52 protein-coding genes, 2 pseudogenes and 2 riboswitches (2 of these 56 cut by a window edge) are annotated in these 57,671 nt (G+C 30.5%); of the genes and pseudogenes, 19 read left to right on the forward strand and 35 right to left on the reverse strand.

Annotation, left to right across the window (positions count from 1 at the left end):
* The 3 genes from QMG30_RS18865 to QMG30_RS18875 all read left to right on the forward strand — a co-directional run.
* Window positions 1-570 carry the 3' portion of a nitroreductase family protein gene (locus QMG30_RS18865; protein WP_281818113.1) on the forward strand. The gene continues 291 nt to the left of window position 1, outside the view, so only the last 570 of its 861 coding nucleotides appear in the window; its start codon lies off the left edge, out of view; the stop codon is at window positions 568-570.
* Window positions 571-812: 242 nt separating this feature from the next.
* Window positions 813-1,862, forward strand: coding sequence for an NCS2 family permease (locus QMG30_RS18870; RefSeq protein WP_281818116.1), 1,050 nt, complete (start codon window positions 813-815; stop codon window positions 1,860-1,862).
* An 84-nt stretch (window positions 1,863-1,946) separates the two neighbouring features.
* Window positions 1,947-2,489: a phosphoribosyltransferase family protein gene (locus QMG30_RS18875; protein WP_281818119.1), complete on the forward strand. Its 543-nt coding sequence runs from the start codon at window positions 1,947-1,949 to the stop codon at window positions 2,487-2,489.
* A gap of 165 nt (window positions 2,490-2,654) precedes the next feature.
* On the opposite strand, the gene QMG30_RS18880 is transcribed toward QMG30_RS18875, so the two are convergent.
* Window positions 2,655-5,144, reverse strand: coding sequence for a DsrE/DsrF/DrsH-like family protein (locus tag QMG30_RS18880; protein ID WP_281818122.1), 2,490 nt, complete (start codon window positions 5,142-5,144; stop codon window positions 2,655-2,657).
* Window positions 5,145-5,385: 241 nt separating this feature from the next.
* Here QMG30_RS18880 and QMG30_RS18885 point away from each other — a divergent pair, with 241 nt between their 5' ends.
* The 3 genes from QMG30_RS18885 to QMG30_RS18895 all read left to right on the forward strand — a co-directional run bounded on the left by QMG30_RS18885 (window position 5,386) and on the right by QMG30_RS18895 (window position 8,928).
* Window positions 5,386-6,495, forward strand: a complete 1,110-nt coding sequence (locus QMG30_RS18885) for an AI-2E family transporter (RefSeq protein ID WP_281818123.1) — start codon at window positions 5,386-5,388, stop codon at window positions 6,493-6,495.
* Window positions 6,496-6,731: 236 nt separating this feature from the next.
* Window positions 6,732-7,400, forward strand: coding sequence for a hypothetical protein (locus QMG30_RS18890; protein ID WP_281818125.1), 669 nt, complete (start codon window positions 6,732-6,734; stop codon window positions 7,398-7,400).
* Window positions 7,401-7,599: 199 nt separating this feature from the next.
* Window positions 7,600-8,928: a UDP-glucose dehydrogenase family protein gene (locus QMG30_RS18895; protein ID WP_281818127.1), complete on the forward strand. Its 1,329-nt coding sequence runs from the start codon at window positions 7,600-7,602 to the stop codon at window positions 8,926-8,928.
* Window positions 8,929-9,037: 109 nt separating this feature from the next.
* Here the strand turns inward: QMG30_RS18895 and QMG30_RS18900 are convergent, their stop codons facing one another.
* The 5 genes from QMG30_RS18900 to trpS form a co-directional block, all read right to left on the reverse strand.
* The gene (locus QMG30_RS18900; RefSeq protein WP_281818129.1) at window positions 9,038-10,204 is read right to left on the reverse strand and encodes a glycosyltransferase family 4 protein; all 1,167 of its coding nucleotides are present in this window, start codon (window positions 10,202-10,204) and stop codon (window positions 9,038-9,040) included.
* Between the two features lie 35 nt (window positions 10,205-10,239).
* Window positions 10,240-11,250 carry a CotS family spore coat protein gene (locus tag QMG30_RS18905; RefSeq protein ID WP_281818132.1) on the reverse strand — a complete coding sequence of 337 codons (1,011 nt, stop codon included), beginning with the start codon at window positions 11,248-11,250 and terminating at the stop codon, window positions 10,240-10,242.
* A 32-nt stretch (window positions 11,251-11,282) separates the two neighbouring features.
* On the reverse strand, window positions 11,283-12,308 hold the full coding sequence (locus QMG30_RS18910) for a CotS family spore coat protein (RefSeq protein WP_281818134.1): 1,026 nt from the start codon (window positions 12,306-12,308) through the stop codon (window positions 11,283-11,285).
* 69 nt (window positions 12,309-12,377) lie between these two features.
* Window positions 12,378-12,689, reverse strand: coding sequence for a hypothetical protein (locus QMG30_RS18915; RefSeq protein WP_281818136.1), 312 nt, complete (start codon window positions 12,687-12,689; stop codon window positions 12,378-12,380).
* Between the two features lie 244 nt (window positions 12,690-12,933).
* Window positions 12,934-13,947, reverse strand: a complete 1,014-nt coding sequence (trpS, locus tag QMG30_RS18920; RefSeq protein WP_281818138.1) for a tryptophan--tRNA ligase — start codon at window positions 13,945-13,947, stop codon at window positions 12,934-12,936.
* Between the two features lie 336 nt (window positions 13,948-14,283).
* On the opposite strand from trpS, the gene QMG30_RS18925 reads away from it, so the two are divergent.
* The 3 genes from QMG30_RS18925 to QMG30_RS18935 all read left to right on the forward strand — a co-directional run bounded on the left by QMG30_RS18925 (window position 14,284) and on the right by QMG30_RS18935 (window position 15,458).
* On the forward strand, window positions 14,284-14,460 hold the full coding sequence (locus QMG30_RS18925) for a hypothetical protein (protein WP_281818140.1): 177 nt from the start codon (window positions 14,284-14,286) through the stop codon (window positions 14,458-14,460).
* Between the two features lie 24 nt (window positions 14,461-14,484).
* Complete coding sequence (locus tag QMG30_RS18930) at window positions 14,485-14,664, forward strand: hypothetical protein (protein WP_113674347.1); 180 nt, start codon at window positions 14,485-14,487, stop codon at window positions 14,662-14,664.
* A 74-nt stretch (window positions 14,665-14,738) separates the two neighbouring features.
* A complete protein-coding gene (locus QMG30_RS18935) occupies window positions 14,739-15,458 on the forward strand; it encodes an ion channel (protein ID WP_281818144.1) in 720 nt (239 codons plus the stop codon).
* A 54-nt stretch (window positions 15,459-15,512) separates the two neighbouring features.
* On the opposite strand, the gene QMG30_RS18940 is transcribed toward QMG30_RS18935, so the two are convergent.
* Window positions 15,513-16,268 (reverse strand): TspO-related membrane protein, encoded by a 756-nt coding sequence (locus tag QMG30_RS18940; protein WP_281818146.1) that lies wholly within the window; start codon window positions 16,266-16,268, stop codon window positions 15,513-15,515.
* Window positions 16,269-16,350: 82 nt separating this feature from the next.
* Window positions 16,351-17,007, reverse strand: a complete 657-nt coding sequence (locus QMG30_RS18945; protein WP_281818147.1) for a TraX family protein — start codon at window positions 17,005-17,007, stop codon at window positions 16,351-16,353.
* 250 nt (window positions 17,008-17,257) lie between these two features.
* On the opposite strand from QMG30_RS18945, the gene pepT reads away from it, so the two are divergent.
* Both pepT and QMG30_RS18955 read left to right on the forward strand, forming a co-directional pair.
* Entirely contained in the window at window positions 17,258-18,481 is a 1,224-nt protein-coding gene (gene pepT, locus QMG30_RS18950) for a peptidase T (RefSeq protein ID WP_281818148.1), read from the forward strand.
* A 174-nt stretch (window positions 18,482-18,655) separates the two neighbouring features.
* Window positions 18,656-19,312 carry a transglycosylase domain-containing protein gene (locus tag QMG30_RS18955; protein ID WP_281818151.1) on the forward strand — a complete coding sequence of 219 codons (657 nt, stop codon included), beginning with the start codon at window positions 18,656-18,658 and terminating at the stop codon, window positions 19,310-19,312.
* A 78-nt stretch (window positions 19,313-19,390) separates the two neighbouring features.
* Here the strand turns inward: QMG30_RS18955 and QMG30_RS18960 are convergent, their stop codons facing one another.
* From QMG30_RS18960 to QMG30_RS18990, 7 genes are all read right to left on the reverse strand, one after another.
* On the reverse strand, window positions 19,391-19,891 hold the full coding sequence (locus tag QMG30_RS18960) for a GNAT family N-acetyltransferase (protein ID WP_434784572.1): 501 nt from the start codon (window positions 19,889-19,891) through the stop codon (window positions 19,391-19,393).
* Window positions 19,892-19,967: 76 nt separating this feature from the next.
* Window positions 19,968-21,515, reverse strand: coding sequence for a beta-N-acetylhexosaminidase (nagZ, locus tag QMG30_RS18965; RefSeq protein WP_281818152.1), 1,548 nt, complete (start codon window positions 21,513-21,515; stop codon window positions 19,968-19,970).
* Window positions 21,516-21,543: 28 nt separating this feature from the next.
* Entirely contained in the window at window positions 21,544-22,461 is a 918-nt protein-coding gene (gene murQ / locus QMG30_RS18970) for an N-acetylmuramic acid 6-phosphate etherase (protein WP_281818155.1), read from the reverse strand.
* A 19-nt stretch (window positions 22,462-22,480) separates the two neighbouring features.
* The gene (locus QMG30_RS18975) at window positions 22,481-23,350 is read right to left on the reverse strand and encodes a carbohydrate ABC transporter permease (protein ID WP_281818157.1); all 870 of its coding nucleotides are present in this window, start codon (window positions 23,348-23,350) and stop codon (window positions 22,481-22,483) included.
* Window positions 23,351-23,361: 11 nt separating this feature from the next.
* Entirely contained in the window at window positions 23,362-24,318 is a 957-nt protein-coding gene (locus tag QMG30_RS18980; protein WP_281818158.1) for an ABC transporter permease, read from the reverse strand.
* 72 nt (window positions 24,319-24,390) lie between these two features.
* Window positions 24,391-26,007, reverse strand: coding sequence for an extracellular solute-binding protein (locus QMG30_RS18985; RefSeq protein WP_281818160.1), 1,617 nt, complete (start codon window positions 26,005-26,007; stop codon window positions 24,391-24,393).
* Between the two features lie 280 nt (window positions 26,008-26,287).
* Window positions 26,288-27,379, reverse strand: coding sequence for a glycerol dehydrogenase (locus tag QMG30_RS18990; protein ID WP_281818162.1), 1,092 nt, complete (start codon window positions 27,377-27,379; stop codon window positions 26,288-26,290).
* A gap of 750 nt (window positions 27,380-28,129) precedes the next feature.
* Between QMG30_RS18990 and QMG30_RS18995 the strand changes: the two genes are divergently transcribed.
* The 4 genes from QMG30_RS18995 (at window position 28,130) to QMG30_RS19010 (ending at window position 32,402) form a co-directional block, all read left to right on the forward strand.
* Window positions 28,130-29,125, forward strand: a complete 996-nt coding sequence (locus tag QMG30_RS18995) for a GDSL-type esterase/lipase family protein (protein WP_281818165.1) — start codon at window positions 28,130-28,132, stop codon at window positions 29,123-29,125.
* Window positions 29,126-29,307: 182 nt separating this feature from the next.
* Window positions 29,308-29,769: a DUF4358 domain-containing protein gene (locus QMG30_RS19000; protein WP_281818166.1), complete on the forward strand. Its 462-nt coding sequence runs from the start codon at window positions 29,308-29,310 to the stop codon at window positions 29,767-29,769.
* 71 nt (window positions 29,770-29,840) lie between these two features.
* Entirely contained in the window at window positions 29,841-31,256 is a 1,416-nt protein-coding gene (locus tag QMG30_RS19005; RefSeq protein WP_281818168.1) for an MBOAT family O-acyltransferase, read from the forward strand.
* A 12-nt stretch (window positions 31,257-31,268) separates the two neighbouring features.
* Window positions 31,269-32,402: a DHHW family protein gene (locus QMG30_RS19010; protein WP_281818170.1), complete on the forward strand. Its 1,134-nt coding sequence runs from the start codon at window positions 31,269-31,271 to the stop codon at window positions 32,400-32,402.
* 100 nt (window positions 32,403-32,502) lie between these two features.
* Here the strand turns inward: QMG30_RS19010 and QMG30_RS19015 are convergent, their stop codons facing one another.
* From QMG30_RS19015 to QMG30_RS19070, 12 genes are all read right to left on the reverse strand, one after another.
* On the reverse strand, window positions 32,503-33,045 hold the full coding sequence (locus tag QMG30_RS19015) for a cob(I)yrinic acid a,c-diamide adenosyltransferase (RefSeq protein WP_281818171.1): 543 nt from the start codon (window positions 33,043-33,045) through the stop codon (window positions 32,503-32,505).
* Window positions 33,046-34,089, reverse strand: a complete 1,044-nt coding sequence (gene cbiG, locus QMG30_RS19020) for a cobalt-precorrin 5A hydrolase (protein WP_281818173.1) — start codon at window positions 34,087-34,089, stop codon at window positions 33,046-33,048. It abuts the gene before it with no gap.
* Between the two features lie 85 nt (window positions 34,090-34,174).
* Window positions 34,175-34,933, reverse strand: coding sequence for a precorrin-6A reductase (cobK, locus tag QMG30_RS19025; RefSeq protein ID WP_281818176.1), 759 nt, complete (start codon window positions 34,931-34,933; stop codon window positions 34,175-34,177).
* The gene (cobJ, locus tag QMG30_RS19030) at window positions 34,930-35,670 is read right to left on the reverse strand and encodes a precorrin-3B C(17)-methyltransferase (RefSeq protein ID WP_281818178.1); all 741 of its coding nucleotides are present in this window, start codon (window positions 35,668-35,670) and stop codon (window positions 34,930-34,932) included. Before cobJ ends, cobK begins: the two co-directional genes overlap by 4 nt.
* Before the next feature lies 1 nt (window position 35,671).
* Window positions 35,672-36,439 (reverse strand): precorrin-4 C(11)-methyltransferase, encoded by a 768-nt coding sequence (gene cobM, locus QMG30_RS19035; protein ID WP_281818180.1) that lies wholly within the window; start codon window positions 36,437-36,439, stop codon window positions 35,672-35,674.
* A 75-nt stretch (window positions 36,440-36,514) separates the two neighbouring features.
* Window positions 36,515-37,093, reverse strand: a complete 579-nt coding sequence (gene cbiT, locus QMG30_RS19040; protein WP_281818182.1) for a precorrin-6Y C5,15-methyltransferase (decarboxylating) subunit CbiT — start codon at window positions 37,091-37,093, stop codon at window positions 36,515-36,517.
* Complete coding sequence (cbiE, locus tag QMG30_RS19045) at window positions 37,086-37,709, reverse strand: precorrin-6y C5,15-methyltransferase (decarboxylating) subunit CbiE (RefSeq protein WP_281818184.1); 624 nt, start codon at window positions 37,707-37,709, stop codon at window positions 37,086-37,088. The genes cbiT and cbiE overlap by 8 nt, the downstream gene beginning before the upstream one ends.
* Window positions 37,702-38,823 carry a cobalt-precorrin-5B (C(1))-methyltransferase CbiD gene (cbiD, locus tag QMG30_RS19050; RefSeq protein WP_281818186.1) on the reverse strand — a complete coding sequence of 374 codons (1,122 nt, stop codon included), beginning with the start codon at window positions 38,821-38,823 and terminating at the stop codon, window positions 37,702-37,704. The genes cbiE and cbiD overlap by 8 nt, the downstream gene beginning before the upstream one ends.
* The gene (locus QMG30_RS19055) at window positions 38,810-39,454 is read right to left on the reverse strand and encodes a precorrin-8X methylmutase (protein WP_281818189.1); all 645 of its coding nucleotides are present in this window, start codon (window positions 39,452-39,454) and stop codon (window positions 38,810-38,812) included. The genes cbiD and QMG30_RS19055 overlap by 14 nt, the downstream gene beginning before the upstream one ends.
* A complete protein-coding gene (locus QMG30_RS19060) occupies window positions 39,447-40,838 on the reverse strand; it encodes a cobyrinic acid a,c-diamide synthase CobB (RefSeq protein WP_281818190.1) in 1,392 nt (463 codons plus the stop codon). Before QMG30_RS19060 ends, QMG30_RS19055 begins: the two co-directional genes overlap by 8 nt.
* Window positions 40,835-41,614 carry a sirohydrochlorin cobaltochelatase gene (locus tag QMG30_RS19065; RefSeq protein ID WP_281818193.1) on the reverse strand — a complete coding sequence of 260 codons (780 nt, stop codon included), beginning with the start codon at window positions 41,612-41,614 and terminating at the stop codon, window positions 40,835-40,837. Before QMG30_RS19065 ends, QMG30_RS19060 begins: the two co-directional genes overlap by 4 nt.
* A 207-nt stretch (window positions 41,615-41,821) precedes the next feature.
* Window positions 41,822-41,963: riboswitch (cobalamin riboswitch) on the reverse strand.
* A gap of 137 nt (window positions 41,964-42,100) precedes the next feature.
* Entirely contained in the window at window positions 42,101-43,597 is a 1,497-nt protein-coding gene (locus QMG30_RS19070) for a hypothetical protein (RefSeq protein WP_281818194.1), read from the reverse strand.
* Window positions 43,598-43,790: 193 nt separating this feature from the next.
* Window positions 43,791-43,992: riboswitch (cobalamin riboswitch) on the forward strand.
* A gap of 204 nt (window positions 43,993-44,196) precedes the next feature.
* On the opposite strand from QMG30_RS19070, the gene QMG30_RS19075 reads away from it, so the two are divergent.
* Genes QMG30_RS19075 through QMG30_RS19085 form a run of 3 tightly spaced genes read left to right on the forward strand, consistent with a single transcriptional unit; the run spans window position 44,197 to window position 47,091 of the window.
* Window positions 44,197-45,297 carry an ABC transporter substrate-binding protein gene (locus tag QMG30_RS19075; protein ID WP_281818197.1) on the forward strand — a complete coding sequence of 367 codons (1,101 nt, stop codon included), beginning with the start codon at window positions 44,197-44,199 and terminating at the stop codon, window positions 45,295-45,297.
* Entirely contained in the window at window positions 45,294-46,304 is a 1,011-nt protein-coding gene (locus QMG30_RS19080; protein WP_281818200.1) for a FecCD family ABC transporter permease, read from the forward strand. The genes QMG30_RS19075 and QMG30_RS19080 overlap by 4 nt, the downstream gene beginning before the upstream one ends.
* On the forward strand, window positions 46,291-47,091 hold the full coding sequence (locus QMG30_RS19085; protein WP_281818201.1) for an ABC transporter ATP-binding protein: 801 nt from the start codon (window positions 46,291-46,293) through the stop codon (window positions 47,089-47,091). The genes QMG30_RS19080 and QMG30_RS19085 overlap by 14 nt, the downstream gene beginning before the upstream one ends.
* Window positions 47,092-47,350: 259 nt before the next feature.
* Here the strand turns inward: QMG30_RS19085 and QMG30_RS19090 are convergent.
* The 6 genes and pseudogenes from QMG30_RS19090 to QMG30_RS19115 all read right to left on the reverse strand — a co-directional run.
* Window positions 47,351-48,568, reverse strand: a pseudogene (locus QMG30_RS19090) (ammonium transporter); the annotation flags it as partial.
* Window positions 48,569-48,599: 31 nt separating this feature from the next.
* Window positions 48,600-48,941 (reverse strand): annotated as a pseudogene (locus QMG30_RS19095) (P-II family nitrogen regulator); the annotation flags it as partial.
* A 422-nt stretch (window positions 48,942-49,363) separates the two neighbouring features.
* Complete coding sequence (locus tag QMG30_RS19100) at window positions 49,364-51,751, reverse strand: ABC transporter permease (protein WP_281818203.1); 2,388 nt, start codon at window positions 51,749-51,751, stop codon at window positions 49,364-49,366.
* Window position 51,752: 1 nt separating this feature from the next.
* On the reverse strand, window positions 51,753-52,427 hold the full coding sequence (locus tag QMG30_RS19105) for an ABC transporter ATP-binding protein (protein WP_281818205.1): 675 nt from the start codon (window positions 52,425-52,427) through the stop codon (window positions 51,753-51,755).
* A gap of 174 nt (window positions 52,428-52,601) precedes the next feature.
* Window positions 52,602-53,663, reverse strand: coding sequence for a sensor histidine kinase (locus QMG30_RS19110; protein ID WP_281818207.1), 1,062 nt, complete (start codon window positions 53,661-53,663; stop codon window positions 52,602-52,604).
* Window positions 53,660-54,349 (reverse strand): response regulator transcription factor, encoded by a 690-nt coding sequence (locus QMG30_RS19115; protein WP_281818209.1) that lies wholly within the window; start codon window positions 54,347-54,349, stop codon window positions 53,660-53,662. Before QMG30_RS19115 ends, QMG30_RS19110 begins: the two co-directional genes overlap by 4 nt.
* Window positions 54,350-54,770: 421 nt before the next feature.
* Between QMG30_RS19115 and QMG30_RS19120 the strand changes: the two genes are divergently transcribed.
* Complete coding sequence (locus QMG30_RS19120; protein WP_281818210.1) at window positions 54,771-55,388, forward strand: sugar O-acetyltransferase; 618 nt, start codon at window positions 54,771-54,773, stop codon at window positions 55,386-55,388.
* 190 nt (window positions 55,389-55,578) lie between these two features.
* Here the strand turns inward: QMG30_RS19120 and QMG30_RS19125 are convergent, their stop codons facing one another.
* Both QMG30_RS19125 and QMG30_RS19130 read right to left on the reverse strand, forming a co-directional pair.
* The gene (locus QMG30_RS19125; protein WP_281818211.1) at window positions 55,579-56,640 is read right to left on the reverse strand and encodes an NAD(P)-dependent alcohol dehydrogenase; all 1,062 of its coding nucleotides are present in this window, start codon (window positions 56,638-56,640) and stop codon (window positions 55,579-55,581) included.
* 482 nt (window positions 56,641-57,122) lie between these two features.
* On the reverse strand, window positions 57,123-57,671 hold the end of the coding sequence (locus tag QMG30_RS19130) for a zinc dependent phospholipase C family protein (protein ID WP_281818213.1). Its footprint extends 1,056 nt past the window's final position; the window shows 549 of its 1,605 coding nt (coding positions 1,057-1,605); its start codon lies beyond the right edge, outside the window — the gene reads right to left on this strand; the stop codon is at window positions 57,123-57,125.

Here is a 57,671-nt window from a genome sequence, read left to right on the forward strand (position 1 = left end):
TGTGACGCGCCTTTTTCTGCAACTAATAGTTATCATCATTTCTGGATTGCATTACAAGATACAGTCATATGTGCTCAGAATATCTGTACAGCAGCTGATGCTGTCGGTTTAGGTTCTGTATATATCGGAACTGTTGAAAGTTGTTTCATGGAATTAAAATCCATCTGTAACATACCTGATGGAGTATTTCCTGTAGTACTCGTTAGTCTTGGATATCCTACTACATATCCAGCTCCAAGAAATAAATTAGGCATTGAAGCATTGGTTCATGAGGAAGAATATAAAGACTTGCCAGTAGAAGATATAATTAGATTTCATGATGATAAATATGAACATAAGACTTTTCCAATCACAGAAAAAAAACTCTCTACTATATATAAAGTCGTTTCTGATGTATATGATGAATCAAAAGCAAAAGAAATCACTGATAAGATAAAAGAACAAGGTCACATCAATATGGCACAAAGATATTTCGGACTACACTATATGGCAAACTGGGCTTGTTCAGATAACAAAGAATTTATTGATACATTGATCAATTATGGTTTTGATTGGATAAAAGGCAATTAAATATTATTAATCCAGCTTTGCAAAATAAAGGTATAGAATACTATACTTTTGTTCTGCAGAGCTTTTTTAATTGTCAATTAAAGCACGAAATCTTTTGTTATACTTCGATAAAATATGTGTTGAAAAATATCAAAATATGTCTTATAATAATTTCAGAACATTAAATACTATTTCTTAAAAAATGTTCGAATATATACAATTGATTCATTACTATAACTAGACATTTTAGAAGGAGATAAACAATGGACTTTATTAAAGATTTACTAGCTGTTTTTAGCGTTATACTCAATGGTTTGCCACAAGGTTTACTAGCATTAACGTTCGGTTTTGCTTCTATACCAACTGCTTTTGCATTTTTAACTGGTGCTATAGGTAATAGTATCGTTGGTTCTGTTGCACCGATATCCTTTCAAGCTGAAACAATTACTGTAGCTGGTACTATGGGTAAGAATATGAGAGAAAGATTATCTATGATATTCTTCGGCGGTGTCATTATGGCACTCATTGGTGTCTTTGGATTCCTTGGAACGATTGTTGATTTTATAGGACCAGTAATAACAAACGGTATGATGGCTGGTGTTGGTATAATGCTGGCTCGTGTTTCAATAGATATGTGTAAAAAAAATAAAATAATAGGAATTGTATCTCTAGTTTCTGCCTTTTTGACTTATCTGTTCACTAAAGATTTAGTATATACAATTGCTATTTCAGTAATCCTGTCAAGTGTAGTCTCTCGAATAATAAAACAAGATACAGGTATTACTGCTAACAAAAATGACAAGATTCAATTCAAGAAACCAATATTAAACATTCCTATAATTAGAGGTGCTCTATCAATGGTATGTCTTAATATTGGTGCTAATATAGCTTTTGGAAATATTACTGGCAGTATAGCCGGACAAAATGTTAATCTTGACCATCTTGCTGTAATCAGTAGCTTAGCTGATATGTCTTCTTCGCTATTCGGTGGTGGTCCTGTTGAATCTATAATATCAGCAACCGCTAGTGCCCCTCATGCTGTATGGGCTGGTGTTGGAATGATGATACTTATGGCTATAATTCTGTTATCAGGATTATTACCAAAAATCGGTAAATATGTTCCTAGTGAATCTATTGCAGGATTTCTTTTTGTTTTAGGAGCTTGGGTAACAGTTCCAACCAATGCTGCTGTTGCTCTTGGACAAGATTCCCTAGTTGGAGGTATTACAATGACAGTAACAGCGATAACTGATCCTTTCTTCGGCATGGTTGCAGGATTAATAATGAAATTATTAACCGGTGTCATTGCTTAACATTACAGATAGGAAACTTTATACATATAATAGATGTCTTCAACAATAATAATACTTATATCAAAACGAAAGGGGTTAATTAAAATGGATGAAATATATACTTTAGAATTATGCGGTTTAAAAAGAGATTTACCAGTAATACAAATAAATGAAGATTTAAAAATTGCTAGTTTCGTGATATTAGGAGATGCAGAGTTAGTTGAGAAATCAGGAGAGATTCTTGCTAAAAAAATACCTGAAGCAGATGTTTTGATTACTGCTGAAGCTAAAGGGATTCCTCTTATCTATGAAATAGCTAAACAAAAAGGCATGAAAAAATATATTGTCGCACGTAAAAGTTTAAAACCTTATATGAAAGACCCCCTGGTAACAAAAGTTGTTTCAATAACTACTCAAAAAGAGCAAATACTTTGTCTTGATAAAGATGAGGTTACAATGTTAGACGGTAAAAATGTAGTAATCATAGATGATGTCATTAGTACAGGAGAATCTATAAATGCATTAGAAGACTTGGTTAACAAAGCAGGTGGAAATGTAATAGGAAAAGCTGCAATACTAGCTGAAGGTGATGCCGCTAATCGTGATGATATTCTTTTCTTACAAAAGTTACCATTATTCAAGAAATAACTTTTATTTTCATCTATAATCTAAATTAATATCAGTAACTAAAAACACATCCAAAACATTTTAGTGATAAGATAAGTTTCTACCTGAATATCTCACTATTATAACATGTTTTGGATGGTAATTTTTAGTATATAATATCTATTTTATATATGGATATAATCTATTCTATATGAACAAGTTATGATTAGCATCATCAGTATCTCCTAGATAAGATGCAACTCCACCTAACTCAACACCATCAATAAGCTCCTCTTTCTTGATTCCCATAACATCCATTGACATAGTACAAGCAACTATCTTAACACCATTATCCAGCGCAGAATTGATAAGTTCCTCTAAAGAGTTGACATTTTTATCTCTCATAACTTTTTTCATCATTGCAGAACCCATGCCTCCCATATTCATCTTTGAGAGTTTTAACTTTCTAGTTCCTTTTGGCATCATAAATCCAAACATCTTTTCAATAATAGATTTCTTCACTTTTACTTTCTGGTCTTTTCTTAGAATATTCAAACCCCAAAATGTAAAGAACATAGATACTTGTTTACCCATTGATGCAGCCCCATTAGCTATTATAAAAGATGCTAATGCCTTATCAAGTTCTCCGTTAAAAACTACCATAGTACTTTTATCAGAAGCTATCTGTGAAGTTTTATTAACTTTTCTATCATTATTACCCTTGCGAATAAATACAGCAAATTCTTTCTCTCTCTTTTCAGATTTAATAAAACTATTGCCTGTTTTTTTACACCATGCTTTTACATCTATTGGGAAACCTGGATCAGTTGCAGTAATTTCAAGTATATCACCTTCATTTATCTCTTTCATTTTATTGTTCACTTGCATTATTGGACCTGGACACTGTAGTCCACAAGCGTTAAGTTTGATGTTGACTCCTTCATCTTTAATTATTGTGTCATCAATATTGTTATTGATACTGTCATTATTATCTTCACAACATTCACAGTCTATATTGGAATCATTCATTTTAGTATAGTCATTGACTGCACATTTATAAAAGTTATATCCACCAATTAGATTTTTGACTTTATACCCTTTTTGAGTCAAAATTCTTCCTGCAATATATCCCCTGATACCAATTGCACAATATAATAATATTTCTTTATTTTTATCAAGTTCATTCATTTTATCTCTTAAGGAATTGACTGGTATATTCTCAGCCCCTTCGATAAAACCTAGATCATATTCCACTTTGTCTCTAACATCTATGATAACTGCTTTTTGCTTGTCTTTTTTATCGATTTCATTCCATAAAACTACTCCCATATCACCATTTAATATATTTTCTGCTGAAAATCCTGCCATATTGACTGGGTCTTTGGCCGATGAATATGGTGGTGCATAAGCAAGTTCCAGTTCCTTTAGATCATATATCGTTCCGCCCATTCTTATTAACGTAGCTATAACATCTATTCTTTTATCTACTCCCTCATAACCTACTATCTGTGATCCAAGTATTTTGCCGTTTAAGTCAAATAATAATTTGATAGTCATAGGTATAGCTCCTGGATAATAACCGGCATGTGATTTAGGTTGAACTAAAGCTATTTTATAATCTTTATCATATTTCTTACCTAGTCTAATTAATGTTTTTTCATTATTACCTGTCGAAGCTACTGTAATGTCAAATACTTTTACTACAGACGTACCTTGAGTTCCTTTATATTTATCATTTCTTCCTACAATATTATTAGCTACAATTCTTCCTTGTTTGTTCGCTGGTCCAGCAAGAGGTATCATAGTCTTGTTACCATTGACATAATCAATTACCTCTATAGCATCACCCAGTGCATATATATTTTCATCACTGGTTTTTAGATATTCATCAACCACAATTCCGCCTTTTTCATTAGTTTCCAGATCTGCTTTTTTAGCTAATTCTCCATTTGGTCTTATTCCAATAGATACTATTACTATATCTGATTCAAGCATTGTATTATCTTGTAATTTTACATGAGTCTTTCCTTCAATTTCTTCAAAAGAACTTACCCCATTACCAAGAAATAAATTAATACCTTTTTGTACCATATGCCCATGAATCAATTGTGCCATTTCATAATCAACAGGTGCCATGACTTGATTAGCCATTTCTACCAAATTAACTTCTAATCCTAGATCATGCATGTTTTCAGCCATTTCTATTCCTATGAAGCCTCCACCAATGACAGTAACTTTTTTAACATTATTATTTTCTAGATATGATTTTATTGCATCGGTATCAGGTATATTCCATAGGGAAAATATATTATCTTTATCTATACCTGGTATTCTAGGCTTTATTGGAGTAGAACCAGGGGAAAGCACTAACTTATCATATGTTTCTTGATAAATTTTACCTGTTCTCAGATCTTTGACTTCAACACATTTTTCTTGTCTATCAATAGATATAACTTCATTCTCGATTCTAACATCAATATTAAATCTTTCTTTCATCGCTTCTGGAGTTTGAAGCAGAAGAGCTTCTCTTTCTTCTATGGTTCCACCAATATAATAAGGCAAACCACAATTAGCAAAAGATATATGTTTTCCTCTTTCAAACATTATTATTTGAATGTCTTCATTAACTCTTCTAAGTCTTGCAGCCGTACTAGCTCCACCTGCAACCCCACCAACTATTAGAACTTTATTAGTCATAATAATATTCTCTCCTTCAATTTGTATTTATTTTAACAATCCTATATACTCGTTAATATCTATATATTAATATATTACAATATTAAAATATATGTGTCAAGATATTTTTAATTTAATAGGCTCTACGTGTTTTTATCCGAAACAATTTATAAATTCTCTTATTATATTGCAATATTTGGTAATATACATTACTATAGTGATATATAATATTTTTTACATTATTTAAGACTTGAGGTGAAATATGAATACAAACAATAATAAATTCGATCCCTACAAATATATTCCATTTATAATAATCATTTTTTTGATAGCCAAATTTATATTTAAGCCAGGAAATCTTACTTGGTTTTTCTCTTCATTTAAATCATTAATTATAGCAGCTATCATCATCTATTTATTAAGCCCAGTAGTCAGAGCTATAAAGAATAAGTTGAAGTTCCGACATACATTAAGTGTACTTCTTACTTATATATTGGTATTTGCATTTATTATCCTTTTTATTATGCTAATTATTCCAACTATTAGCGATAGTGTATCTTCACTTGTTAAGAATATTCAAAGCGTCAGCACTACTGAAATAAGTGATTTCATTAATAGACTTTTTGTTACTAATTTGATAAGTCCAGAAAAGATTACAGAAATCATTGAGTTGATTGAAGACTCTATTGTAAGTTTTTCAAGCGATCTACTTAGCCTATCGACTCAAGTGATATCTTCAATCGGAAGCTTCATTAGCAATGTAGCCATATTGTTTTTATCACTATTTATGGCGTTCTATGCCCTTAGAGATTGGGATGAGATCAGTCCAAAATTAAACAAATTCATTAGAGCTATACTTCCTAAAAAATATGCTGATTGGACTATTCGGGTAGCTAGATTAACAGATAAGGCTATTAAGCAATTTTTGATAGGTAAGTTATATACATGTATTATATTAGGACTACTTGTTAGTATTGGAATTTATATAGTGAATCTAGTATCCCCTTTAAAAATCCCTTATGCCCCACTTATAGGTTTGATAATAGGGATAACCAACATAATTCCATATATAGGTCCATTCATAGGTACTGTTCCTTGTCTAATATTTGCTCTATTTTCTGGATTCCCAGAAACTATAGCATTGTTAGCTATCATACTTATAATGCAACAAGTTGATAATATTATTGTTAGCCCAAAAATACTAGGAAGTTCAGTAGGTTTAAAACCTTTCTGGATAGTTGCTTCTGTAACTATAGGTGGTAGTTTCTTCGGTGCGGCAGGAATGATTTTATCAGTACCGATTGCTTCAGTTATTCTTACTTTGGTAATGGAAAAAGTAAATAGCATTGATATACCAGATCAAAATGATTAAATAGTCGTATATCACCAAAATCAATATAAAATTAATATAGGGTGGTTTCAAAAGTCAAAACAACTTTTTGAAACCACTCTTTTTTTATTAAATATGCAAGTTCTATTTTATATTATTCTTAGAAATCTTTGCATAGCCTCTTTGTTCCAATTTGTATAAAACAAATATATATACCCAAAATAGTAATATACACTTTTTACATTTTTTAGTGATAATTTATTTAGGAGGTTAAAAGAATGAAGACTAAAACCATATTAGCACTTTTTATGATATTCATTTTATTATTATGTGGGTGTCAAAACGATTACAACAATGAAGAAATAACTTATAGCGATACATTAACTTTCACATATACTTTTGAGAATTCCAGGGATGGATGGATGGGCGGATTAGATGATTCATCAAATAATCATCACAATAAAGGTATCTATCTCAATTGCGGCTTAGAAAATATGTATACCACTAAAAAAATAAGTTCAAAAGAGGGTTTGCTACCTCTTACCAGTTATAAAGTTAACATGACATTCGATATTTCATCTACCTTGAGTAGTAATAATACCATACCATTAAATAAGATAGTTGTGAATGCAGGAGTTGTCAACGTTCAACCAGACATAGAATTGATTCAAAAGGGAAATAACAAATACTTTTTTATTTCTCCCAATAATGAATTTGACGATCCCAACACCAAATTGATATCATTAGGAAATATTGACATTACAGATAAATCAACCAACAATAGAAATGCATCTAAAAATTTTGAACAGACATTTAATGCTTTTACCAATAGTAATGGTGATTTGTGGATTATTATTGGTGTTGATTCTGATTATGAAGGTACTGATACATTATTTCTTGATAATATAAATGTAAATATAGAAAGAGAAAATGCTACTTTCTCTTAAACGATAAGATGTAAATTTTAACTATAACTTTATAATAAGAATCTAAAATTTAACCCTTATATATATATCTATCAATAATAATTAGTTAAATAGTTAACTATGTAAAAACTTTTCTCACAGGCATCTTAATACAAGCATATAATATTGTAGAATTGCAATAAATTTAATTGTAACATTATAGATAGAAGGGTGATTATTATTGAAGATATGTGTTATTGGAGCAGGATATGTAGGACTCGTGGCTGCATTATCTTTTGCTAAATATAAAAATGATGTCATATGCGTAGACAAAGATGTTAACAAAGTAAACCAACTAAATAAAGGTATTCCTACAATATACGAAGAAGGCCTCGAACCATTATTAAAGAAATGCTTAGAAAAAAAATATATACTTTTTACAAATAATATCCGTACTGCAATAAGCTTATCTGATGTAATTATGATTACTGTAGGTACACCAACCAATCCTGATTGGAGTGTAGATATTTCACAAGTTATTGATGCTGCTAATGAAATATCCATATCCATAGATAAGTATAAAGTTATTATTATCAAAAGTACCGTACCAGTTGGAACCCATGAAACTGTTAAAAACATTTTTATAAATAGAGGAGTTAATGAAAATAATTTTGATGTTGTATCTAATCCAGAATTCTTAAGAGAAGGAAGAGCTTTAAATGATTTCTTGAACGGAGATAGAATGGTAATCGGTAGTAATTCAAAAAAGGCTATAAGAATTATAAATAAAATTTACGGACCATTTAAAACAAAAATCATCTATACCAATCCCCCAACAGCAGAATTGATTAAATATGCTTCTAACGCATTATTAGCCACCAAGATATCCTTTATTAATGAAATGGCAAATCTATGTAGTAAAGTTGATGCTAATATTGAAACCCTATCTTATGGACTAGGACTAGACAAACGGATCTCAAAAGAATTCTTGAATGCAGGTATAGGCTATGGAGGCTCATGTTTTCCAAAAGATACAAAAGCTTTAGTTAATATCGGTGAGAAATATGGCTGTGAATTTAATATAGTAAGAAGTACAATAAAAGTCAATGAGAACCAAAGACTTAAACCAGTAGAAATACTGCTTGACCATTATAATAAAATAGAAGGCAAAACTATCGCTATATTAGGCCTCACTTTCAAACCAGGAACAGATGATATTAGAGATGCACCATCACTCTATATTATCGATGAGCTACTTAGTATGGGAGCTAAAATAAAATGTTATGATCCTACTGTTTCAAAAGAAATGGAAACCTTATTTCCTAACATAACATATTGTAATAGTATAATAGAAACCGTAAAAGACTCACATTGTGCTATAATTTGCACTGAGTTAGATGAATTCTATAAAATGGATTTGAAGATCATTGCTGAAAATATGAAAAAACCAGTACTTATTGATGGCAGAAATATCATCAGAATGAAAAAAGCGAAAAAAAGTGGATTCAGTCATTACTATTCTATTGGAAATGGATCTTTTGAAATTAATGATTCGACTATACACAAATAAGTCATGATATACCTATAATTAGTATTAAAAATTATGCTTTGCAGAATGAAAATACATTCATTCTACAAAGCTTTCTATTTTCCTTGAAATATTTTATGAGGCATAGCCATCATTTAATATTATATTGATTTTTCACTTTATCAAATAGAGCTAATAGTTGTTTGGCTACTCGCTGGAATGAATAGTTATTCATTGCATCTTGACGAGCTTTTTTTCCCATTTCATAAGCTTTATCTGGATTATCCAGTAGATAACTGATCTTATCAGCCATAACATCTGGATTATCGTAATCATCTATTACGATACCATTAACATTTTGTTCGAATAATTCCGAGTTACCACCTCTATTAGTTGTAATTATAGGCAATCCAGCTGCCATACCTTCATAATGAATTCTGGCTAGTGGTTCTCTCCATTGAGATGCACAAACAAATATATCTGCAATATTATAAATTTCAGGGATTTCATCAGGAGTCAAAAAGCCTGTGAAAATTACTGGACCTTTTAATTCAGTAGCTTTTCCATGAAGCATTGAAGTAAATTCATCTATCTCATTAGTTCCATACCATTTACTACCAACTAAAACTAATGCTATTTTCTGATGAGTTTTCATTACTGTCTTCATCGCTTCCATTACGATCTGCTGTCCTTTCTTAGGACTTAATCTACTAACACAAATCACTACTTTATAACCTTCCAGATTGAATTTCTTAAGTAATCTTTTTCTATTATCTTCTGCTTTTTTTGAACCTACTGGATGATATATATCAATATTAGCTGCAGAATATACTGGATATACCTTTTCTAATGCTGATGGATACATCTTAATAACTTCATTTCCTATAAATTTACTTACTGTTGTTATGAATTCAACTTTTTCTATACATTCTTCTGCCTGTTGAGGGTTAATTTTTTTTGGTAACATCATTTCATTATGGAGACTTAAACTGAAATGAACATTAGGTGCTACTCTACTTAATTGCTTAACCCATTTTGGTCTGTTGAACACATGTATTAAGTCTAACTTAGTATGCATGGTACTTATTTTGTTTTCTACCTCTTTAATATATTCTGACTTGGTTCTTCCACTAACCCTGATAAATGTCACATTGCCCTTTTTTTCATACTCTGGCAAGTCACCCTTTAGAACTGTAAAAACAGTAATGTGATGATTTTTTGATATTATAGGCAGTATGTTATCTATATAAATCTGTATAGCTCCCCCCAGTACTGGAGGAACTGGAAGTTTCTCTGTACAGATAAATGCAATATTCATTTAATTACTCCTCCTAATAAATTATTTTTTATATCTTATTTGATAATCCACTTATCTAAAACTTTTATTTTTTCTTTTTCCAATTTTGCTATCTTTGCTATTTTCCCAGGATTGACTAATTTATTTTTAGAAAATATATTCTTGATTGTTCCAAAAAACCAATGTGGGAACATTAAATCTGCCTTAAGCATCTTTTTATCCTCTAATGTCAACTTATTATTTCTTTCATAATAGTCAAGAATCCTATTTATATCATTTACATCCCAACTACCACGTTTTTCTGCACGTTTTCCAATTATTTTTCTTAGGTCTCTTGCTACTAGATCATATGTTACCCCATCCAAATCAATCACATAGACTTCTTCTTGGGACAATATGGCATTACCGGAACCATAATCTTGATGACACAATGAAGATTCATACAACTCTACTTGAGTCAACTTATCGTATGAAGATGATTCCAAGACATCTAGTGCTTTATCACATAGATTAATGATATCATCAATATATTCAAGATAAACTTTATATGAATTATTGGATACCTTTGAATTAGCAATATCTTTCCATTTCAGCATCCTTTTTCTCATTGAACCATATTGTTCAGGCCATCTGCCTAATTTTGAAGATATCTTTGCACCTTCTGGAGCTTTATAACCTTTTGACGCTTTGTGGAATAATGCTAAACCTTCTATACCATATTTGAAATCTGATGACCTAGTAAAATTAAGGTCTCTACCGTTTATCCATTCATACATAACAAAAAGTTGTCCCATATACTCTGTTATATGCTGTCCTGCTTTATTAGAATATACATAAGGAACTAAACCTCCATTTTCTTTTATATATCTCTGTGCATTTACTGAGAATATAATTTTCTCTTTAGTATGACGAAATCTTTTCAAACACATTGACTTACTATCATAGTCAAATTTCCAAAGTGTTTTCAAACCTTCATTTTGTATAACTTTTATATTATAGGGTTTTATATTATATTCATTTATTACATTATTAAATATATCCTTTAGCTCGTCATAAGTGTTATTCATTTTCAAACTCCTATCAATCCCTTCTTATTAAGTTATAATGAATCAATTATATGCTCAAAATCATCTACAATACTTTCTTTTGATTTTTCTATGGAAATAATATTTTTCAATTTGTTTACGTATTTATTTTCTGTCCAAGTCTCTTCTCTTTTTTGATAGTATTTACTCATTATTCCTGCAAAAAGATGAGGATACATAATTGTTGATTTCAAAATTTGCCATTGCCATTTTTCCAATGGATTGACTTCTTGATACCAGCTGATTATATTTTTTGTAAGTTGCAGATCCCAGCTTCCTCTTTTTTTCATAATCTTATTTATAAATTTCCTTATATCTTTTGTTGGTAGTTCTATTGCAATAGAATCTGGGTCCAGAACATATATTTTGCCAGTTTCAGTAATTATAAGATTACCGTCAATAAAATCCTGATGAACCAAGTAAGATATGTTCTTTACCTGGTTTACCCATCTATCATATAATGATTTATTATCAGCGCTTAAAGAATATTCCATTTTTTTATGAAAATAAGGAAATTCTCTTAATATCATATTCCCGAATTCATTATGAGCACTTTTTCTTTTTTCTTGTTCATGATACTCTACTAATTTATCCATTTTCTTTTTAGATTTTTCGTACCATGTACCTAAGAGGATATTAGGTTTACTACCCACTGGAGGTTGAAATCCTTTTGATGCAACATGAAACTTGGCTAATTCTTTAATTATTCTCTCAAGACCTTCTTTTGACTTAGAACTTGGCGCTTTCCCCTTAATGGCTTCATTTAATATATAATTCGCTCCATCTAAATTAATATATTTTTTACCATTTCTGGATTCAATGATTTCAGGCATATTTATACCTTTTTGACACAAATATTCAATAGCTGCAATAATAAAATCCAGTCTTTCCTCGGGAATGGAATTCTTTTTTAAAATTTTATTTCCAGTTGGAGTTTGAATCCACCAAACACCCTTTTTAACTTTATAGTTTTCGTTTCTTATTCCTAGTACTTCTATATCATAATTATCTAATACTTCTCTCAGATTTTCAGATGGCATATCAATTCTCCTTTTTATTACGATTTTAAAAACAAAACCCTCAATTTGAGGGTTTTAGATAGTTTCATCTTATAGATAATAGTCTTTCGTATTTATATCTTTTGGTATGAATTCATCATCATCGTCTTCATCATCATCTTCATCTTCCTCTTCATCAGGAATGTCTGGTTCTTCACCCCAAGTGATTTTTAATCCAACAGTTCCATATTCATAGTTTTCATCATATTCAAATTTCATTTTGAATTCTAATTCTTCTCTACTTGGAATAAAAACGTCCTGTCCTTCTAGTTGAAGTTCTCCTCTGAAAAGTTTAGGTAGATTAGTGTTAAGAAATTGGATACAATCTTTCTTAGTACCTATATAGGATTCTTTACATTTCAACAGTATAATTCCTCCTTACGCTAGAATAATTATATCATTTACAGATACTAATTATTCTTCAAATATTTTATAAACTATTAATACATTATATGATATTAAGAAAAATATGTTCTTTTTTAAAAATGATTAATAAAAAATAAACTGTCAGTTATCAAAACCAACAGCTTATTTAATAGACACTATTTAATTTTTTAATTCTTACTTCATCTTAGAATTATAAATCGAAATGATTACTTCTACTACATTATCTTATCCTAACAGGAAAACCAACTTTCTTCTGAACTTTTCTTAAGGTTTTAGTAGCTAGATAATTAGCTGTTTCTCCATTTTTCTTGATTATACCATCAATATAATCTTTATTCTTTTGTAACTCCTTAAATCTTTCCTGAATTGGTCTAAGTTCATCAACAACTACTTCGCCAACAATTTTTTTCAAATCTCCATAACCTTTGCCTTCAAATACTTTCATAGAAGACTCTGTAGTTTCACCAGTAACACTGGAATATATGTCAATAAGATTCTTGACTCCCGGTTTATCTTCTGAGTAAGTTACTTCTCTATCAGAATCAGTTACAGCTCTTTTGATTTTATTTCTGATTGCTCCAAGGTCATCTAATATCGAAATATAACCATTAGGATTCTCATCTGACTTTGACATTTTTTTAGTTGGCTCTTGTAAACTCATTATTTTAGCACCAACTTTACCAATATAAGGTTCTGGTATTGTAAATACATCTCCATATATATTATTGAATCTAGTCGCTATCTCTCTAGTAATCTCCAGATGTTGTTTTTGATCATGTCCTACAGGAACTAGGTCAGATTGAAATAGTAAAATATCAGCTGCCATTAATACTGGATAAGTAAAAAGACCTGCATTTATGTTAGTATTGTGCTTTGCTGCTTTTTCTTTAAACTGTGTCATTCTATTTAACTCACCCATATATGTAAAGCAACTAAGAATCCATGCTAATTCTGCATGACCAGAAACATGTGATTGATAATACATAATATTCTTTTCAGGATCGAGTCCAGCTGCAATATATAGTGTTAATAAATCTCTCGCACGCTTTCTGAGTAAAACGGGATCTTGTCTAACTGTAATTGAATGCATATCAACAACACAAAATAGGCAGTTATAATCATCTTGTAATCTCGTCCAATTTTTAATGGCTCCTAAATAATTACCTAATGTTATTACACCAGTAGGTTGAATACCACTAAATATAACTTTTTTCTTTTCAGCCTGTGCACTCATACATGTCACCCTTTCTTCATCTATTGTATTTATTTAATTTTAATTATTACGTGTTAGTTTAGCATATAATAATTATTTATTCAAGCTGCTGGGCTTTCGCGTTAAACTTTTTACAAGAAATCTTATTCAACATAAAAGCAAAAAATATGGTATATCCTTCATAATAAATCAAATCAGTTTTGTTAACAAGCTATAATTACTGGAATTGAACAACTCATATTTTATATAAAGAACAAGCGTATAAAAGGTTGGAAAGTCGAGTAATAATTTATCAAAAATTACACATACTAGACTATATTAGTTCGACTAATATAATAAAGTATCTGGAGGGATGTTATGTTAACTTTTTCTAACAGTAGGAGAATACGTAGATATCCGAAATCATCTATAATCCATCTACCGATTAGTGAATATATCTTCAATGTTTATAATCCTTTTAGTTACACAAATGATTTCATTAATAGTTGCAGTTCAACTATATCTAATTCAAGAAGACGAAATGTAGGTAGGTAGGTTAACTATTGAAAGGAGAAAATTATGGATAGTATGATGAATTTTTGTGAAACAGCTAAACAATGCAGTTCCTATTGTCCTAGACAAAACGTACAATCTTTATCTAATTCCACAGTAGAAAGTACATCTTGCCTTAATTGCACTAATTGGGAAAACAGTCATTGTAAACTTGATTTATATGACCAAATAAATCATACAGAATAACATAGATGGGGCTGTCTTATTTACTTAAAAAGACAGCCCCATATTAAACATATTATTTAGAAAGGTAATTTAGTATGGAGTGCAAGTTTAAAAATAGTAACATAATCGTTATAGCCATTACATTTATTTTATTAATGGGATTCATATTCTTTGATAACCTTAATAGTAAAGCAGTCATTATAGTTTTTCTATCGATATTCCTTTTAATCGTGTGTACTAGATTTTTCTATACAGGTTGTATGATTAATATTCTATTACTCATATATCTACCATTCATGCTTATTCAAGATAATATGTTAATCAATAAAGATCAGACATTTACTTTGATTTTTATTTTGTGCACATTATTTTTGGCATCCATATTTGATTTTTTGATACTTGCCTACCATATAAATAATAATGATAATAAACTGAATTGTGATGTTACTTCCATTTTGAACAAACCATTTTTTAAAATACTTTGTATATTTTTTTTATATCTATCGATACTTTTTTCAGTAATTGATTCATTTGCCCTACTGTACACTCATCTAAGCAATATCTTTAATGAGGGTATTATAGGTAAAGATGAGATATTCAGTCATCTGGATGCTCTTTATTTTAGCACAACCACATTTTTCACAATAGGATTCGGAGACATATGCCCTTCGGAGTACTCAGAAATCACCAAGCGATTAGTAATCATTCAAGCTATGATCAGCCATATTATCACTACCGTTTTGTGGCCTGTGGCTATAATTTTTGTATTTGGTAAAAGCACAAAAAAAATATTTACATTCAATGATAAAAACTAATTGTAATATAAAATACCCCTTTAGCGGGGTATTAAATAATTCTTATAACTTACTTCATTTTTCTATACATAAATACTTTTTATAGTTACTAAGAATATGTATCACTATAATTATTAATGCTGCTATAATTGTTATACTTATTGGCGTATTACTGCCACAGTGCCTAACAAGTATACCGATTAATGCCCAACCAGCAGTTAAAAGAAACGCTAAGTCATTATTCTTAATTGAAACATACATGGATAACAATACAGCGAAAATCAGAACTATGACTGTCCATGTTGTTTCGGATAATCCGAGTCCATTCCATCCTGTAGTCTTTAAAACTACTGATACATTAGCAATAGTAGCTATGCTTATCCAAGCTAGATATACACTAAATGGTATATTGATGCTTCTTCTATCACTTTCTTTTATTGAACAAATATTATCAAGTCTATTATAGATTTTTATTAATGTGAATAAGAGTAAAACCATAATGAGCAATGATAAACATAACTTTTCATAATGCCAAGCAAATAACCATAGTCCGTTAAGAATTGCTGAGATAAAGAATAGACAACCTATTTTGTCAATATAGATATTTTGTTTTTGTTTTGGAAGTAGCCCATATATTACAAATCCTAATAATAGTATATAAATAAGTGCCCATATCATAAATGTGTAAGGTGCAGGTGTAAATAAAGAATTGATATTCTCTGATATTTCTCCTGTTGTTTTACCGTTAAGAGGTAAAGCTACGGCTAGTATATTAATCAATATCATAAAAACATACCCAACAACATTAAGAATTCTAATTCTTCTCTCCATTATCCTCGTCCTTTATTTATTATTTATTACTATATATGACTGATATTCAATTTTCATGCAAGAAATCTTTCTGTAATTGAAATTATAATACACATTTCAATAATCCCAATATCAACAAATGACCAGGATAGAAGATATAAAACAAGTATTTAAGGTTAACACCTTTCTTATTATTATAAAAATATAATGCTATCAGTGCTAAGATAGAAAATATTTGTAAATTGATTATTTGATATGATGCAAAATCAACAACCACTAACAACAAGGTTATTACTATATAACTTAATGCCTGTTTGTTGAACTTTCTATTATAATAATAAAAAGAAAATATAATTATAACTCCTAATATGCCATAATCAGTATTAAGTAATTCAGCGATAATTCCAATTAGAAAAACAAAATATAAACCATTTCTTTTATAATTATCATATATATAAATAGACAGTAACCCTAAAAATAATGTAAAAAATATATTCAATCCACTACCTAATTCAAATATATTACCATTAAATGCAAGATTAAACGGTATCTCTGATATTATTGCAGAAACAGCTAATCTAATAAGATACTTTTTGATATTATGAGTATGAAAAAAACCCTCTGCGATTAAGAATGCAAAGATAGGGAAAGCTAATCTACCTATAATCCTAAATATATCATATTCTTGGAAAAAAACTGCACCTAAATGGTCTATTAACATTGTTATACAAGCTAATATTTTCAAATTTGTTGAACTCATATTTTACCTCTTTCACTATTTGATAATTTTAATATATCCTTAATTAATCTTTTTTGCAAGTTATCTATACTACAACTTTTATAATTTAATATTTCATTTATAATACTTAAAATGATTTCTTTTATCTTATTCAATATATACATACTTAAATTGCACTTGATAAAAATTAAAAAGTAACGTAAACTTATATTAATTAATATTATGAACTTAGTTAGATACTAGTTCATTGTTTTATGGAAGGAGAAAATATATGAACGTATGTGAAAGATTTATTAATTATGTAAAAGTGGAGACTACTTCTAATGAAGAGTCAGAAACTTGTCCAAGTACAATAACCCAACTTGATCTTGCTAAAATATTAGTTGAAGAATTAAACATTCTAGGACTTGATGATATATCACTGGATGATAACGGATACATTATGGCTACTCTAAAAGCGAATACCGATAAAGATATACCAACAATTGGATTTATTGCCCATATGGATACTGCTCCTGATATGAGTGGAAAAGATGTAAATCCTAGAATCATAAAGAATTATGATGGAAATGATATAGTACTTAATGAAACTTTTAATGTAATTCTATCCACCAAAGATTATCCTTCATTAAAGGACTATGAAGGAAAAGATCTTATAGTTACAGATGGTACAACACTTCTTGGAGCGGACGATAAAGCTGGTATAGCAGAAATAATGTCAGCAATAGAATATTTAGTCAACCATGAAGAAATTGAACATGGAACTATAAAAATCGCATTCACTCCTGATGAAGAAATCGGAAGAGGCGCAGATAAATTTGATGTTGAAAAATTTCATGCAGATTTTGCTTATACTCTAGACGGTGGACCATTAGGTGAACTTGAATATGAAAACTTTAATGCTGCTAATGCTTGGTTGACTATTCATGGGAATAATATCCACCCAGGTTCTGCCAAAAATAAAATGCTTAGTGCTATGGAGATAGCTTTTGAATTAGATGGTATGCTTCCACCTAATGAAAGGCCACAATACACCGAAGATTATGAAGGCTTTTACCACCTAATTGGTATGGAAGGCAATGTAGAAAAAGTTAAAATGCAGTATATCATCAGAGACCATAATAAAGAATTATATTACAACAAAAAAGAGTATTTTACTAATGTAATCAACTACCTCAATCTAAAATATGGTGATAATACTGTTGAATGCAAATTAAAAGATATGTATTTCAATATGAAAGAAAAAGTAGAACCATTCATACATATTGTGGATACTGCCAAAGAAGCAATGGAATCATTAGATATAGTTCCTGTAGTTGTTCCAATTCGTGGTGGGACTGATGGTGCAAGATTATCTTACATGGGACTCCCTTGTCCTAATTTATTCACTGGTGGTCACAATTACCATGGTAAATACGAATACATATGTATTCAATCTATGGAAAAAGCCGTAGACACAGTAATTAAAATTATTGAATTATATGCACAAAAATAAAAATATTAATTTATTTACTTTCAGTTGACATAAATATTGGTTTAATTGTCTATCTTACAATATTGTAAGATACCTCTATGTTTTGTAATCTACGTAAATGGATTAATTGATATTAATATTATATAATATTAATATAAGCTGATTAGAAGTGATTACATACAGGAGGTAATATATATGAAAAGTTTGTTTAAAAAAATAATAATAGCATTTTCTATAGTATTTATATTAGTTTTAACCTATAGTCATTTTTATGATCCTAGTAATGAACAGTACTCACTTGATTATAGTTTAAAAAGACAAATCACTAATAAAATGCCTCATTATGTAGAACTTGATAAAATTCCTGAAAATCTTATTAATGCAACAATTGCCATGGAAGATAAAAGATTTTATTCTCATGGTGGTTTTGATATAATAGCTATTGCTAGAGCAACTATAACCGATATATCCGAAGGAAGAATCGTACAAGGCGGAAGTACTATTACTCAGCAACTTGCCAAAAATCTATTCTTCAGCAATAGAAAATCAATAACCAGGAAATTAAAGGAACTTATAGTAGCTACTAAACTTGAACATATGTTTACCAAAGACGATATACTCGAAATGTATTTAAATATAATTTATTATGGAGCTGGAGCTCATGGAGCTAATGAAGCATCTCATGCATTCTTTTCCAAAGATGTAAACAATCTTACATTAGAAGAATGTGCAATGTTAGCTGGTTTGCCTCAAGCCCCTAGTATATATAATCCTGTAAGTAGTTTATCAACCGCTAGAAAAAGGCAAGAACTAGTTATGAGTGTTATGATGAAAAATGGATATATAAATTAATTGATACACAACATTAATATTTCTATAATTATTAAGGGGACATTTCTTATGATAATGTCCCTTTCTCTATAAATTCATCTATTCATTTGATTCAATTGCAGCTAGAAAATGGTCATATATACTATGTTCCTTTGAACTATCGATTATAACTGCATTCACACATTTTTCATAGAATTCAGCTGGACCGATTCCTCCGATTATTGCATATACATATCCTTCGTCTTTCATTGCATTTAGTGAACGTAATAATAGCGCTTTACCAATTTTCTTACCTTGATATTCCTCTAATACTTTAGTTGGTCCAAAAAAATCTAAAGCTGTAGCATTATAACAAGCATATCCAACTATTTTGCTACCCTTAGCTGCAATGAAGCATGAAACCGGATTATTAGAGAAACATACATCACATTCACCTGCTGCATTAATACTGGAATGTTCCTGTACCCACTTAGTTATTCTGTACTTATCAGGTGCTAATGCTCTGAATATCTCTATTCCTTCTTCTTTTTGCAAACTATTCAATTCAGTATGATAATCTTTTATTTGTAATAGATTAACTAACATATCTGCCACGATCATAACCTCTTTTCTACTTTTTCATTAACCAACAATTCATTAATTACTATAAAATCAAATTATTGGTCCATTGTAATCATTACATTATTACAGGTAACTTTCCTTCCGGTTCATATGGATTTTCAAATAGTTCTGCCAATACTTTCAAACTGTTTGATGTATATTCATAAACAGCTATTCCATATACATTTTCAGGTAGATATTTCAAATCATAGGGATTTCTAAGCGCTAACACAATTACTTTATTATTCCTCACAGCTACTTTTTTTATCAGCTCCAATTGTCCTTTGTTTAAATGTCCATTGTATGTTCCTATTACAACAGTGCTATATGATTCAACTTCTTCTAATGCCATTTCAATTTCTGTAGAATCTGGATCTTTTGATATAATTTTTCCTCGTCCACCAAATCTATCAGCCATATATTTTGGAAAATTCAATGTATTATCTTTTTTATTTGATACGTTAGTTGCTCTAAAAGGTAACGTTCCAATAAACAATGGATTTTGTCCAAGTTCTGGTAAACTTTTTGTTGGCATTTTAACCGGAGTAATGGATTTTTTTAATAATTGTGATACGTAATTTTTACCATACTGTTCATCAAAAATAATTTCTGTATCAGAGTTATCAATGAACTTATTTTTCCAGTACAAAATTTTATCTATGGAACAGTCCATTTCTTCCATTGAAAGTTCTCCACTATCAAATGCCTTTGTAAGTGTTTCAGATACATCTTTGACTAGCCTTGTTGTGTGAGAAATAAATATCAAGTCCACTCCTGCCTTAATAGCTAACTTGATACCTTCTATTGTACCATAAGATTGCTGGATTGCCTGCATTTCCATACAATCACTGATTACCAATCCCTGAAATCCCATTTTTTCTTTTAACATATCATTAACGATTTCTCTTGACATGGTAGCTGGTAATTTATTATCTATAATTTTCGGAAACAAAATATGAGCTGTTGTAATTGCTGGTATTCCTTCTACTATCACCCTTTTGAAGGGTATCAACTCACATTTTTCAAGTTCTTCTAACGATTTATTTATCTGTGGCAAGCCAAGATGAGAATCTATATTAGTATCACCATGACCTGGAAAATGTTTTGCAGATGCCATGACACCACCATCCAACAAACCTCTTGTCATTGCAGCTGCATATTCTGCGACTTTTTCTGGTGAATCTCCATAGCTTCTAACTCCGATAACAGGATTATCCATATTGGAATTGATATCAACTACTGGTGCAAGATTAAAATTAACTCCTAGCTTTTTTAATTGTCTTCCTGTTATTTTTCCAGCTTGATATGCATATTCAGTTTCTCCTGTTGCAGCTATAGCCATTGCCCCAGGAATATTCACACTATCTTCTGCTAATCTTGTTACCATTCCACCTTCTTGGTCTATAGTAATAAAAGCTCCTATTCCAGTATGTTCTTTAATTAGTTTTTGTAAATCAGAACATAATTTTTTTAATTGTGAACCATTTTCTATATTCTCTTTGAACAATATTATATTAGATATTTTATATTCTCTTATCATTTTTTCTAGTTCTTCAGTTATTTTCGTCCCTGAAAAACCCACCACAAGACGCTGGCCTATCTTTTCTGGTAATGTTAAATTCATACTCTTTTTATCTCCTTATACACAAATATTATACTTTTTCATATTGTCTATTGTTTTCTATAGCACGTGATATATGTCCATTTGCTTCTACCAAGGTTTGTTCTGCCTCATCAACCATCAGATTACACTTAATCATAACTATTGCTGTTTTCGCTGAGTAACCACATTTTTTTAATACTTCTCTTGCATATAAATCATCTACTCCCGTAGCACTTTTTACAATTGAAACTGTACGCTCGAATAATTTTTTGTTACTGGCTTTTACATCAACCATGAGATTACCATATACTTTTCCAAGTTTAATCATGGTAGCTGTACTAAGCATATTCAAAACCATCTTTTGCGCTGTACCGCTTTTCAGACGTGTTGAACCTGTTATAACTTCTGCTCCTGGTAGAGGAACGATAGCAACATCACACATGTCATTTAATTTGGACCCTTTAGAACAAGTTAAACTTATTGTCTTAGCACCAATACTATTGGCATATGTTACAGCACCTAATACATAAGGTGTTCTTCCACTAGCAGCAATACCAACCAATACATCTCTATTACTGAATTGTATATTCCTAAGCTCATCTTCTCCTAATTCTGAACTATCTTCAGCACCTTCAACTGCTTTAATAATAGCACCTCTACCTCCTGCTATTAATCCTTGTATAAGTTCAGGTTCAACACCAAATGTAGGAGGACATTCTACAGCATCTAATATACCTAAACGTCCTGAAGTCCCACAACCAATATAGATCAACCTTCCTCCATCGGCAATTTTTTCATATATTATCTCAACTGCTTCTGCTATATGAGGCAACTCTTTTTCCACTGCACCGGCAACTTTCTTATCTTCATCATTCATCAACTGCAATACTTCTATAGTTGTCAATAAGTCAATGTTTTTGGTACGTTCATTTTTTTGTTCAGTTTCTATATCACTTAGTTTCATCATTGTCTTTCACCTCATTTTTCTAACCTTTAACAGAGCCTATTGTAAGCCCTTTAACAAAATACTTTTGTAAAAATGGATATAAAATAATTATTGGTAATGTTGATGTTATTATAACTGCTGATTTTATTGATATCGCAATAGTAGCTTTATCAGCAGAACCAGCCGCATCACCCAACATAGAAGTTCCATTAACTATATTTCTTAAAAATAACATAACAGGAAACTGGTCTGTATTTAAATAAATCAACCCATTAAACCAATCGTTCCAGAAAAATACTGCTGTATATAATCCAATAGTCGCTAGAGCAGGCTTGGATAATGGAACAACTATTCTTCTTAAAATCCCGAAATACCCTAGTCCATCTATCAGTGCAGCTTCTTCAATTTCATTAGGGATAGATTTAAAAAAGTTTATAAGAATGATTAAGTTGAATTGATTAATTGCAAATGGTACCAGCATAGCAAATCTTGTTCCTGTCAAATTCAAACTTGATATCAATAGATAATTAGGAATCAGTCCCCCTGAAAAAAACATAGAAAAGACTACTAATTTCATGAAAAATTTCTGACCTCTCAAACTCTTCTTTGATAAAGGATATGCAAATAAAGTGGTCATTATTAAAGCAATTAATGTTCCAACTACAGTATAAAATATTGTATTTCCATATGCTTTAAAAAAATTGGGATAAGCAAATATCTGCTTGTATGCTTCAAAGTTTATTCCTACTGGTATCAATGCTACTTCATTATTAATAATTGCTTTCGGTTCTGAAATAGATACCGCTAACATATACAAAAAAGGTACTAGACATACAAGAAGTACGAATATCATAATTATATATATGATTACATCAAATACGATACTACCTTTTGATCGACATGCTTTCATATAACCCCTCCCTAATATATTCCTTCATCTGTAAGTTTTTTACTGATAGCATTAGATGATGAAACCAAAATTACACCAATAATTCCACTGAATAGTCCGATAGCTGTTGCATATGAATAATTTTGATTAGCTAAACCCGTACGGTAGACCAATGTATCAATAATATCACTTACCCCTGAATTGGAAGGTGTATACATAAGTAATACTTTTTCAAAACCTAGACTCAACATACGTCCTACGTTAAGAATCAATAAAACCATAATAGTTGGCATGATTGATGGAATTGTTACATAAAATATCTGCTGCAATCTGTTAGCACCGTCTATCTTTGCTGCTTCAAACAAATCTGAATTAATTCCTGTAATTGCTGCTAAATAAATAATTGCTGTCCAGCCTGTATACTGCCAAGTATCTGTTAATATATATAACTTTCTGAAATATTTAGCATCATTCATGAAATAAATAGGTTCTATTCCAAATGTACTCTGCAGGAAGTTATTTAGAAGTCCTGAACTAGGTGATAAGATTTCACCCAAAATAGCTATAACTACAACTGTTGAAATAAATCTTGGCATATAGGAAACTGTTTGTACTGCTTTCTTAAAATGAACATTTCTAACCTCATTTATAAGAATTGCAAATATTATAGGTATTGGAAAATTTATTAACAAGTTCAAGAGTGATAATATTATCGTATTACCAAATGCATTCCAAAACGCTGAATCCTGCATAAACATCTTAAAATATCTGAATCCCACCCATTTGACACCAAATGGACCCATTCCAGGTCTATAACGTCGAAATGCTAATACATTTCCAAACATAGGAATATACTTGAACACTATGAAATAAATTAATGGAAGTATCATCATTGCATATAATTGCCAATAACGTGTTAAATGCTTTCTAAAACTGCTTTTAGGTATATAATCTTGTTTATGTAAATGTTGCTTCTTATATATAGCCATGAGCTAACCTCCCTGCTTTATAAAGACCTCCTCTCATAAAAAATGAGAGGAAAGCCTTCATTATATATTGTATTATTTTGCTAAATTATCATTATAAAGATTACAGAACTCATCAATTTTCAATGATTTCATTTCTTTCACATAAGCATCCCAATCTTTTTCAACATCTTTTTTACCAGTTATAAATGCATCAGCCCAGACTTCGAATTTATCAAACAATGGCGTCTGTAACACACCTGCATCTTCTGATTTCATATCATCAAATAATGGTGTTGGAGGTATAGGCTGTATTACGTCACCCATATCTGCTACTTCTTTATTTATTCGAGCATAATTTTCATCATATTTCGTCATTTCTCTTGAATTAACCCATACCATTTGAGTTACATCAGAACCACATCCATATTTGATTTGAAGGCTCTTATAAACACCTTCTTCTGAATTAACAAGTTCATCTGCATATTTTATTTCACCATTTTCTTCAGTATAAGTTACACCTTCAACACCTAAGCACCAAAGTTTTGCTCCTTCTTCTGAATAAAAAACTTTATCTATCGTTCTTACAATTCTTTCAAAATCATCGCGTTTAGCAGTCTTTGCTGGGAACATGATACCTGAACCAGTACTGCTCTTAGGTTGGTGATGAGCACCAGCAGAACCTTCTAGTGATGGATACATCTGTAATTTATAACCATCAATTTCTGTTGAACCTTCTAATCCGCCTATTTGGTCATAATATGCATATGTAGCCATTGATTTTCCTGTAGCCATTTTTTGAGACCATATGTCTCCATTGATTGGATCTGCCATTTCTGGATCAAGTAAACCTTCTCTATATAATTTTGCCAAGTAACCTATGTATTCTTTGTATCCATCACTTATTGCACCTGAGAAATATTCCTCTTTATCATAATCCCAGCTAAGTGTATTAGTTCCTGATGATCCGTTTTTACCTAGACTTACTCCGAATGAAGGCATTGTCATACGATAAAGTACACGTGGACCTGCTAATATAGTAAGTGGATATGATTCAGGATTCTTTTCTTTATATGCTTTCAATATTCCATATAGATCATCAAATGTCTTTGGCGCATTTATTCCTTCTGCCTCTAAGAAATCTTCTCTTAGAATAAGACCACCATCATAAAAAGGAATGTCATAGAGACTAGGTAGATAATAACGTTTTCCATCAGCTAAATTCAACTCATCAACAGTATCTTGTAGTCCGAAATCTTTTACTAGTTCATTAAAGTTAGGTGTGAAATCTGAGTAATCACTAATTGGAACTAGAGCACCATTTAGCGCAAGTGAAGCATTTTCACCTTTTGTTGATTGATATAGGATTACATCTGGTGTATTAGTTCCTGTATTTAATGCAAGTGATACTTTTGTTTGATAATCTGCTATTGGGATGACTTCCCAATCAAATTCCACATTGAACATTTTTTCTGCTTCTTTTACAGTTAACCAGTCTTCTCTAAATGGCAACGTTGCGTTATCAGAATAGTAGATTCTAATTTTTACAGGATCTTCTTTTTGTTTATCCGCTTCATTATTTGTTTGATCTTCTGTTTCTTTTTGTGTCTTTGAAGAATCCACAATATCATTATCTGTATTCTTTTTCCCACAAGCACATAATAAAGTCATAACCATAGTTACCACTAATAATAGCGATATAAATTTTTTCATAAAAACATCCTCCTAATTATACGATTTTGTGTTTCAGTGAAATAAAGTTTTGAAAATATATTTCATATATTTTTAAAAATTATTGTATATTTATTTCACACTTGTATATTATCACTTTTTATCAGACACGTCAATAGTTTTAACAAATTAATTAATATATCTGTTGGCTGAGTATTTTTTTTGTCTAACATGCACAATTTCTTATATGACTTTTCTTTTGCACAAAAAAATATGCTGTATAAGACAGCATATTGTATAGTAAAATTATATTGTTTCTTTCCTATTTTACGTTAAGACCAAGTTGATGAGCGGCAATAATTGCTCCATAAACGCCCTCAACAGTGATATCAAAAGGCATATTATAAATTGTTTCACCTTCTGCACAAGCTAACTCAGCAACTTTCATTATTTTCTCTCTTGTTATTTCCTCTACCCCTAAATCTCTTAAGCTTACAGGTAATCCAATCGATTTACAATAAGAAAGTACAGTGTTCAATTCTTCTATAGGTGCATTTTCTAACACTAAATGTACAATAACACCAAAAGCAACCTTTTCCCCATGGAAATAATTATGTGTCTCTTCTAGCGCTGTCAATCCATTGTGAATAGCATGAGCCGCTGCCAATCCACTGCTTTCAAACCCTAATCCGCTTAATAGTATATTAGATTCAATTATGTTCTCCAAAGCAGGTGTTACTACATTATTATCACATGCAGCCAATGCTTTCAATGAATCGGACAAAAGAGTCTCATAACATAATTCTGCAACAGCTAAAGCAGCTAGAGTACTTTTACCCCCTGGAATATTATTAGCATATGCTTCTCTACATGATCTTGCCTCAAAATATGTTGATAGAGCATCACCCATCCCCGCAACTAAAAATCTACTAGGAGCTTTTGCAATTATTCCTGTATCAACTAAAACCAAGTCTGGATTTTTCTTAAAGAAAATGTATTCTTCGAATTCACCGTTTTCTGTATAGACTACTGCTAAAGAGCTACAAGGTGCATCTGACGATGCTATAGTGGGAATTATAATTACTGGTTTATTCTCAAAATGAGCTACTGCTTTGGCTGTATCTAGAGCTTTACCACCTCCTAATCCAACGATTACATCACAATCATTCTCGACACTTTTTCTTCTTAATCTCTCAATTTCTTTTTTGGTACACTCTTCTTTAAAATCACCATGAATCATATTGAAATTCTCTTTCTTATTAGCTTCAACTAATTGCTGTTCAACTCTTTTCTCATCGTCTGATGATGCTACAAGAAGCGCATTGTATCCAAAATCTCTAACATAAATACCTAGATTAGATAATTCACTATTACCTTGTAGATATTTCAGTGGTGATATAAGTACTTTTTTCATAATTCATTTCTCCTTATAATTATTATTGCTAATCAACTTAATTTAATAAAAATGGGATTGTAGTTATAGCGAAAACATTATATATTTTTTTGATGTTAATTGTTTCAGTTGTTGATATTTTAACCAATATTTTGAAATTTATTATACATACAAAAGCATCATTTCGGCCATAATTTACCAATAATATTTTCATTGTAATTTATTACATATTAAGTAATATTTTTTTAATAAATTTTAATTATATTTTAATATGATATTTCGAGTTTTTAATATATAATAAGATAGTGTACAATAACAACTCTCAATAAATGACAATTAAATTAATTTTTTTATATAAAGCATCAAAATTTTATTAGCGTAATTTAATGTAAATAATAAAAGCTCTATAATATTTATATATAATATCTTTTTTACAATAATAATTATGTAGATAACTAGAATATCTTATATTTATTCTTATCTTGCTACATTCTTAAATAATCATTTTCTTACGTTTTCCGAGTATTGCTTACAGTTGTAAAAAAAATAATTTTTTTAAACTTTTTACCTACTCAAACAGTCTTATATATGAGAAGCCGGCCATTTATCATATAAGAAAACTGTATAATGCAAATTAAGGAATGTTTTATAGAAAAAAAAGAAATATATAAAGAAATTTGAATAATAAATTATATAAATATTGGGAGAATGTACAACAACTAATTATTGACAAAAATATCTATACTGGATTATGATGAGAGAGGAAAAAAGATGAATAATTATTCAAATACGAGAAGACCAAGTTACATAAAGGAAAGAAAAAAAAGAAGAGTACGTAGGATAATAATGTTGATAGTATTAATCACTGTATTAATACTGGTGCTATTTAAAAAAGATATAAAAAACATCTTCAATCCACATACAAAAACTCCTACACTTTCGGAAACTGACAATAATGAAAAAAATGTAGAGAATGGAAACAATGCAACCGCAACTGAAAATAATAATGATGGAAACAAAGAAAACATCACTGAAAATGCTCAAGGAAGTAATGAACCAACTAAACAAACTGGTACTACCAATGAAACTGAATCAAACAACAGTGAGTCAACTAATACAGAAGCTACAGCAAAGATTATCGATGGATATAATTTTTCTGAACCAGTACCAGCAAGTGATGCTGTAGAAGAAACCTATTTTGATGATGCTGTATTTATAGGTAATTCTAGAACAGAAGGGGTTATGCTATATTCCCATCCTTCTAAATCAACATCATATACACATAAAGGCTTAATGGTTAACACAATCTTCACTAAACCTTATATAAATGATAACGGTACTAAAATAACTGTAATTGATGCAATTAAAAAAGCTGAATTCAAGAAAATATATATCATGTTAGGTATTAATGAAACAGGATGGGTTTCAACTGACACATTTATAGAAAAATATGAAGAGATCGTTGATGCTGTCAAAGAATCTCACCCCGATGCAATTATATATATACAATCAATTTTACCAGTTACTGCAAAATTGTCCTCTACACATAGCTATGTCAAGAACTCTAAAATAGCAGAATATAACACTCGTATCGCTAAGATGGCAGAAGAAAAGCAAGTGTACTATGTTAATGTTGCAGAATCAGTAATGGATAAAAATGGTTGTCTATACGATGATGCTGCAGTAGATGGAATTCACCTAAAAAAACCATATTGCGAAAAATGGGTTGAATACTTAACTACACATACCACAGAAAAAATCAAGTAATTTTTTATATTATTTACTCATCTTTCCTATTTAATTAAGCGTTGCATAATAAAAAACTAACCTATTGCCTGCATTATATTAAATGTGGAAAGTTTGAGTTATTTATCAATATAAATTTTAATATAAAATTAACTAAGTACTTATAAAATGTACTTAACTAACTTAAAGAGGAGATTAATATCATGAAAAAAAATTATTGTATCTTATTTGCTATTATAATCAGCTTATTTGCATTTGTAGGATGTAAAAATGACGACAAAGAAGTAACACTTGATATAAGTGATTTGGCTACTAATCTGAACGAAAAAATCGAATTTGTAGATGATTTAACCAAAATTGATGATAGTAGTATACAAACCATATATCAAATAGATTATGCAGTAGCATCAGAAGTATATGTAAGCAGTGGTGCAACAGCTGAAGAAATTGCAGTCTTTGAGCTTGAAGACAAAGAAGATGCAGATAAAGCATACAAAGCTTGTGAAGAACGAATAGAAACTCAAAAAGAAGCTTTTGAAACTTATATACCAGAAGAAATGGAAAAATTAGATAATGCTGTTATTAAAAAAGTTGGTAAATATGTTATTGTTTGTATAGCTGATAATAATACCGCAGAAGATGTTATAAGTACTTACGTTGATTAATTATATTCCTGACAAAACAGTACATAGGCTTACTAATTGATATGACAGAAAGTTACGGAGGATATTTTTAAATGATTTTTAGCACACCTATTTTTATATTTGTATTTTTGCCATGTATTTTAGCAGTTTATTACGTTAGTCCTAGGAAATTTAAAAATACAAGCTTGTTTCTAGCAAGCTTGGTTTTTTATGCTTGGGGCGAACCTGTTTATGTTAGTATAATGTTGTTTTCGACTGTATTTGATTTTGTGAATGGTTTGTTTATAGAAAAATTCAAACTACAAAACAAGATTACTAAATCTAAGATCATATTGATTATTTCGATAGTCGGTAATCTGTCAATACTTTTTTTCTTCAAATATAGTGATTTTGTAATAAATAATATAAATCAATTGTTCTCACTGGATATAAAAAATCTAGACTTGAAACTGCCAATAGGTATCTCTTTTTATACATTTCAAACAATGTCTTATACCATTGATGTATATAGAGGTAAAGTAAAGGCTCAAAAGAATATCATTGATTTTGGAACGTTCGTTTCACTATTCCCACAGCTGGTAGCTGGACCAATTGTGAGATACAAAACAATAGCAGAACAATTAAAAAGCAGAGTACATAGTATAGACAAGTTTTCTGAAGGCGTTAGACGTTTTATAATTGGTCTTGGAAAAAAAGTTCTACTTGCCAATAATATAGGAATGATTTGGGAACAGATATCCAGTTCAAACATAAATAATCTGCCCCTTTCATCTGCATGGCTTGGAGCGATATGTTTCAGTTTGCAAATCTATTTTGATTTTTCAGGTTATTCAGATATGGCTATCGGACTTGGAAAAATGTTAGGTTTTGATTTCTTAGAAAACTTTAATCTTCCATACATATCAAAAAGTATAACAGAATTTTGGAGAAGATGGCATATTTCTCTTGGAACATGGTTCAAGGAATACGTATATATACCTTTAGGTGGAAGTAGAAAAGGTACCAAAAAACTTATTAGGAATATGTTCATAGTATGGGCATTAACAGGTTTCTGGCATGGTGCAAACTGGAACTTCGTATTCTGGGGTATATATTTCGGGATAATATTAATTATGGAAAAATTATTCTTACTGGAACTACTACAGAAATTACCTAATTCCATTAAGCATCTATATACTTTATTTCTAGTGATTATAAGCTGGGTAATTTTTTCAATTGAGGACACAGCTATGTTAGGTAAATATCTAAAAGCCATGTTTGGATTGAACAGTGCCCCTATAATGAATAACGAAACTATTTACTTATTCTGCACGAACATATTTCTAATTATTGCATGCATCATTGCAGTAACTAATTTGCCCACTTACGTGAACAATAAGTTACAGAAATTCAGATATATAAACTTATTATACACTTGTAAAAACATTTGCTATCTATGTATTTTTGTTGTATCCATTAGCTTTCTGATAGGTGCATCATATAATCCATTTTTATACTTTAGATTCTAGGGAGGAATTCAAGTGAAACTAATACATAATGCTATATTAGCCATACTTTTTATCATAATAATTTTCGCAGTATTTCTTTCTAATATGATTAAGCCTGATAGAAAATTCTCTGAGAACGAAAATAGATATTTAAGTACCAAACCTAAATTTTCCTTTGAACGATTACTTGAAGGAAAATATTCTAAGGATATAGAAAAATATATAGACGATCAATTCATCTTTAGAGAAAACTTCATAACTGCAAAATCAAATATAGAACAACTGTTTCCAAGAAAAGATATAAATGGTGTTTATTTAGGAAAAGATGATTATCTAATAGAGAAATGTTTAGAAAAAGATTTTAATTATGCTCAGCTTGACAAAAATATAGAACTCGTGAATTCATTTGCATCAACTAACGATAGTCTAGATGTAAGTATGATTATTGTTCCTACTTCTTCATTAGTGATGAATGATAAATTACCAGATAATGCACCTATGTTCAATCAGCAAAAAGTATTTGATAATCTTAACAAAAGATTTAATTCTTTACGTTATATAGATGTATCACAAACATTGATTGAACATAATAATGAATATATATTCTATAAATCCGATCATCATTGGACAACATTCGGTGCTTATTATGCATATATGGCCTATTGTAAGAACTTAGGGATGAAACATAATTCTTATGAATCTTATAATATAGAAAATGTAACAAAATCTTTTAAGGGAACCTATTATTCCAAAGTACTTTTAGATAATATATATGACCAAATAGATATATATAAAACAAAAGACCAGTCTCCCTATAAGGTATATTACAATAATTCAAAAACCGTAACGGATAGCGTTTTTGATTATGATAAATTGGAAGAAAAAGATCAATATCAAATATTTTTCGGCGGAAATCATCCAGAACTAAAAATTGTACAAGAAGAAAATACCGCAGAGGAAAAAAATCTACTTGTGATTAAAGACTCATACGCTAATAGTTTCGTTCCGCTTATCATGAACAACTATAATAAAGTCTGCATGATTGATTTAAGATATTTTAATGGTAATTTGAATGAATATATCAAAGATAATAATATAACCGATGTTTTATTTCTATATGGAATAATGAGTTTTTCCAATGATAATGTCTTTAATAAATTAATATAAACGTACAACAAAGTAGCTACTACTGAATAATAGTTTGCTACTTTGTTTTTTTCTATATTATTTTATAGACTCTTTACCATTTCTTGATTAAATCAGCTATTTAATATTCTATGCCTTTTACCGCCATTCTACCTTCATTATAATAATGCTTCTTCTCTTCACAAATTGTCACTAAATCCACAGCATCCATGAGCTTTTCAGGTGCATTCCTTCCAGTTATAACTATATTAGTTCTATCAGGTCTATTTTTAAACACATCAATGCAGTCTTCTACAGATAAGACATCTTCTATAGGAAATCTATCTATAGCAAATACATTATTTATTTCGTCTAATACAATGAGGTCATACTCTCCACTATTAATCTTGTCTTTAGTTAATTCCCATGCTTCTGTAATACCTTTTTTGTGGTCCTCGATATCATTGATATTAGTGAATCCCTTACCCATTGAATACATTTCAACATCTAGCTTTTTAAAAACTTCACGTTCACCTATTAATATATCTGCTGATTTAATGAACTGAATTATACATACTTTTTTGCCATGACCTATTGAACGGATTGCTAAGCCAAATGCAGCAGTACTTTTACCTTTACCATTACCTGTATAACATAATACAACTCCCTTTTGATTATTACTCATTCAAATTTCCTCCTTATTTTTCCATAATGATATAGTTATACCATTAGCTTTTACTTTATTTAAAATGCATTCACCTCTATTAGATGAAAGATATCCACAAGGTTCACTGACACATGTTACACCAATAGTTCTTTCTACAAAATCAGAACCATGAAATAAGTACTGCACTTCTCTTATTTCATCAAGTGTTACGATATCCATAGGAACTTTTAATGATCTAGCTAATTCAATTATACCTTTTTCATCTTTCTTTACTTCAACGGTAGATATTCTTGATATACGATTAATATTCATCTTCAAGTCTTCTAACACCATTAATAATTCTTTTGTAATCTGTTCTTTCGTCTTACCTCTTTTACATCCTATTCCAAGTGTAATGTTTCTTTTATAGAGATATGATACTTGGCAATCAGCTTTAATTATATTACCTTCTATGACTATTAACCCTTTAATGTTATGTTTCTCTATACTATGACTAATATTATCTTCATCTATTCTTATGAAGTTTTTGGGTAAATCAATACTAATTTCAATATTACTAATTATACCGATATTCTCTCCATTGACAATATGTGCTGTAACATCTTTCGCATCATTGAAATCATCTATATAGCACCCAAGTTTCATTGCTAAAGTATCCACTGCCAGAGTGTTATTAACATCAGAAGAGGTAGTTATTACTGCATTAGCATCTAAAAAATCAGCAATTCTTGTAGTATAATCATTGGCACCTCCAAGATGCCCCGATAAAAGGCTTATAACATATTTACCATGTTCATCTATAACAATAACTCCTGGATCTACGGATTTGTGTTTTATATGAGGCGCTATCAATCTAACTACTATACCTGTTGCCATAATGAATATGAGCATATCATAATCATCCATCAATTTCTTGATATTATCTCTTAGTGGCAATTTTATAAGTTCAGCATATTCACTTTCATTTTCTTTATGGGTATAGATATCTATATCATCATATTCTCTTAAATTCATTGCAAGATCTAGTCCACCTCTAGTAAGTGTTATTAATGCAACCTTCAATATGTTACCACCTTTCTTAACCTAAATCACCTATTACTTTAATAAATGTCGCAAAACAATATAATCTCTTACTTTAAACTACTTTTCAGGTTATATCGTTTATATAATTAATTAGATTATCAATATCAATGAATACTTTTGGATAATCAATTTTAGGTCTACCAATTATTATAACTTTAGCATTACAATCCTCAGCTGCTTGGAGTTTTTCTTCTAACATACCCTGACTACCGCTTTCCTTAGTTACTAATATCTTGCAATTATAATTTTTCAACATAGCTATATTCAAATCTTTTGCAAAAGGTCCTTTCATAGCTATAATCTGGTCAGGTAAGACATTAAGCTTTTCTAACTTTTCTATATTACCAGATTGAGGTAATATTCTTATAAAAGCTCTATTTTTATCTTTAATCTCTTGTAAAATATGCTCAATATCTTTACTCCCAGTTGTTATCAGTACATTACCTTGAAGTCTGTTAATCATTTTTCCGGCTTCTTCATAGGAATAACAATAAACGTACTTTTCTTCATCTTTTTTTATCAATGGTCTTTCATAACGTATATATTTAATCCCTAGAGATTTACTGATACTGATTGCATTCTCAGAGACTAATTTTGCATATGGATGAGTTGCATCAACAATTAAACCAATATTGTTATTGATACAATAAGTTTTTAATTCACTCTCATCTTTTTTTCCACATATAATAGAACCCTCAAAATTCTTTCTTGCAACTTCTTTTCCGTATTCTGTTGCAGTACTGAGAACTAGACCAGTTGAAATTTTTCTGATCATATTGGCTATTATGATACTTTCACTTGTTCCACCTAATATCAGAATCATATTTTATACCCTCTTGATGTGACCATATAATCATTTAACCATTTTGTCTGTTTATTACCTATGATTACTGTACAGAACATATCAATTTCTTCTGTTTTAATATGTGATATATCAGTTCTAATGATCTCTTGTTCTTTTCTATAAGCCATTCTGATAATACCAACTGGAGTATTATCGTCTCTCTCTTTTCTAATGATTCTTATGGCTTCATCTAGATAATCTGGTCTCTTGGAACTTCTAGGATTATAAAGAGCTATAACAAAATCTGCTTTTGATGCCATATCAACTCTATTTAATATTTTTTCATAAGGTGTCATATAATCACTAAGACTAATTGTACAGAAATCTTCCACAATAGGTGCCCCAAGTAATGCTCCACATGAAATAGCCGCTGTTACACCAGATACGACTTCTATTTCTATGTAATTTTCCAATTGTTTAGTATGTACCAGTTCTATTAATAATCCGGCCATGCCGTATAATCCACCATCTCCACTACAGACTATACCTACTTTCCTACCTTGTAATGCCTCTTCTATAGCCATTTCACATCGGTCAATTTCTTTTCCCATACCTTTGCTTATGACTTTTTTGTTATCCAGCAACTTGTTTATCTGCTCTATGTAAACCTTATAACCTGCTATAACATCACATGATTTGATTATATCCATAGCTTTTAATGTCATATTTTCTAATTGCCCAGGTCCAATACCTATTACAAAAATCTGACCTTTCATACTATCTCTCCTCACTGCTGACTGCTGTTCTATACATATGACTGAAACCTTTATCATATAGTTTAGATAAAGAATATTCATCAGACATGAAATCACCTATTAGTATTTGAGCAAATCTAGTTATATTAGCTTTCTTTACTTTATCCTCAATATCAACTAATGTTCCTCTAACTATTTTTTCATCTTCCCAAGTTGCTTTATATACCACTGCGACAGGAGTTTTTTCATCATAACTCTTTTTTAGTTTTCCTATGACATCACCAATAGATTGCACTGATAAGAATATTGCCATTGAAGCTTTATGTTTAGCTAATTCTTCAAGTTTACCACCTTCACCATGACCTGTTCTTCCTGGTAATCTTGTTATAATTATTGTCTGTGAGACATCAGGTAATGTAAATTCTTCTTTTAATCTAGAAGCTGCTGCTACAAAAGAGCTAACCCCAGGTATTACATCAAATTCAATTTTATGTTGTATCAGTCTATCCATCTGCTCCCTAATTGCACCATAAATAGATGGATCTCCTGTATGCAATCTAACAACTTTTTTATTATCTTTTTCCATTGATACCATTACTTCAATAACTTCATCCAAATCCATCTTAGCGCTATTATATATGATGACATCTTCTTTACAATAAGTATCAATCAATTTAGGATTTACTAAAGATCCAGCATATATAACACAATCGGCTTCATTTAGAGCCTTCATTCCCTTAACAGTAATTAATTCAACATCTCCTGGTCCTGCTCCAACAAATAAAATCATCTCATGTACTCCTTATTCTTCTTATTTTTATAAGTAATTTTGTTAATTGTCCTAGCCTAATAATTAAAATAGCACCTACATTAATCTTGCAGAGATTATATATATAGGATTATTAGCCTTCATCATCCACCCTGCTATCTTATGCCCTTTTGATACTTGAACCATTGCAACATCAATATCTTTAAATCTACCTTCCAGCGCAGCTAAAATCTTGTATGTACTATCTATTAATATAGTATTCGCAACAAAAACTCCTTCTGGTACTAGATGATCAGTTGCAAAGTCGATTATATTATCAATATGTCTGCTGCCACCCCCAAGGAAAATACTATCATAATTTTTCTTAGGTATATCATTAGGCGCTGACCCTTCAATTATATTTACATTATTTAATTCGAATTTATTAACATTTTTTCTTGTAATATTGACTGCCTCTTCTTTCTGATCTATAGCCGTTACCTCACCTTGGTTACATATCAAACCACATTCTACAGTTATACTGCCTGTACCACATCCGATATCTAAAACTCTTGAGGTTGGATTCAACCTAAGTTTTGATATAGCTATAGCTCTTACTTCTGACTTCGTCATGGGCACTTTATCTCTAATGAATTCTTCATCTGGTATCCCAAACATAGTTCTATTATTATCCATTATTCTCTATCACCACCACACTTAATGCTGAAAACTGTTGTATCATAATGTTTTCAGGAATATCTATAGTAATCTTTTCATCATCATAAGAAAGATTCTCACCAACAATCATTTTGATATCATATAAGCCTTTTTCAATCAACTGTTTTGCAATATTATCAGGAGAATTTTTCTTGTCGGTTAATAAAAATACGCCTTTCTTGTCTTTCAATTTCTCTATCCACTTAATCTCTCTACCATGAAGACTATATAATCCATAATCTTTATAACTTTTTCCTATCTTACTGAAAAGATATTGATAAGAACTTATACCCGGTACTACATTAATATATTCTTTACCTATCTTAACTTGTAAGTAATCAAGCAAACTATAAAATCCTGTATCACCAGAAACTATAACCGTCAACTTTCTTCTGGTTTTATTTGTATTAATGAAATCACACATATCAGAGAGATTAGAATTATATAGATATACATCTTTATTATAAGATTCAAAAATATCCAGATTCCTTTTTCCTCCAATAATTACATCTGACTCTTCTATAATCTTGTAAGCCATAGGAAGAATATAATCCTTATGTCCTGGTCCTATACCGACTACATTTACTTTATTCATGTTCTATCTCTCCTATAATAGACTCAACTTTATCACTTACCGCTAGTAAATCTGTCATATTAAAATAAATAACACCTATCTCTATATTACCATAGATATACCCTTCACAATTGTCCGCTGCTTTGTTAGCTAGAGTTGTGAAGACTTCTTCCATACCTGTTCTTTTAATAATCTTAGTTGCTTCATCAGTTGTTGTACACTGCATAATGCTTATGAGATTTTCTCTATCCATACCCATCATACCGAGATAAGCAGTTAATATCTCCATCCTAGTGGAGCTGACTCTACTATGAGTATAATATATACCTCCAGCAGGTTTGATTAGTTTTCCTATATGTCCTGCTATTATTATTTTTTCAAATCTTAATTCTGCACATTTCTCCAATGCAAATCCAAGATAATTACTTATCTTAACGATATATACATCTTCAATAGGATAATATTCGGATAATAATTTCTCACCAATATTACCGGGTACCAATATGACATATTTACTGTTCTTCTTAATAGCCATTTTGAGTTCTATGAAAATAGTCTCTTTTAATGCATCTTCCGACATAGGTTCTACTATTCCTGTAGTTCCAAGGACGGATAACCCTCCAACAATACCTAATTTTGGATTAAATGTCTTTTTAGCCAATTCCTCGCCTTGAGGTATACTAATAATGACATCCACCCCTTCTATTTCTTCCATAATACTTTCAACTGACTGTGTTATCATTTTGAGTGGTGTAGGATTAATGGCATAATGGTTAATAGGTACCTGTAATCCTTCCTTAGTAACTATACCCACTCCTTTACCTCCAATGATATTGATTTTATTATCATCCCGCTTTATTACCTCAGCAAAGATTTCAACACCATTAGTAATATCTGGATCATCACCAGAATCTTTCACTATACAACAAGATGCTTTATCTTCATCAAACTTACATTTATGAACATCCAAGTTTAAATTCCAACCTTTTGGTGTGATGATTTTAACTGAATCAATCTTCTCTTGATTTTTCAACATATAACAAGCAGCTTTCGTAGCGGCTGCAGCACAAGAACCAGTCGTATATCCTGTTCTTAATTTTTTACAGCCTTTGTATATGTATCTACTGTTTTGCAAGTTTTTTCACCGCTTCTCTTAGAACTGCATTAATTATCGCTACTGCAATAGTACTTCCACCTTTTCTACCTTTTGTTATTATTGAAGGAATATCTTCTTCCCATAGAGCATCCTTAGATTCAGTAGCCCCTACAAATCCTACCGGAACACCAATTACCGCTTTTACTGAACCAATTTTATTTTTATTACTTTGATCTATAAGTCTAAAAAGTGCCGTTGGGGCATTTCCTACAGCAAAGACTTTATCCCCTGGCATCTCTAGAGCTAAATCTACTGCTGCCATTGAACGTGTAATACCTTTTTCTTTAGATATTCTATAGGCCTCATCTGATCCCACTAAACACTTAATTCTAATACCTAACTGCTCTGTAAGTTTTTTGCTAATACCTGCTTTTATCATTTGTGTATCAGTAATAATTGTACAACCACTTGCAAAAGCTTCTAATATGATATTCTCAACTTGGTTTTTAAATAACAAAATGTCCTCATATATAAAATCTGTCGTTGTATGGATAACTCGTTGCATAATACTTAATCTCAATGGTGTAAGATCTGTATTTTTCATGCTCTCATATATAATCCTGAAACTCTCTTCTTCTATCTTTCCTGGGTTTTTTATAAAATCATGCATTGTTTATCTCCTTTTGTCTCTTTATTATAGATGCTGTATACAGAAATTTTTCTGGTATTGATGGTTCAGCTGGAAAATAAATATGAGGGTACATACCATATGCATTTTTATACAATTTTCCGCAATACCATATCTTATTACCTTTTTCTCCTATGACATATGTAGGTTCTTCCTCTGTTCTATCAACCACTGATCTATGAAATTCGTGAGCTCTAAATACAGTATCTTCATCAAATAGAGGGGTTCTCCCTTTAGTTTTTATAGAAACATAACCGAAATTCTGAAGTCTTTTTTTCATATAAGCTCCACCTTTAAATATTCCTACCATTCTATAAGTTTCACTTTCCAGATTGGTTATTGTTTCGTGAAGATACATGTAACCACCACATTCTGCATATATAGGAATATTCTCATCAGCTTTTTCCTTAATATCTTGCATTAAACTCATGTTATTAGATAATTCCTTAGCAAATACCTCTGGATAACCTCCTGCTAAATATATACCATCACATTTTTCTGGTAATAACTTATCTTGTAATGGACTAAAATAATGAATTTCAGCTCCTAGTCCTTTCAACATTTCTATATTCTCATTGTAATGAAATGAAAAAGCCTTATCCTTTGCCACTGCAATATGCACACCATAAATTTTATTAGATTTTAGTATATTTGTATCTTCTAACATTTCTGTATTATTGGCTATTTCAATTAACTTATCAATGTCTATGGTACTTGTTATAGTCTCAGCCAATTTATTCACCTTGGCAGTGATATCCTCTATTTCACTACTTTGAATCAATCCTAGATGTCTACTTTCCAACTTAACATCATCTAATTTCGGTAGATAGCCTATTACTGGAACATTAGTATTTTTCTCAATAGTTTCTTTTAGTATTTCATAATGTCTTCCTGACATAGGAATATTGATGATTACTCCTTCTAAAGAAACATCTCTAAAAGTTTTCATGCCATGCACTATTGCTGCTGCACTAGTTGACATACCTTTTGCATTCATTACTAAAATAACTGGTGCTTTCAGTATCTTAGATATATGTGCTGTACTTCCTAGCATAGGCTCTTTTCCATAGCCATCGTATAATCCCATTACTCCTTCAATAATATTTATATCCGCTTCTTTACTGTATTTATTAAATAAATATATATTCCTCGATTCTTCTAGAAGCCATCCATCTATGTTAATGCTTGGTCTACCAGTCACCGTTTCATGAAATCCTGGATCTATATAATCAGGACCTACTTTATACGGTTGTACTTTTAATCCTCTTTTGCACAATGTAGCCATTAATGCTATAGTAAGGGTTGTTTTTCCTGTTCCACTGTGTGGTGCAGATATTATTAGCCTAGGGTTTGTTTTATTGGTCATTGATTATCCACTGCTTCCTTTAGATGATTGATATATATTTTTCTGATAGCTTCATTAGCACCTAATCCTTTGGTTATTGTTTTAACTTCTATGTTGTTGGTCGATAATATATTTTTCCATGAATCATCTTCATCACCTGCCATGTCATTGTGTGCATGGTCTCCTGCAACTATCAAAAATGGCATAAGGACTGTTTTACTGTACTTATCTCTTTTCAGCCTTTTTATAACTGATTCTATACCATCTTCTATAGTTCCTATGAATATGGGTAATTGTTCATTCTCAATAAGATATTGTAAATAATAGTAACTGGCATTAGCATAATGTTCTGTACCATGCCCCATCAGTACTACAGCTTCATCAGGCTCTACTTGTGGAATATAAGTTTTCAATGCTTCTATGACTTGTTTATAATCATTTTTATGATACAGTAAAGGGTTAGAAAGAGTAATATGTACATTCTTATTATGATTCAATATATTAACGATAGTTTTAATCTTATCATATTCAAAACCTGGTATTATGTGGGTCGGTTGAACAATTATTTCTTCGAACCCTTCTTCAATCAATTGTTTTATGGCTTCTTCAGGTGTGTTAATAAATATATTTTCTTTCTTTAACTTTCTTAGGATAATATTAGAAGTAAATGCACGTACTACATTATAATCGGTAAAAGTTGTTTCTATTAATCTTTCTATAGGTTCTATTTGTTCTTTTCTTGCTTGTTCATAACTACTCCCAAAACTTGTAACAACTATGGCTTTTTTCTTATTCAATACAACTACCTCCTTTTTTCTAAAATACAACTAAGGAAAGACCAAAGAGGCTACGCCCTCTGAAAAGATTTTAGGGAAAATTATCGTATTCATTAAAAAACTCTTATCTACAACGAGATAAGAGCATGATATTAACAATATTTATTAAATAGTCTAATAAAATAGTTACACCCTTAGTCCCTCGCAAAGTTTTTACGTAAATAATACGTAAGTGTATAAGATTAAATAGGTATTCTGACTTTAATGATTTCCTATAACGAAAAACATTACACAGTGGCGTGACCGTTCAGGATTCTAACCTGATTCCCTTTAAAGATATTATTAACATCTTTAAACATATTGCTATTCAATCATTATATTTAATTGTTAGTATTCACAGATAAGAACTATGAATCACTATCCTTTTCTAATAATCAATTAATCTAATAATAAATCATATAATGCTGCATGTCAATGTATTCATCTATGATTGAGGTTATCTTGATTTTATCCTATCAACCAATCTAATTCAATATCATCAATAATCCATCTATCACCCTTTTTTATCATATGGAAAATATATTTGAACAAATTATCTTCGTCCTCATACATAAGTATGGCTATTTTATTTTCTTCATCAATGTCAAAATTCATTTCAGGTCCTATTTCACTACTATTTTGTAATACATAATGTAAACATCCAAAAGATGTATCTATCTTATCAGCTTCTTCATCTTGACATAACTCATTCAAACGTTCAACAATCTCTATTGAATCCAAATCCAGTGACCTCAACTGTAAATATTGCATGGTTACTTCTTTTATAGTAATTGGATATGGTGGTAAATCAAATGATATTCTATCTAATTGAAACTTTTCACCTATCAGATTGTAATAATAATTAACATGGTAATGGTATGTATAGCTATCTGATCTACTTTTTTTATATCCATCATATTGACCATCCTGGTTTTCATCAACTAAAACATCCTCACCATCCCCAGAAGGGCAAACACAGCAATCTATCTTATAAATCTTATCATCTTTTAATCCATAAAGGACAAATCCTTGTATATTTACACCGTTTGTTAATCCACAATATAAATATTTATTGGGAAGGTTATCTAGTTTTACCAGATTAATATTATTAATAGAATACCCTGTACTAACATAATCACCCTCTAATTCCTTGACATTTCCTTCTTTCAATCTCAAAACATATACTTCAGAAAAATATTCATAACTCAAATCGTTATTTATTAGACTTGTTCCGATTATGAATTCCGATACCCCATCAACATCCATATCCTCTTCCTTGAAATATACTATTTGTGTATCACTATCTTTTTTATTAATGTATTCTATAATTTCTTCTGGTATAGCATCATATGCTCTTTTATTCTTACTATCCTCTTCTTGATCCTCATTATCTTTATTGTCTCCATTAACACTAATAACACGATTTCCAACCCATTCATCAATTGTTTTTGGTGGTTCATTACTAAATTTTTCATTATCTACATTGGAAAAATAACATATACCATCTTCTCCATCAATAGCTGTCATAAATTGATTCTTAATATCGTCAACCATGACGATAGCAGAATTTCCATATCCTTTTTTACCAAAAATACGGACTTTCATTCCAAGATTATCTTTATCTTCTATATCACGATAATACTGTGAAATATCAATGAATTCCTCATAATATTCTCCTACCAACTCTTTAAATATATCTTCTTGCTCATTTTTGTAACAAATCCCCACTGATTTAGCTGATGGTAAAGGTGTTTCTATAAGTTCAGCTAACTCTGTTCTATTATTTTTTGTATCCTCATTATCTGCTTCATCATTATCTTCATCAGGTAGTTCTTTTTGCTCAATTCCCAAATTAGCATTATTAATAATAGTTCTATTATTATTAGTATCATTCTTTGAATCACATCCTGATAAGACAGCTATACTAACTATTATCATAATAAGAATAAAATTTAATTTTTTCATTGTATATTCTCCTTATTCATGATATGCATTTTAATTTTTCAATAATCAAATAAAATTCAAGTCTATTTAAGTATACTATTCGAGATAATCATAGTCAAGTTTGGTAAATCAGATGATATATATAGTAAAATAATACATGTAGCGATATAATAACATTGACATTGTCACTAAACTATGTTACTATTTCTTTAAAATTCAATAGTTCTTTGAAGGTGCTTTTTTTATGTTATACATAATTAACTAAAAAAGATAATAGGGAATGAGGTGTGAGTCCTCTACAGCCCCCGCTACTGTAAGTAGGGATGAAATCTTAGATATATCACTGGGAAACTGGGAAGATTAAGAGAGTAAAATGAACTACAAGTCAGGAAACCTGCCTACAAAATTTATGTAACTAACTTCGGTGGGAAGATACGATTACATTAATTAATTAAATTATTATAAAAATTAGTTAATTTAATTTGTTAATATAACTTACAACGATTAGTTGTAAGTTTTTTTGTTTTGGGGTTATTTCATAAATAATGTACTCCTAAGAAGACCTATTAAATAAATCATAATTATTTCTTTATAATAAAATATTTAGGAGGATTTTAATAATGAAAAATATGAAACGATTAGCTGTTCTATTGATATTCATACTAACAGTAACTTCATTTACTGGATGCTCAAAAAAAGAGGATTCTTCCAAAACTACTGTTACTGATGAGGATAATACAGTTGATACCGATAAGAATAATAACAACGAAAAAGAATCTGACACTTCTGCTGACACAGATAAAGAAGCACAAAAAAATGATAGTGAAGAATTACCTGATTTCATAATTGAAGATACTGACACAACCATTACATACATCAATCCTATGGGTAATGAACAAACAGTAACTAAAAACCCAGAAAAAGTTGTTGTTCTTATGAACTCCATATTAGATATATGGTATCTATCAGGTGGAGAAGCCATTGCTAGAGTAAGTGGTTCAACTAATGTACCAGAAGCTGCAAAGGATATTGAAGACGTTGGAAAAGTTAATGCACCTAGCGTTGAAAAAATATTATCTCTAGAACCTGACTTAGTGATATTAAGTTCAGGAAGAAGTCAACATGTAGAAATGGAAGATATATTAAAAGATAATAACATTGAATATGCCTATGTTGACGTAAGCACGAATCCATATGATAGCTTTATCGATGTTTTGAGAATATTTACTAAGATAACAGGTAGAGATGACATCTACGAAACAGAAATCAAAGAATTAGAAGATAACGTAACTACAATATGCGATAAAGTCAAAGATGAAGAAAAACCTAATGTAGTAATATTATTCGGTTCATCAAAATATGTAAAAGCTCAACTTCCTAATGGATTAGTAGGAAATATGGTTGAAATGCTTGGAGCTAATAATATAATTACAGACGCACCTGTTAAAAACAGTTCGACTGTTGATTTTAGTTTAGAAAAAATATTAGAAGAAGATCCTGATGTAATATTAGTAGTTCCTATGGGTGATCTTGAAAAAGTTAAAACTCGTATGAAAGAAGATTTGGAATCCAATGACGCTTGGGGAACTCTTACTGCTGTCAAAGAAGGTAATATACATTATTTACCACCAGAATTATTCCACTACAAGCCTAATGCAAGATATCCTGAAGCATTTGAATATCTAGCTAAAATATTATATCCTCAGGTATTTGAAAAATGAAAAAGATAAATAATAGACATTCATTTAAGATCACCATAATATTAATATTAGTTATCATCACTATATTATCTTTCTTATTCAGCATAAGTCTAGGTGCTCTTAAAATATCTATTCCAGAGATTTTAAAAGCTATATTTATTGATCGTACAGGAGTTAACAGAAACATCATATGGAAAGTTAGAGTTCCAAGATCACTTGTAGCTGGGACTGTAGGTATATGTCTATCCTTGGCTGGAGGCATCTTACAAGGGGTCATGAGAAACCCCTTGGCCTCACCAAACACAATTGGTGTTTCCTCTGGTGCTGGGTTAGGTGCTATTTTCATACTTGTCATATTTCCTTCTTACGACTTTCTTGTTACACCCGTTGCTTTTGCTTTTGCATTATTAACTACTATGTTGATATATATCCTTTCATGGAAAAATGGAATCAAACCTCTAAGACTTATTCTGGCAGGTATAGCTGTATCGTCATTCCTAAGTGCTTGGATCAATGCTATTCTAATATTTTTTCCAGACAGGGTACAAAATGCTCTAGGATTCATGGTGGGCAGTTTAGCTGCTAAGACTTGGAAAGATTTTTATGCTCTATGGCCCTATGCTCTATTTGGATTGATTGTATCTATTCTATTATCCAAGAAATTGAACATACTCATGCTCGGTGACGAAATAGCTACAGGACTCGGAATAAAAATAGAAAGATTAAGAAAAATATTTATTGCATTAGCTTCACTACTTGCAGCAAGCGCAGCGAGTAATGTTGGACTATTAGGATTTGTTGGATTAATTGTACCCCACATAACAAGACTAATTATAGGTTCTGATTATAAGTATCTATTTCCAGCAAGTGCTTTACTTGGAGCATCTCTATTGATGATATGTGATACGATAGCTAGAATTGTAATGGATCCTATAGAAATACCTGTGGGTATTGTAATGTCAATGCTAGGCGCACCATTTTTTATATTCTTATTGAGAGGCGGGCTCAAAAATCGTGTTAAGAACTAATTCAATAACAATCAATTATGGAAAAAACAATATAATAAAAGACCTTTCTCTTAACATAAAAAAAGGTTCAATAAATACTATGATAGGCACTAATGGTTGTGGAAAGTCAACCATATTAAAAGCTTTATCCAGAAATTTGAAACCTCAATATGGTGATGTGTATCTTAATGGAAAATCAATCTTTCAAATGGATACTAAGCTATTAGCGAAAGATATGTCCATACTGCCTCAATCTCCTACTGCACCAGATGATTTCACCGTATTTGATTTAGTAAGCTACGGAAGATATCCTCACCTAGATTGGACTGCTAAACTTCATAAAGAAGATTATGATATTATAAATTGGTCCATTAATCTAACTAAATTAGAACATCTAAAAGATAGACAAGTCACAACTCTATCAGGTGGAGAACGTCAAAGAGCATGGATTGCCATGGCCCTATGTCAAAAACCCAAAATACTATTACTCGATGAACCAACAACATATCTTGACATAAGTCATCAATTCGAGGTTCTAGAATTAGTTAAAAACCTCAATAAGTCAATGGGTCTAACTATAGTAATGGTACTACACGACCTCAATCAAGCTGCCAGATATTCGGATAATATCATAGTTATAAAAGACGGCAACATATACAAACAAGGTCCTCCCCAAAATATCATCACAGAACAAATACTACAAGACGTATTCAAACTCGACGTAAGAATAATATTAGACGAATACAATAATTGTCCCTTCTTCATCCCCATAATGAACCACCAACTACCCAACAAACTAACCTCATAAGGTCTACCCTTAATAAAAAAATCTTTAACTAATAGTAAAATTATTCAAATGTAACGAAATAGTTAGTTTTACTCTCCAAGTAAAACTAACTATTAATCTTTCTATCTATATAAATAACCCCATTCTCCTGAATCACTACCAAACTAACTTCTTTCACGTAAGAAGGGTAAAGTATTAAAATCACGCAGACCGACCGCTTCTCAGGGTAAGGCAAGTGATTTTAATACTTTACCCTGACCCCTTACATCACTTTTATCTCAAAATCCGCATAACTCTCTATTCCATGTTCCTCTATATCTAACCCCACATTTTCCTCTTTCTTATTAACTCTCAAACCTATAGTTAAATCTACCACTTTAAAAATTATAAAAGCTATAGATATAACCCAACCCGCTACAGAAACCACACCTAATGCTTGAACTCCTAATTGTTTGAGGCCTCCACCATAGAATAGACCTAGACCTACTTCTGCATCTGCAGAAAACAAACCAACACAGATAGTTCCAAGAGCACCACATATTCCATGTACACCAATCGCTCCTACTGGATCATCAATTTTCAATACCTTATCAATAAATTCAATACCGAATATTATAGCGACACCTGCAATGGTACCAATAAATACAGCTCCTACAGGAGTAACTACAGCACAACCTGCTGTTATTGCAACTAATCCTGCTAATGCACCATTTAATGTCATTGACACATCTGGTTTTTTGTATCTTACCCAAGTGATGATCATTGTAACAATTGCTGAAATTGCTGCTGCTAAATTAGTTGTAACGAATATCTTTGATATTGATGCGATATCACCTGTTGATGAAGCAGCTAACTGTGAACCTGGATTAAATCCAAACCATCCAAACCACAATATGAATACTCCTAATGCACCTAATGTCAAACTATGTCCCGGTATCGCTCTTGACTTCCCATCTTTAGAATATTTACCTATACGGGGACCAATGATAGAAGCTCCAACTAGAGCGCACCAACCTCCTACTGAATGGACAACTGTTGAACCTGCAAAATCATGGAATCCAAGATTACTTAACCAGCCACCACCCCAAATCCAATGTCCAGCAACTGGATAAATTATTACTGATATGAAGAAACTATATATCAAGTATGATATGAATTTAGTTCTTTCTGCCATAGCACCTGACACTATAGTTGCTGCTGTTGCGCAAAATACTGTTTGGAATATCAGGGAAGTATAATCACCACTTTTCATGAAAAACAGATCAGGAGTTCCAATCAATCCTCCTATTGTCTTACCATACATTAACCCATATCCTATTATCCAGAACATTATTGAACCTATTGCAAAATCCATTAAGTTTTTCATTATGATGTTACCCGCATTCTTAGATCTTGTAAAACCAGTTTCAACCATTGCAAATCCCGCTTGCATAAAAAACACCAACGTTGTAGCTATTAAAATCCAAATATTATCTAATATAAATTTTATTTCTTCCATTAATTTTCACTCCTATTTTATTATATTAACTTTATAAAGCCTCTACACCTTCTTCTCCAGTACGAACCTTAATAACATTTTCTACTGGATAAATAAAAATCTTTCCATCGCCTATTTCACCTGTTCTAAGTACTTTTTTAGCTGTTTCAACTACCTTTTCAACAGGTACTTCACAGACTACTACCTCTATTTTAGATTTTGGTAATAAATCTATACTGTATTTATTTCCCCTATAATATTCTGTCTTACCCTTTTGTTGCCCACATCCTAATACATGTGAAAAAGTCATGCCAGTAATACCAATTTCGTTGAAAGCTTCTTTTAGATCTTCCACTTTACTAGGTCTTGTGATAATATCAATTTTTGTTATCTTACTCATAATAACCTCCTTCATAATAAGAAAAACCATTAAACATTTGCTACACATACCAAATAGGAAACTTTCTTTCCTAATTCTACAAAAAAAGGCCTATATACCCTATTACAGGTATATAGACCACTTTGTCTATTAATTAATTCAATACATCATTGTATTATAAATATGTAGAAAACAAATCTTATTTTCCTTGATTTTTCTTAATTAAATATATATTCATTATATACTATTTTCTTCATATGTCAATAGCAATATAATAAATTATGCAATTTTTACTCGCTTATCCTTCATATATAGTCATTTAAGACTAGCTTTATAACTATTCAATGCCCTTTTTTATAATTATATTTTATAAAAAATGAATAACAAGCAAGTACGTCTTTCATTTTTCTTTTGTATACATATGTAATATAATGCTGCTAGATATATCTTATCAGGTCCCCCACACTTTCTTTATCCATTTTGTTTATGCTCATCTTAATTATTATCCTGATGATGATATAATAAATTGGAATTATTATGATTGTCCAATAAGGAAATTCAAATACGAATCCACTATTCTCAGGAAGTCTTGCAAAGTTATCAAAACCTAATTTGGATATAACATAACCTATTGGGACACCAATTATCGTTATGAAAAATATCAGTATATTACCTTCAAAGACAAGATATTTTTTAAACTGTCTTTTTGTCATTCCCACAGCTCTCAATACTCCAAAATCTTTTTTTCTATTTATAATGGACGTATATATTATATTAATCATCATAAACAGACTTATTGCTGCTATTATAGCTACTAGACCATACATCAACAGTACAAGGTAAAACCTCTTATCTTCCATCTTTTTTAGTTCTTCATCAATACAAGATACATGAACCTTATTGTTATCTTCAAATCTATTCTTGATTTTTTGTTTTACATTATTATAATAATCTTCATCAATATTCATGCAAACACGACTATACTCTAATTCTTCCTTACTATAGTTATTGTCAATGAAATCACTACTAACCAATAAAGGAGGTGTGATATATTTACTCCATTTATATTTACTGATTTCACCAACAATCTCAACCACCTGACTATTAATCGTGAAAGTCTCTCCCACCTTATAGTCATATTCATTAAAAGTATCTAGGTCAAAAACCATACACCAATTTTTCATTCTTCTTAATTCCTCAATAGTGTAAGGTGTTCTCATATATTTATACATGGCTTCCAGCATATTATCATTATAACTATATAGTACAATATCTGCATCCTCATGGTTATCTTGGTATTCCTGAAGTTTCTGAACTTTTTCTTGGTAATTATCAGTAATTGTCACTTCACTAGTAGGTATTTTGGCATCTTCAGTTACACTTATAAATTCATTTTCTATTCCCTCAATTTTATCAATATATATCATATCATTGTTATCTATATGATATACGTCTATATCTCCAATAAATCCTCTCGTTACCATATCATCTGAAGTAGTATAGGATACATAATGGGTAACGTAAATGAATAGTATAACATTGATACTCATGGTTATTACAGATAATATGGTTTTAAAGATATTGTTATTCAGATTAGCATATGCAAGCTTCAAAACAGGGCTTTTCAAGCCAATCTTTTTTCTTTTGCTTTTCTTGACCTTAATCTTGTCTACATAATGTATTGAATTCACTATAGACATTCTTTTTACTTTTCTGCTAGGTATTTTTATTGCTAACCAAACAGCTCCCCCTTGAAGAATGAGTGTAACTATTAATAAAATAAGGTAACTATTATTTTCTAATCCTATTGAAAAATAGGTTTTCGTATATTCCCAGAAACTGAATTTACTATCATTAGTACCTTTGAACCAATTGATGAATGTATATATATTAAATACGATTCCTATAGGAATGCCTATGACAATACCTTTTAGATAATAATGCAACCCTTCTTTCAAGAATAACTTCTTCAATTGTCTATTAGTCATTCCTACTGCTTTCAGTAGTCCTATTGTATTAACTCTTTGAACTATATTATAAGTGAATATATTACTTACTGTGATAATACTTAGAAACGTAACCAATAATGCTATAACAAGATATTCACTCATATTTCTTTGAGTTCCGTATTTGGTTTGTATGTTTTCTGCATCTATGCCAGACTTTTCTGCTATACCTCTAATCAAGCTTGTTTTATCCAGTGTGTCTATAACTGAAAAATACATATAACTAGAAACCTCATCTTCACCAATATCATTTATGTACTCATCACTTATGAATCCTTTTCTCTTGCTAATATCATAACCTCTATCTTTAATAATACCAGTTAACAAAAATTCTTTTGATTGGACTTTGTTATCCTCATCAATTAAGTTAAGTACGACCTTATCTCCTATACCTACTTGTTTTTCTCTTATAGAGCTTTCTGTGAGAGCTATTTCATCTGATTTTTTGGGATAAGTTCCAGACTGTATTCTATAATTGAACTTATCCATATATTCTTCATTAACATTTTGTAAATAAAATGTTTTATTCTCATTATTATAGGTGGCTTTTCTATTGAGTTGGTTACAAACAGTGTGAATAATGATATTTTCATTATTACTTACAACATCCATCTGACGCTTCGTAACATTCATATAGTATCCATCATATATAGCGAATTTTCGTTCATAGTGCATAATATCATTAGTGATACTCATAACATAGAAATTCCCTATCGTCAAAACCAATACAGTAGATAATACTATAGACCATATTACTAATCGTCTTCTTAATCTGGAAGAGTCTAGATAAGCTTTCGCCAGGTTTTGTATACATTTCATATTATCTACTCTCCTTAACGATTCTTCCATCATTTATCAGTAAGATTCTGTCTGCTTCCTGAGCTATCTTTTCATCATGGGTAATTAAGATGAGTGTCTGATTATATGATTTTACTGTTTTTTTCAGTAGATGAAGTACTTCTTCGCTATTCTCTGAATCAAGATTTCCTGTGGGTTCATCCGCTAGGATAATAGAAGGATTAGAAGCTAGAGCTCTAGCTATTGCTACTCTCTGTTGTTGTCCTCCCGATAAAGCATTAGGCAGATGATCTTTACGGTCATATATCTTCAATGTTTTCATCAATTCAGTTATGTATTTCTTGTCAACATCTCTTCCATCCAGCTCTATAGGAAGAACTATATTTTCCCATGTATTGATTATGGGTACAAGATTATAACTCTGAAATACGAAACCTATATTCCTTCTTCTGAAAATTGTTCTTTTTGTCTCGTCCATATTATTGATATTCGTATTATCAATTAGTACTTTTCCCTGTGTCGGTTGTTCAAGACCTCCTATAAGATTAAGGAATGTAGTCTTACCAGACCCTGATGGACCTGCAATAACTATGAACTCCCCTTTACTTACTTTCAAATTAATATCGTCGACAGCTTTTACTGTATATTCTTTTCCTACGAAGTATTTTTTCAATCCAATCGTTTTTAGCATTTCCATTTATCGTACCTCCCAGTTATTTATGTATAATGATAAACTATTTTTCAATATCTATTATTATACAGCAGCATTCTGTCAACTCCATTACAGTTATTATGACAAAGTTGTAATTTTAATCTCTCATGTCTCATGTCTCATAGATTAATATTTGAACTATAATTAGCCGTAGAATTTTTAACTATAGAATATCAATTCGAACCTTGACCCCTTATCTAATTCTGAATATACCTTTATTGTTCCATCTTGACTTTTCATTATTTCTTTCGCCAGATATAATCCAATGCCAATTCCTTTATCTATACCTGTTTTGTCACTTTTATAGAATCTGTCAAAAATAAAAGGTATATCATTTTTATCAATACCTCTTCCATTATCATTAATTATTATTTTATTTGACATGACAGTTTTTACGCATTCAATCGTAATAGTTCCCTCTATATCAGTATATTTAACAGCATTATCCAATATATTGGTGATTGCTTCTTTTGTCCACTTGGCATCATAACAGAATATGTTATTATGATTATTCTTCATATTGATTTCTATATCTTTCTCTCTTGCTGATACATATATTGAATTAACTGCTTCCGTTATTGTCTTATTTATATTGTTTTCCTTAATATTTATTTGAATAAGTCCTGTTTCCAACTTGGATATATCTGTCAGCGACTCGACGAACCATTCAACTTTATGGATCTCATCACTCATCTTAGAAATCATATTCAACTTTTTCTCTTCACCGATTTCATTATTTTGGAGAAGGGAGTTGAATAATTTTATTGCTGCAACAGGTGTCTTCAGTTGATGTGTTATTTCTGTAACTAGAGTATTCAATCTTTTCTTCTCATTGTTTACACATTCTCTATTACTATTTAATTTGCATATGAGTGTGTTCAGTTGATACTCTATACTGTATAAAATACCTTCGTCATAGTCAGATACATATTCCTTGGTGCTGTCATAATTGCCATTAATGGCTAACGTTACATTCTTATTGACCGTACTTAATCTCGTATATATATATTTGATGGTCCTATATCCTATAAAAGCACTGCTGAAAATTATTATGCAAATCATGAGTTTATAAACAATGTACTTATATCTTCTTAGAGATTCAAACTCTACATATATCTCCAAAATATCTATTACCATAATCAATAAAAATGTAATCATATAAATTCCTAATAATACTATCACATTTTTTTTGATATTATTATCGTTCCATAACTCCTTCATCGTTTTTCACACCTCTGATTCCATGTATAGCCCAGACCTCTAATTGTTTTTATGTATTCTGGTCTTGATTTATCATCTTCAATCTTAGCCCTTATACGTTTGATATTGACTGCAATGGCATTTTCATCAACATAGTTTTCAGCATCATCCCATACATGAGTAAGAATCTGTTCTTTAGTTACGATTCTTAAGGAATTTTCCAGAAGCAGTTTCAACAATTTATATTCTGTAATTGATATTGGGATATTTTCATTATCTTTAGTTAATCTAACCTCATTCAAATAGAAATATATATCATTTGATACAAGTACAGAGTAAGATTTCTTATCAATACGTCTGAAAATGGCATTCATTCTAGATATCAAAACACTTAGTGTAAATGGTTTCGTAATGTAGTCATCCGCTCCCATATCCAGTCCCGTAACAACATTAAGTTCTTCACTTAATCCTGTAAGAAATATTATTGGAACGTCACTTCCCATACGTATGTATTTGCATAGGTCATATCCTGAACCATCTGGAAGATCTATATCAAGTATTACCAAGTCGAATACTTGATTATTGAATGTTTTTTTCCCGTCCAGTATGAACTTACTGATTGTTACATCATAGTTATTAGATTGTAATGCTATATCAATTCCATAAGCCAAAGCCTCATCATCTTCAACTAATAATATTTTTTTCATTATATTTCCTCCAAATTAATCCATAACTCAACTTACCCACATTTAATTTTAATGCAGGAATTAAAAGGACCATAGGTTTGAAGCCCAGTACATAACATTTGTTTTTCTAATCTATACTTATTATACTTGTTATTGATATAATCGTCTACCTATCATCAATACAGTGTTAGCTAATTTTTATTATAGTCACTTATATAAATAATCAAAATTATACAAGTCTTCTATTGTTAATTAATTTACTACATGTAACTTCAAGGATTTTTATAATAGTATCTTATGGAATATTTCGTAATCATTATAAATTCTATTTAAATAGTGACCTTGCTATGATATACTTAAGGCTAAATATCAAAAATTACATCTTCAAGTTTCATGGATGAGTTGATATTTTGGGATATAATAAATTTAAAGAGGTGATTTTATGAATCAAAGAGAAAGAATGCTAAAAGGACTCCCTTACAAAGCAAGCCTTGATGGCTTAAAAGAAGATAGATTGGAAAACAAGAAAAAGATATATGCATATAATAATCTGAATCCAGATAAAATTGAGGATACGAAAAAAATCATAAAAAACATATTAGGAAAAACAGGTGAAAATGTCTATATTGAACAACCTTTTCATTGTGATTACGGGTATAATATTGAAGTGGGAAATAACTTCTATGCAAATTATAACTGTATCATGTTAGATGTAGGGAAAATAACTATAGGAGAAAATGTAATGTTGGCTCCTAATGTTTCAATATATACTGCTGGTCATCCAATCCATCCTGATTCACGAAACTCTGGTTATGAGTATGGGATTTCCGTTTCTATAGGAAACAATGTGTGGATAGGTGGTAATGTTGTTATTAATCCTGGTGTCAATATTGGTGATAACGTTGTAATAGGTTCTGGTAGTGTAGTAACAAAGGACATTCCAGCTAATATGATCGCAGTAGGCAATCCTTGTAAAGTGATTCGCGAGATAACTGAAGAGGATAGGAAATATTATTATAAAGATAAAATTTTTGACGTTGATGATTATATTGTAGAATGAGAATAAATAATCTTAATGTTTTTTTATAAAAGTCTAATTGTAATTCTGGATAATAAAATTTTAATTAAACTGTATGATGCTAAAGTGCTAATCTAAAATAATTTAGTTAGCACTTTATAATATGTTAATTCAGCTTTCTATCTATAATTAGCTTACCAGCATATACTATTGAAGTGAAAAAGTTGAGATATTAATATTTTATTGTTACAACTGGTTTTATTAAATCAGTAGGTTTGTCTTTCATTAGATATAATGCTTTTTCTATATTTTTAAATCCTTCAAATCTATGAGTTATTAATTTACTTGGATCTAATTTATTGTATTTAACTAAGTTAGCTAATTTTTCTGTTTTCACTCTTCCTCCAGGTGTTAACCCACCAAGAATATTTTTATGACCCATACCAACTCCCCATTCAATTCTAGGAATTTTAATATAGTCTCCCGAACCTAGGTAATTGATATTTCCGATTTTTCCTCCAGCACGAACTATTTTAACTGCTTGTGAAATAGTATCTACGTTACCACCAGCAATAATGACTTTATCAACACCCTCACCATTGGTTAAATTCAATATTTGATCTACGATATCTCCTTTTTTATAGTTAACAATATCTGTAGCGCCATAATATTTAGCAGCTTCAACACAAATTGGACGACTTCCAACAGCAATTATTCTTGCAGCTCCTTTTAGATTTGCACCTGCAACACCCATCAAACCGACTGGACCTATTCCAATACATGCAACTGCATCTCCAAATGTTATATCTGTTAACTCAGAACCGCTAAATCCAGTGATAACCATATCAGATATCATACATGCAACACCAGGATCCATACCTTCTGGTAAATGCGCTAAATTGGCATCAGCTTCGTTCACATGAAAATATTCAGCAAATACGCCATCTTTGAAATTAGAGAATTTCCATCCTGCTAACATTCCACCTGAATGTTGTGGAAAACCTAATTGAGCTTCTTGACTTCCCCAGTCAGGAGTAATAGCTGGAACAATAACTTTATCACCTGGTTTGAAATCTTTAACCAGACTACCTACTTCAACAACTTCACCGACAGCCTCATGTCCTAAAATCATGTTTTTTCTATCTCCAAGTGCTCCTGCCCAAACTGTATGGACATCAGAACTACAAGGTGCTATAGCAATAGGTCTTAATATAGCATCTAACGGTCCAGCAACAGGTTTCTCCTTTTCTATCCAACCTGTTTTTCCGATACTTAACATTGCGTAACCTTTCATCAATAATTCCTCCTTAAGCCATTTATTATAGTAGATTCTATGATATGCGAGATTGTTTGTTAATTAACAAACAATCTTTTATCTAATATTGTATCACTAATATAACTAAAATGCAAAACTTTTACAGTATTACTTCTATTAATACTGATTTATACCCATCCGTATAGGAATTTAATGCTAATTTATTTAATTTGAATTAGATGTATAAATTTACGCTTAATAATAATGTTAATTTGTTAACAAAAATAAGAGTTTTTAGAATTAAAAAATATTTTATTATACCCCTATACTTATTATAATTATCTGGAATTTACAATTGCTTTTTTAATATTTTATAGTTTATAACAAGTAAAGATAACAAAAACTGTTAATGATATTAGTGATATTATCATTAACAGCTTTATCATTTTATATATAAGATATATTATTATATTAATTTCTTTCTATATATGCTATTTATTACAATGCTAGACTTGAATATTTTAGAATAACCATTCTTTTACGGTATTATCATAAAACCATTGATTTATATCAGTGTTAAAGACAAAATCATCTTTGGTTATTGTGATATTCTCTGGATACCAATCATCGTTTCCAACTTTTTTTAACCATGCTTTTGTAATTACGGCGTCAGGTAATTTGGAGTATTCTATTGAATACCAATCATCATCACCTTTTTCAAAATCATTGTAATCTGGTTTATCCAACATACTTTCTTGAATTGTACCGTCACTTAATTGCATACCAAAATATACATCACTATCTGTTCCATAGGAATCAAATAGATTACCATCTTTGGTTTTTATACGAACATCGACTTTATCCAAAATAAAATTGCAATCAGAGACAACTATATCAATACCTGTATTACCTATAAACCAACTATTAAGAGGTTTTAAGAAATGGCATTGATTATCGCTACTTGATACTTCTACCTCTAAAGGATACCAGTTATCTTCAGCACTTCCTGCTTCCCATCCTCTTTGTTTTCGTATCCATGCTTTTCTTATTTCAGAGCCGGCTGATTTTTC

This window comes from Vallitalea longa (assembly GCF_027923465.1).
In the GTDB taxonomy this organism is placed as follows: domain Bacteria; phylum Bacillota; class Clostridia; order Lachnospirales; family Vallitaleaceae; genus Vallitalea; species Vallitalea longa.

Coding starts and splice junctions, on each gene's coding strand:
- murQ (WP_281818155.1), bottom strand. CDS start 22,461: ATGATGAAACTAAGTGATATAGAAACTGAACAAAAAAATGAACGTACC.
- QMG30_RS19005 (WP_281818168.1), top strand. CDS start 29,841: ATGATTTTTAGCACACCTATTTTTATATTTGTATTTTTGCCATGTATT.
- QMG30_RS19055 (WP_281818189.1), bottom strand. CDS start 39,454: ATGCATGATTTTATAAAAAACCCAGGAAAGATAGAAGAAGAGAGTTTC.
- QMG30_RS19110 (WP_281818207.1), bottom strand. CDS start 53,663: ATGAAGGAGTTATGGAACGATAATAATATCAAAAAAAATGTGATAGTA.
- QMG30_RS19015 (WP_281818171.1), bottom strand. CDS start 33,045: ATGAGTAATAATCAAAAGGGAGTTGTATTATGTTATACAGGTAATGGT.
- QMG30_RS18905 (WP_281818132.1), bottom strand. CDS start 11,250: ATGAATAACACTTATGACGAGCTAAAGGATATATTTAATAATGTAATA.
- QMG30_RS18995 (WP_281818165.1), top strand. CDS start 28,130: ATGAATAATTATTCAAATACGAGAAGACCAAGTTACATAAAGGAAAGA.
- QMG30_RS18925 (WP_281818140.1), top strand. CDS start 14,284: ATGTTAACTTTTTCTAACAGTAGGAGAATACGTAGATATCCGAAATCA.
- cobM (WP_281818180.1), bottom strand. CDS start 36,439: ATGATTTTATTTGTTGGAGCAGGACCAGGAGATGTTGAATTAATTACT.
- QMG30_RS19080 (WP_281818200.1), top strand. CDS start 45,294: ATGAAAAAGATAAATAATAGACATTCATTTAAGATCACCATAATATTA.
- QMG30_RS18870 (WP_281818116.1), top strand. CDS start 813: ATGGACTTTATTAAAGATTTACTAGCTGTTTTTAGCGTTATACTCAAT.
- QMG30_RS19115 (WP_281818209.1), bottom strand. CDS start 54,349: ATGAAAAAAATATTATTAGTTGAAGATGATGAGGCTTTGGCTTATGGA.
- QMG30_RS19075 (WP_281818197.1), top strand. CDS start 44,197: ATGAAAAATATGAAACGATTAGCTGTTCTATTGATATTCATACTAACA.
- cbiT (WP_281818182.1), bottom strand. CDS start 37,093: ATGGATAATAATAGAACTATGTTTGGGATACCAGATGAAGAATTCATT.
- cobK (WP_281818176.1), bottom strand. CDS start 34,933: ATGATTCTGATATTAGGTGGAACAAGTGAAAGTATCATAATAGCCAAT.
- QMG30_RS18955 (WP_281818151.1), top strand. CDS start 18,656: ATGAAAAGTTTGTTTAAAAAAATAATAATAGCATTTTCTATAGTATTT.
- QMG30_RS18940 (WP_281818146.1), bottom strand. CDS start 16,268: ATGGAGAGAAGAATTAGAATTCTTAATGTTGTTGGGTATGTTTTTATG.
- QMG30_RS19120 (WP_281818210.1), top strand. CDS start 54,771: ATGAATCAAAGAGAAAGAATGCTAAAAGGACTCCCTTACAAAGCAAGC.
- QMG30_RS19105 (WP_281818205.1), bottom strand. CDS start 52,427: ATGGAAATGCTAAAAACGATTGGATTGAAAAAATACTTCGTAGGAAAA.
- QMG30_RS19060 (WP_281818190.1), bottom strand. CDS start 40,838: ATGACCAATAAAACAAACCCTAGGCTAATAATATCTGCACCACACAGT.
- QMG30_RS18935 (WP_281818144.1), top strand. CDS start 14,739: ATGGAGTGCAAGTTTAAAAATAGTAACATAATCGTTATAGCCATTACA.
- cbiE (WP_281818184.1), bottom strand. CDS start 37,709: ATGAATAAAGTAAATGTAGTCGGTATAGGACCAGGACATAAGGATTAT.
- QMG30_RS18900 (WP_281818129.1), bottom strand. CDS start 10,204: ATGAATATTGCATTTATCTGTACAGAGAAACTTCCAGTTCCTCCAGTA.
- QMG30_RS19000 (WP_281818166.1), top strand. CDS start 29,308: ATGAAAAAAAATTATTGTATCTTATTTGCTATTATAATCAGCTTATTT.
- QMG30_RS19070 (WP_281818194.1), bottom strand. CDS start 43,597: ATGAAAAAATTAAATTTTATTCTTATTATGATAATAGTTAGTATAGCT.
- pepT (WP_281818148.1), top strand. CDS start 17,258: ATGAACGTATGTGAAAGATTTATTAATTATGTAAAAGTGGAGACTACT.
- QMG30_RS18980 (WP_281818158.1), bottom strand. CDS start 24,318: ATGGCTATATATAAGAAGCAACATTTACATAAACAAGATTATATACCT.
- cobJ (WP_281818178.1), bottom strand. CDS start 35,670: ATGAAAGGTCAGATTTTTGTAATAGGTATTGGACCTGGGCAATTAGAA.
- QMG30_RS18890 (WP_281818125.1), top strand. CDS start 6,732: ATGAAGACTAAAACCATATTAGCACTTTTTATGATATTCATTTTATTA.
- QMG30_RS18885 (WP_281818123.1), top strand. CDS start 5,386: ATGAATACAAACAATAATAAATTCGATCCCTACAAATATATTCCATTT.
- QMG30_RS19100 (WP_281818203.1), bottom strand. CDS start 51,751: ATGAAATGTATACAAAACCTGGCGAAAGCTTATCTAGACTCTTCCAGA.
- QMG30_RS18960 (WP_434784572.1), bottom strand. CDS start 19,891: ATGATCGTGGCAGATATGTTAGTTAATCTATTACAAATAAAAGATTAT.
- nagZ (WP_281818152.1), bottom strand. CDS start 21,515: ATGAATTTAACATTACCAGAAAAGATAGGCCAGCGTCTTGTGGTGGGT.
- QMG30_RS19125 (WP_281818211.1), bottom strand. CDS start 56,640: ATGAAAGGTTACGCAATGTTAAGTATCGGAAAAACAGGTTGGATAGAA.
- QMG30_RS18875 (WP_281818119.1), top strand. CDS start 1,947: ATGGATGAAATATATACTTTAGAATTATGCGGTTTAAAAAGAGATTTA.
- QMG30_RS18990 (WP_281818162.1), bottom strand. CDS start 27,379: ATGAAAAAAGTACTTATATCACCACTGAAATATCTACAAGGTAATAGT.
- trpS (WP_281818138.1), bottom strand. CDS start 13,947: ATGAGTGCACAGGCTGAAAAGAAAAAAGTTATATTTAGTGGTATTCAA.
- QMG30_RS18945 (WP_281818147.1), bottom strand. CDS start 17,007: ATGAGTTCAACAAATTTGAAAATATTAGCTTGTATAACAATGTTAATA.
- QMG30_RS18985 (WP_281818160.1), bottom strand. CDS start 26,007: ATGAAAAAATTTATATCGCTATTATTAGTGGTAACTATGGTTATGACT.
- QMG30_RS18930 (WP_113674347.1), top strand. CDS start 14,485: ATGGATAGTATGATGAATTTTTGTGAAACAGCTAAACAATGCAGTTCC.
- QMG30_RS18910 (WP_281818134.1), bottom strand. CDS start 12,308: ATGCCATCTGAAAATCTGAGAGAAGTATTAGATAATTATGATATAGAA.
- QMG30_RS18975 (WP_281818157.1), bottom strand. CDS start 23,350: ATGAAAGCATGTCGATCAAAAGGTAGTATCGTATTTGATGTAATCATA.
- QMG30_RS18880 (WP_281818122.1), bottom strand. CDS start 5,144: ATGACTAATAAAGTTCTAATAGTTGGTGGGGTTGCAGGTGGAGCTAGT.